The sequence below is a fragment of the Flavobacterium branchiophilum NBRC 15030 = ATCC 35035 genome (genome assembly GCF_002217205.1).
GTDB classification, from domain to species: Bacteria; Bacteroidota; Bacteroidia; order Flavobacteriales; family Flavobacteriaceae; genus Flavobacterium; species Flavobacterium branchiophilum.
The window spans coordinates 11,594-54,857 of record NZ_MUGT01000019.1 but is presented as its reverse complement, the minus strand read 5'-3'; the positions used below and the strand labels follow the sequence as shown (position 1 = coordinate 54,857).

General features: G+C 33.3%; 36 protein-coding genes and 1 tRNA gene. 11 read left to right on the top strand and 26 right to left on the bottom strand.

The annotated features are described in order from the left end of the window. Positions 1–314 precede the first annotated feature (314 nt). The 5 genes from B0A58_RS02990 to B0A58_RS02970 all read right to left on the bottom strand — a co-directional run bounded on the left by B0A58_RS02990 (position 315) and on the right by B0A58_RS02970 (position 3,319). A complete protein-coding gene (locus B0A58_RS02990; protein ID WP_089079823.1) occupies positions 315–1,064 on the bottom strand; it encodes an HvfC/BufC N-terminal domain-containing protein in 750 nt (249 codons plus the stop codon). 11 nt (positions 1,065–1,075) lie between these two features. After that, positions 1,076–1,882 (bottom strand): HvfB family MNIO-type RiPP peptide maturase, encoded by an 807-nt coding sequence (locus tag B0A58_RS02985; protein ID WP_089079822.1) that lies wholly within the window; start codon positions 1,880–1,882, stop codon positions 1,076–1,078. Positions 1,883–1,947: 65 nt separating this feature from the next. Continuing rightward, positions 1,948–2,283 (bottom strand): HvfA family oxazolone/thioamide-modified RiPP metallophore, encoded by a 336-nt coding sequence (locus B0A58_RS02980; RefSeq protein WP_089079821.1) that lies wholly within the window; start codon positions 2,281–2,283, stop codon positions 1,948–1,950. 221 nt (positions 2,284–2,504) lie between these two features. Beyond that, a complete protein-coding gene (locus B0A58_RS02975; protein WP_089079820.1) occupies positions 2,505–2,702 on the bottom strand; it encodes a hypothetical protein in 198 nt (65 codons plus the stop codon). A gap of 41 nt (positions 2,703–2,743) precedes the next feature. After that, entirely contained in the window at positions 2,744–3,319 is a 576-nt protein-coding gene (locus B0A58_RS02970) for a MarC family protein (protein ID WP_089079819.1), read from the bottom strand. Positions 3,320–3,572: 253 nt separating this feature from the next. Here B0A58_RS02970 and B0A58_RS02965 point away from each other — a divergent pair, with 253 nt between their 5' ends. Next, entirely contained in the window at positions 3,573–3,917 is a 345-nt protein-coding gene (locus B0A58_RS02965) for a hypothetical protein (RefSeq protein WP_133063061.1), read from the top strand. 438 nt (positions 3,918–4,355) lie between these two features. Next, positions 4,356–6,578, top strand: coding sequence for a TonB-dependent receptor (locus B0A58_RS02960; protein ID WP_089079824.1), 2,223 nt, complete (start codon positions 4,356–4,358; stop codon positions 6,576–6,578). Positions 6,579–6,628: 50 nt separating this feature from the next. Here the strand turns inward: B0A58_RS02960 and B0A58_RS02955 are convergent, their stop codons facing one another. Both B0A58_RS02955 and B0A58_RS02950 read right to left on the bottom strand, forming a co-directional pair. Beyond that, a complete protein-coding gene (locus B0A58_RS02955) occupies positions 6,629–6,874 on the bottom strand; it encodes a helix-turn-helix domain-containing protein (RefSeq protein WP_089079817.1) in 246 nt (81 codons plus the stop codon). Continuing rightward, positions 6,823–7,614, bottom strand: a complete 792-nt coding sequence (locus B0A58_RS02950; protein WP_089079816.1) for a hypothetical protein — start codon at positions 7,612–7,614, stop codon at positions 6,823–6,825. Before B0A58_RS02950 ends, B0A58_RS02955 begins: the two co-directional genes overlap by 52 nt. Before the next feature lie 461 nt (positions 7,615–8,075). On the opposite strand from B0A58_RS02950, the gene recO reads away from it, so the two are divergent. Next, the gene (gene recO / locus B0A58_RS02945) at positions 8,076–8,789 is read left to right on the top strand and encodes a DNA repair protein RecO (RefSeq protein ID WP_089079815.1); all 714 of its coding nucleotides are present in this window, start codon (positions 8,076–8,078) and stop codon (positions 8,787–8,789) included. A gap of 7 nt (positions 8,790–8,796) precedes the next feature. Here recO and porZ read toward each other — a convergent pair whose 3' ends face one another. Further along, positions 8,797–11,094: a type IX secretion system anionic LPS delivery protein PorZ gene (gene porZ / locus B0A58_RS02940; RefSeq protein WP_089079814.1), complete on the bottom strand. Its 2,298-nt coding sequence runs from the start codon at positions 11,092–11,094 to the stop codon at positions 8,797–8,799. A gap of 128 nt (positions 11,095–11,222) precedes the next feature. Further along, positions 11,223–12,566: an NADP-specific glutamate dehydrogenase gene (gene gdhA, locus B0A58_RS02935; RefSeq protein WP_014085198.1), complete on the bottom strand. Its 1,344-nt coding sequence runs from the start codon at positions 12,564–12,566 to the stop codon at positions 11,223–11,225. Between the two features lie 391 nt (positions 12,567–12,957). On the opposite strand from gdhA, the gene B0A58_RS02920 reads away from it, so the two are divergent. From B0A58_RS02920 to B0A58_RS02910, 3 genes are all read left to right on the top strand, one after another. After that, positions 12,958–13,731 (top strand): THC0290_0291 family protein, encoded by a 774-nt coding sequence (locus B0A58_RS02920; protein ID WP_089079812.1) that lies wholly within the window; start codon positions 12,958–12,960, stop codon positions 13,729–13,731. A 91-nt stretch (positions 13,732–13,822) separates the two neighbouring features. Continuing rightward, positions 13,823–14,788 (top strand): bifunctional riboflavin kinase/FAD synthetase, encoded by a 966-nt coding sequence (locus B0A58_RS02915; RefSeq protein ID WP_089079811.1) that lies wholly within the window; start codon positions 13,823–13,825, stop codon positions 14,786–14,788. Positions 14,789–14,859: 71 nt separating this feature from the next. Continuing rightward, positions 14,860–15,498: a queuosine precursor transporter gene (locus B0A58_RS02910; RefSeq protein ID WP_089079810.1), complete on the top strand. Its 639-nt coding sequence runs from the start codon at positions 14,860–14,862 to the stop codon at positions 15,496–15,498. Here the strand turns inward: B0A58_RS02910 and B0A58_RS02905 are convergent. The 15 genes from B0A58_RS02905 to B0A58_RS02835 all read right to left on the bottom strand — a co-directional run bounded on the left by B0A58_RS02905 (position 15,491) and on the right by B0A58_RS02835 (position 33,939). Continuing rightward, positions 15,491–15,838, bottom strand: coding sequence for an iron chaperone (locus tag B0A58_RS02905; protein WP_089079809.1), 348 nt, complete (start codon positions 15,836–15,838; stop codon positions 15,491–15,493). The genes B0A58_RS02910 and B0A58_RS02905 overlap by 8 nt on opposite strands. Positions 15,839–15,843: 5 nt before the next feature. Next, positions 15,844–16,440 carry a lipoprotein signal peptidase gene (locus B0A58_RS02900; RefSeq protein WP_089079808.1) on the bottom strand — a complete coding sequence of 199 codons (597 nt, stop codon included), beginning with the start codon at positions 16,438–16,440 and terminating at the stop codon, positions 15,844–15,846. Between the two features lie 89 nt (positions 16,441–16,529). Further along, positions 16,530–16,910 carry a TraR/DksA family transcriptional regulator gene (locus B0A58_RS02895; RefSeq protein ID WP_014085204.1) on the bottom strand — a complete coding sequence of 127 codons (381 nt, stop codon included), beginning with the start codon at positions 16,908–16,910 and terminating at the stop codon, positions 16,530–16,532. 6 nt (positions 16,911–16,916) lie between these two features. Further along, on the bottom strand, positions 16,917–20,396 hold the full coding sequence (gene ileS / locus B0A58_RS02890) for an isoleucine--tRNA ligase (protein ID WP_089079807.1): 3,480 nt from the start codon (positions 20,394–20,396) through the stop codon (positions 16,917–16,919). A 211-nt stretch (positions 20,397–20,607) separates the two neighbouring features. After that, positions 20,608–20,889 carry a F0F1 ATP synthase subunit epsilon gene (locus B0A58_RS02885; protein WP_089079806.1) on the bottom strand — a complete coding sequence of 94 codons (282 nt, stop codon included), beginning with the start codon at positions 20,887–20,889 and terminating at the stop codon, positions 20,608–20,610. 75 nt (positions 20,890–20,964) lie between these two features. Then, positions 20,965–22,476: a F0F1 ATP synthase subunit beta gene (atpD, locus tag B0A58_RS02880; RefSeq protein WP_014085207.1), complete on the bottom strand. Its 1,512-nt coding sequence runs from the start codon at positions 22,474–22,476 to the stop codon at positions 20,965–20,967. 224 nt (positions 22,477–22,700) lie between these two features. Continuing rightward, on the bottom strand, positions 22,701–24,260 hold the full coding sequence (locus tag B0A58_RS02875) for an SGNH/GDSL hydrolase family protein (protein ID WP_089079805.1): 1,560 nt from the start codon (positions 24,258–24,260) through the stop codon (positions 22,701–22,703). A gap of 28 nt (positions 24,261–24,288) precedes the next feature. Then, complete coding sequence (locus B0A58_RS02870; RefSeq protein ID WP_089079804.1) at positions 24,289–27,123, bottom strand: TonB-dependent receptor; 2,835 nt, start codon at positions 27,121–27,123, stop codon at positions 24,289–24,291. Positions 27,124–27,228: 105 nt separating this feature from the next. Continuing rightward, a complete protein-coding gene (gene glmS, locus B0A58_RS02865) occupies positions 27,229–29,076 on the bottom strand; it encodes a glutamine--fructose-6-phosphate transaminase (isomerizing) (RefSeq protein ID WP_014085210.1) in 1,848 nt (615 codons plus the stop codon). A gap of 12 nt (positions 29,077–29,088) precedes the next feature. Next, positions 29,089–30,732 (bottom strand): DUF4270 domain-containing protein, encoded by a 1,644-nt coding sequence (locus B0A58_RS02860; RefSeq protein WP_089079803.1) that lies wholly within the window; start codon positions 30,730–30,732, stop codon positions 29,089–29,091. Positions 30,733–30,793: 61 nt separating this feature from the next. Further along, positions 30,794–31,600, bottom strand: a complete 807-nt coding sequence (locus B0A58_RS02855; RefSeq protein ID WP_014085212.1) for a glycogen/starch synthase — start codon at positions 31,598–31,600, stop codon at positions 30,794–30,796. Positions 31,601–31,737: 137 nt separating this feature from the next. Next, positions 31,738–32,097, bottom strand: a complete 360-nt coding sequence (locus B0A58_RS02850; RefSeq protein WP_014085213.1) for a YraN family protein — start codon at positions 32,095–32,097, stop codon at positions 31,738–31,740. A 13-nt stretch (positions 32,098–32,110) separates the two neighbouring features. After that, the gene (locus B0A58_RS02845) at positions 32,111–32,575 is read right to left on the bottom strand and encodes a DUF2752 domain-containing protein (protein WP_044032325.1); all 465 of its coding nucleotides are present in this window, start codon (positions 32,573–32,575) and stop codon (positions 32,111–32,113) included. Beyond that, positions 32,550–32,933, bottom strand: coding sequence for a DUF4234 domain-containing protein (locus tag B0A58_RS02840; protein WP_089079802.1), 384 nt, complete (start codon positions 32,931–32,933; stop codon positions 32,550–32,552). Before B0A58_RS02840 ends, B0A58_RS02845 begins: the two co-directional genes overlap by 26 nt. 49 nt (positions 32,934–32,982) lie before the next feature. Next, entirely contained in the window at positions 32,983–33,939 is a 957-nt protein-coding gene (locus tag B0A58_RS02835; protein WP_373863130.1) for a 2-hydroxyacid dehydrogenase, read from the bottom strand. A 480-nt stretch (positions 33,940–34,419) separates the two neighbouring features. Between B0A58_RS02835 and B0A58_RS02830 the strand changes: the two genes are divergently transcribed. The 5 genes from B0A58_RS02830 to B0A58_RS02810 all read left to right on the top strand — a co-directional run bounded on the left by B0A58_RS02830 (position 34,420) and on the right by B0A58_RS02810 (position 39,430). After that, complete coding sequence (locus B0A58_RS02830; RefSeq protein WP_089079800.1) at positions 34,420–36,339, top strand: M1 family aminopeptidase; 1,920 nt, start codon at positions 34,420–34,422, stop codon at positions 36,337–36,339. A gap of 78 nt (positions 36,340–36,417) precedes the next feature. Next, positions 36,418–37,743, top strand: coding sequence for an RIP metalloprotease RseP (gene rseP, locus B0A58_RS02825; RefSeq protein WP_089079799.1), 1,326 nt, complete (start codon positions 36,418–36,420; stop codon positions 37,741–37,743). Between the two features lie 78 nt (positions 37,744–37,821). After that, positions 37,822–37,895, top strand: a tRNA-Asn gene (locus tag B0A58_RS02820). A 233-nt stretch (positions 37,896–38,128) separates the two neighbouring features. Beyond that, the gene (locus B0A58_RS02815) at positions 38,129–38,683 is read left to right on the top strand and encodes a hypothetical protein (RefSeq protein ID WP_097554490.1); all 555 of its coding nucleotides are present in this window, start codon (positions 38,129–38,131) and stop codon (positions 38,681–38,683) included. Between the two features lie 183 nt (positions 38,684–38,866). Further along, entirely contained in the window at positions 38,867–39,430 is a 564-nt protein-coding gene (locus B0A58_RS02810; RefSeq protein ID WP_089079797.1) for a hypothetical protein, read from the top strand. 185 nt (positions 39,431–39,615) lie between these two features. On the opposite strand, the gene B0A58_RS02805 is transcribed toward B0A58_RS02810, so the two are convergent. Together B0A58_RS02805 and B0A58_RS02800 are read right to left on the bottom strand one after the other, a co-directional pair. Further along, entirely contained in the window at positions 39,616–40,671 is a 1,056-nt protein-coding gene (locus B0A58_RS02805; RefSeq protein ID WP_089079796.1) for a hypothetical protein, read from the bottom strand. Between the two features lies 1 nt (position 40,672). Then, positions 40,673–42,916 carry a hypothetical protein gene (locus tag B0A58_RS02800; RefSeq protein ID WP_089079795.1) on the bottom strand — a complete coding sequence of 748 codons (2,244 nt, stop codon included), beginning with the start codon at positions 42,914–42,916 and terminating at the stop codon, positions 40,673–40,675. Between the last annotated feature and the right edge of the window lie 348 nt (positions 42,917–43,264).

Below are 43,264 nucleotides of genomic sequence, written 5' to 3'. Positions count from 1 at the left end.
GTAAATAACTCGATAAATTATTTTTATACTACAAACATTTTTATTAAAAAAACAAAAAAATATAAAATATTTCTATATACTATATGTAATTCTATGTTTTTCAATCAAATACAACGTCAATTCTTCAATTTTTTCTTGTTGGTGTTTGATGATGTCTCCTACTGCTATACCGTCTTTTTCTAATTCTTCAAAATCATTAGCTAGAAAGGCAATTTAAAAATCTTTGCGTAATTTACCATAATAGTAAAGTCCGCAACATTTGATGTCAAATTTCGTAGAACAACTTCAACAAAAAAACAGGTTTTTTACCCCGCTTAGGTTTTTTTATACCCCAAAATCATACTTTTTGATTGTGCAAAAGCAATAAAATCCTTTACAAATGTTGTTGCTTTTTCTATATCTTTTTCATATTCAATAAACGTTTGAATAAGGTCGTTTGTTGTAGTGTCTTTTTCATGAAGGGCAAGCAACAAGGCTACTACGGGATAACTCAAATCATGAAACGCTACTTGCTTGGTTTCAAAATTTCGATGAATAGCAACAAAATATTGGCCTTTGTCTGCCTTTGTAATTTTTTTAATTTTCTTCTGATGAATGGGAAATGATAAAGGCAAAATCCGAATTTCTGGATTGGGAACAACAATATCTTGATTGGAGTTTGACTTTGTTTTAAACGCTTCAAAAGGCAAGTCTTCCATCATAAAAACTTCAATTTCGAGCCATTCATATTGCAGCAATTCTTGAATAAAATCAAATTCTTTTTTGAATGGCAGTGGGTTTTTTTCATAATAGTCGCAAAACTCTTGTGGGAGTTTCCAAACTTGAGGCGTTTGGCATTGATGATTTTCAAAAAAATAAGACACCATTTTTTTCCAACGCTTTTTCCCAATATGTTTTCTAGTCAAAGGAAAAGCATTTTTGAGGGTGTCCTTTACCACATTAAAAACCAACCGACGGTATTGAAAAGTGTGTTCCTGAATGCTTGTTTCGGGTTCGTTTACACCTGTTCTACAGTAATTTCCCAAATCCATTTGAAGCGAAAAAGAATGGCTTTTAGTTGTCATAACGTATTGATTTATAGTGCATTATTTTTAATTTTTCGCAAATTATTCAGTTCCAATTGCAAGTCGGAGAGCGCAGGAATATTAAAATCCCTTTCAAGCAAAATGGGAGTATTTGGAGCAATTTTCGGCAATGTATAGGCTAAAAGTTCAAAAACAGGATCAATAATTGCGGCTCCGTGGGTGTCTATAATTAAGCGGTCGTTTACCTGAAAATGCCCCGCAATATGGAGGTATTTGACTTTTTCTAAAGGCATTTTCGAGATAAAATCTTTTGCATTATAGCCGTGATTAAAGGCATTGACATACACATTGTTCACATCAAGCAGGAGTTCACAACCAGCCCTTTCGACAATTTCATTTATAAATTCGGCTTCCGTCATTTCGGCTTTCAAAACGGTATAATAACTTCCGTTTTCCAAAATAAGTTGTCGCCCTAAAATATCCTGAACTTTTTGGATATTTGCTACCACTTTGTCTATGGCTTCTTGTGTAAACGGTATGGGCAACAAATCATACAAATGGGCATTGTCTATTTTAGAAAAGGTTAAATGTTCTGAATACAAAACCGCCTGTGTTTCGTCCAAAAATTGCTTCACTTGTTTGACAAAAGCCACATCAACCCCTTCTGGACTGCCCACAGACAGCGACAAACCATGACAATACAAAGGGTATTTGTCCAATACTTTGTATAATTCTCGCTTCCAATAGCCGCCAATGCCAATCCAATTTTCGGGGGCAACCTCAACAAAATCAGGTTGTAAATCAGACGAATTTAAAAATGCCGATGAAAATTCTTTTCGATACCCAATGCCTACCATTTTCTATGTGTTTTTATAAAAAAAAATCGGTACCTTTGTAGGACACCGATTTTTCTATTTTCAAATTAGTTTGCTACTTTTGCAGCTTCTTTTTTAGCTTTTTTTTCGGCTTTCTTTTCTGCTTTTTTAGCTTTCTTTTCTGCTTTTTTATCGCCACATTTGCCTTCGCCGCACTTTCCTTCACCACATTTGCCTTCTTTGCCTTTGTGTGCTTTGGTTTCAGCTTTTTTGTCTCCACATTTAGCTTCTGCTGCTTTTGTTTCTACTTTTTTATCGCCGCAAGTAGCTTCCACTGTTGTAACTTCACTTGCAGTGTCATGTACGCTAGCATAAGTTGTAGTTGTTCCCATTGTAAATGCGCTTAAAGCTAAAGCACCTACTAAAATTGATTGTTTTTTCATAATAGATTTTATTAAATTAATTTGTAACGACAAATATTTACTTTTACAGTAAATCCTATTCTCGAATACCAAATGTATAAAAAAATAAGCTCGTTTGCCTTTTTTTTATACATTTTTTAACTATTGTACTATCAAAAAAAAAGATACAAGGGTAACATTTATATTGATGTGTAGCACGTATTTATTATAAAAACCTTTATTGAATTTATTTGGAATAAAAACTAACTTTTCATTTTTTCAGCAATTGATTTTGACATTTTAAATATCAACAAAATCAAAACGGCACAAATCGAAGCCAATATGCCAATCAAAGCAGCTAGGCTATCGCCTTGTGTCAAATTTGAAAAATCCAACAAAGTCGTGTTATAAATAATTAAAGTGCCAGCCAATGCCAACAGGATATAAGTAAAGATTTTCATAGTTGTTTACGTTTTAGGACGTAAAAATAATAAAAATCTTTTTAAATAAACAAGGCTTTAACATTTGCAGCAAATAATTTAACAGCAATTGCCAAAAGTACAATCCCAAACACTTTCCGAACGATACTTAAACCCGTTTTTCCGAGTATTTTTTCTATCTTGGCAGACGATTTTAAAACGGCATAAACCAATAAAATATTAATAAAAATACCAATAATAATATTAATTGTTTCAAACTCAGCCTTTAATGACAATAAAGTTGTCAGAGTTCCTGTACCAGCCACCAACGGAAAAGCAATAGGCACTATAGAGGCCGTGTGGGCCTCATCATCTCGATACAGATGAATCCCTAAAATCATTTCCAAAGCCAAGAAAAACAGTACAATAGCTCCTGCCACCGCAAACGAATTGACCGTTAGCCCTATTATTTTTAAAAATTGATCGCCAATAAATAAAAACAATACCATAATAAAAAACGATGCAATCGACGCTTTTTCTGATTGTATATGACCCACTTTGTTTCGCAAACTTACAATTATTGGCACACTCCCAATAATGTCTATAACAGCAAAAAGCACCATTGTAATGGTAAAAATTTGTTTCAAATCGATATTCATAATCTGTTTATTTTATTAGGTTATTGGGGGAAATTTGAACCAATCAAATTCACTTGGTTTCTCATGCTTTTAACATTACATTTTTTGCAAAATTATTGTATTTTAATCAATTACAAACAGCGTTTCAAGCAATTTTTTTTTCGATTTATCATTTTGGCAACGGTTATTTTCAAAAAATTACACTTCTTATCAAAATTTAACATCATTTTTCATAACTTTGCATTTTAATACACCACACATCGACACTCAAAATTTGAAAAAATTAACTCAAATATTAGGTTTTTTCTCGGCTATCATAATACTTTCTTCCGTATTATTACAGTCGATAGACCAATTGGAGCATTTTCAATTGCTTCGTGCCGAAAAAAATTGTATCCACAAGCTACACTCAAAATCCGAATGGACCCACAAACACCATTCTTTCGACTCGTGTTTAACCTGCGATTTTGCTTTTCAACCGTTTACAATTGTAAACCACGCCCCTATTTTTCTCATTGCAAATCTGCATTTTTACAAAAATAGTGCTACTTATCAAGTGGCTTCCTTCTTTTGTTTCAATGGCATTTCCTATTCTTTAAGGGGGCCACCTGTTTTATAATCATATCATCTTTATTTTTTGGGCGTTACCCACAAGGGGTCGGGCTTTTCGTTGCAATCTTTTTTGTTTTTTAAAAGAAAAAAACAAAAAAGGATTTCCACTGCAATCCCTAACGCATCCGTGCTAAAAAGAAGGTGTCGATTCTTACAAACAATCCCATTTATTCCAAATGCTGTTTTTCTTCATAATTTAAAAAAACTTAGATTGGGAGGTATTGTTAGGTGTAATTGGGTGTTGTTTAGTCAAAATCTATTAGAAAGTATTTCAAACACTATGCTAATCCATATCAATGCTGGCGATTGTTTATATTATCAAACTAAGCTACTTGATGTTTTTTGCCATTTATACCTATTTGACTATCAAACACTTATAGCACATATACATGCATTATATGATTTTCAAAACATAACAAAAAATTTTATTTATAAAAATATCAAAATGAAAAAAATCTTAAACTTACTTTGTTTTATTTACGCTTCAGTACTTTTGGGGCAAACCACTGTTTCGGGTGTGGTTACCAACGGCCAAAACCAACCTGTTAATGGTGCTCAAATCACGATTTCAAAACCATATACAACCCTGACGACTAACAATAAAGGCTATTTTGAAACCACCATTACCCTAGAACAAAATGCCACAATCAGTTGTAGTGCCATACATTATGAAACACAATCAAAAAAACTCGACATGGCACAACAAAACACCATTGTCAATTTCAAACTAACCGAAAGTTTTTTCCAAATGGACGAAGTCGTTGTATCAACTGCTTTTCAAAAACTGCAATCACAAAACGTCATCAAAGTAACACACCAAACCACCAAATCTATGCAACAAAAAGGTGCTACTACACTTATCGAAGGTGTGGCCTCTGTGCCAGGTGTAACGCAAATTGCTACGGGTACGTCTATAGGAAAACCCGTTATCCGAGGGCTAAGCGGCAATAGGGTTTTGGTTTACTCGCAAGGCATTCGAGTAGAAAACCAACAATTTGGCGACGAACACGGACTTGGACTCAACGATGCTGGGATAGAAAGTGTAGAAATCATTAAAGGGCCTGCCTCCTTATTGTATGGGTCGGATGCACTTGGGGGTGTTTTGTATTTTAACCCCGAAAAAATGGCACTCCCAAAGGAATGGAAAATCAATTTTAACCAAAAATGGTTTTCAAATACTCATGGAAGCCATTCTACACTAGGAGTAAAAACAGCCACCGAAAAATGGTCGTTTTTGGCTCGTGCAAGCCACAACAGCCACGCCGATTATAAAATTCCAGAAGGCCAACGCATAACCAACTCTCGATACAACGAATCCGATTTGAAAGCCGCCATTGGCTACAAACACCGTCAATTGTCGAGTGTTGTTCGTTACAATTGGAACAAACTAGACATCGGATTGCCTTATTTTGATACAGAGAATCAATCACTTAGCAAAAAAACAGCTTTTCCAAAACAAGCCGTTACCAATCATTTGTGGAGCATTAATAACACTTTGACCTTTACAAAGTCGGTGCTAGAATTTAATATGGGTTATATAGCCAATCTTCGAAACGAATTTGAGGATAGTGATGTAGCCCTGTTGAACATGAAACTGCAAACGGTTAATTATGATCTCAAATACCATTTGCCCAAAATAAAAAGGAATGGAGCTACACAAATAGAAACCATTATTGGCATACAAGGCATGAGCCAAACCAATCGTAATTTTGGAGAAGAATTACTCATTCCAAATGCCAAAACAGTTGATTTTGGTATATTGGGTACCACTCACATCGAATGGAACAAACAGGTTTTGGAAGGCGGTATCCGATTTGATAACAGACAAATTGATACCGAAAACCATGGCCCTTTGTCCGAACCAGGAAGCTTTGAAGCCTTAAACAGACGATTTGATAGTTGGAACTTTTCCTTGGGCTACAAAACCCATGTCAATAAAAATTTGTTGCTGCGTGTGCACTTGGCTTCAGGTTTTAGAGCTCCAAATTTGGCCGAATTAACATCAAACGGCATCCATGAAGGGACAAACCGATACGAAATAGGAAATGCCCATTTGAAAAACGAACAAAACATTCAAACAGATTTGAACTTAGAGTACCAATCCAAGCATTTTGAGTTGTTTGTTAATGGTTTTTACAATGGTATTTCAAATTTTATTTACATTTCGCCTTTAGGAATCGATATTGAAGACGCTCCTGCGTTTGAATATACACAGGCCAATTCTCGTTTATTGGGAGGCGAAGTGGGAGTTCACTTTCACCCACATCCGTTAGATTGGTTACACTTTGAAAGTAGTTTTGAAACCGTAAATGGCAAATTACAATCTGGTGCTTACTTACCCTTAATTCCAGCTAACAGATGGAATAATACCTTGAAGGCTGTATTGAATCCTAATAAATGGTTTACAGAGGGTTATGTGTTTGCCAATTGGCAAACCACTTTTGCTCAACATAAAGTACATGCTTTTGAAACTCCTTCAAATGAATATTCCTTATTGAATTTTGGATTTGGAGGCAAAGTGCCTTTAGGAAAATCCTTTTTAAATTTGCATTTGAATATAAATAACATGTTAAATACCAGCTACATAGCACATCTTTCCAGACTAAAAACGGAGGGTATTCCAAATATTGGTCGAAATTTTTCGGTTGGAATAGATTGGCAATTTTAATAGTTAAAAGTCAAAAAAAAAAGAGCTTGAAATCATTCAAGCTCTTTTTTTTATCCCATTTTGTGCATAGCTTTTACTTTATCAATATACTCTGAAGGGGTCAAATTGGTATGTTTTTTAAATATACTGTTAAACGTAGCCTGATAGGAAAAACCCGCACGAGTGTGTATCTCTTTAATGGAACTCGTTTTGTAGTTTTGATTTTCAAATTCCTGAACCACTTGTGTAATACGGTAAAAATTGATCAATGCTTTAAAATTTTCATATTCGCTACAATTATTAATTGCCCTAGACACATACGTTTCATTAGAACCAAATCTCTAGCTAATAAATGTAAGTTATAATTGGGGTTTTGAAATGGTTTTTTGGTTTCCATAAGCTCTATAATTTCTTTGTAGAGCAATCCATACTTGTCATCTGTTTTGTAGTTATAACTCTTTTTTTCTGTATTAAAATGGAAACTATTGTCGATGTCGGTAATATCTATATAGTCATCGGCCACATTAAAAACTCCAATTTCGTGGCGGTTTCGATGTACCAGTATCAGAGTCAAAATCATGACACAAGTTAAAAATAAATTGCTTGTCATTTTGTTTTGATCGGTAATATTGATGAGCTCTGCCGTTTGGATATTCATTTTGATAAATGCAGAAATGGAAGGGGTAGCAATTAATATTAAGGCAATAACAAATAGATAGACCAACATGGTTTTGGTGTTGGTATATAGATACAAGGAATAGCCCAAAAGCACAAAAAACAATATTTCCATTGGGAACTTGTCCCAAGACAAAATAAAATTTATTAGACAAATAATATTATAGAACGTAAAAGAAAGAATTAATCTTTTCCTGATTTCTACTTTTTTTAGGGCATAGTAAATAACAATATTTAAAATTAACAAAGAAAAAGTTAATTTTGTAATCAATAACTGTTCCGTTAGTATATCAAATAGGGCTTTGAATACAATAATACTGGATACAATTCCAAAAAAATTAAATAAAAACTTATCGTTTTTATCGTCTAAATTTGTTTTCATAATAGTGTAGGTAAATGTAGGATTTGGTAAACTTGACGTAAAATTAATATTTTAATTCAATTAAAAGGCGTTTTTTTTTGAAAAATATTTTTTTTAATTTATTTAATTATTTTTTTGTAAATATTTTAAATTATTATGTGTTTTAATATAAATTTAAATTACTTTATTGTTACTTTAATAAAATAATAATAACATAAATGTATTTTAATTTATACTTTTATTTAATAATAATTCTATTTTAACCCATTTTTTATGGTTATCATTTTATTTCAATTTACCAAATATTTAATTTGTTCTACTTCAATTTAGTACTTTCTTAAAACATTAGATGCTCAAATTTTTTGAAAAAGATTTGAAAAAAAACATAAAAAATGCAACCAAAAAGGTTTCATTTAATTTGACATAAAAAGGGCTTCTACAACATTTATTTATACATTTGTAGTTCATAAAAACAACTTATTTTGCAAATCAAAACCAAAGCCCTTGTACTAAATAGTATTAGATATAAAGAAAATAGCCTGATTGTGAAATGCTATACTTTGTCCGATGGTTTGAAATCATTTATAGTTCGAGATGCTTATTTTTCTAAAAAAAATGCCCAAAAAAAAGCATATTTTCAGCCGTTAACCCTTTTGGAAATAGCGTATAATTTTAAAAACACAGCACAATTACATTATTTCAAAGAAATCAAATTGGCTTATTTTTTTCAATCGATCAACAGCCATATTTATAAAAGTGCTATGGTCATGTTTTTATCTGAAATATTGAATTTTAGTATTCATGAAGAAGAAAAAAACGAAGATTTATTTGTTTTTATAGAAACTACATTGGTTTGGTTTGACCAACACGATGATTTTTCAAATTTTCATTTGATTTTTTTATTAGAATTGTCAAAATTTTTTGGTTTTTATCCAGATATTTCCGAGATGGATTACCCTTATTTTGAACTGACTGCTGGTACGTTTTCGCCTTTTCAGGCGATTAGCTCGCTTTCGCTACACGAAACGCTGTTGTTCAAAAAATTGGTATTACTGAAATTTGACCATGACACTAAAGTTTTTCATCATTTAGAACGACAACAGTTGCTTAAAATTTTGGTCCATTATTATGCTATTCATTTAGAAGGGTTTAGAAAACCTAAATCGCTCGAAGTTTTAAAACAAATTTTCGAATAACGCTTTTTTACCTGATAATCATTACTTTTTTCACCTTTGTTTCTAAGCCGTCTTGTGCTGCTACAAATATCAAATACACCCCCGATGCTACTTTGTATTTGCCAAATGCCGTTGTATCCCACTCAATAGTGCCACCTTCAGAGGTGGTTTCGTGTACAAGATTACCTTCTATGTCTGTTATTTTAACATTGGCTTTACTCAACAAACCACTAATTTTGACTGTCCCCTCAAATTCTGGCCTCACTGGGTTTGGATATACATACACGTTTTCTAAGTTGTCGCTTGCCTTTGTCGAAGTTCCTTTGAAAGACACCAAACCATTATCTGTTGCAAAAAATACTTCGCCTGTGGTGCCATCAATTTCAATGTCGAGTATGGTGTTGCTTGGCAATGGTGAATTGTCTTTTGTAAAATGGTAAATGGTTTCTTGACCGTCTGGCGAAACCAAAAATACTCCAGATTCTGCCGTTCCTACCCATTTTCTATTAGCGCCATCAACCACTATATCTTTTATAAACTGTTCATAAAATAATTCCTGAGCTAAATTGTCTTCTAAAATGATTATCGATGCGGCTTTGGGTTGTACTTCGGTTGTAAAATCGTCTATGCTATACAACACCCTCAATCCATTAATAGTGCCTATCCACAATTGGTTTTTGTTGTCTAGTGCCACACACCTCACGTCTGAATTGGGCAAATTTCCTATATTGACATCATTGGTGAGTTTTTTAAATTTTGGGTTGGCATTTTCGTTATATGCAATAACACCATCTTTGTAAGTAGCAATCCATTTTGTGCCATTTTTATCTATCACAATGTTGTTATAATCACTCTGTAAAAAGTCTGACGAAATGGGTTCTATCGACACACTTTGCCAGGTATTACTAGCATTTTTTATTCTTAGTGCATTTTTTATTCTCGATACAGACACCCAAAAATTACCTGATTTGTCAAAGGCACCTCCGCCAACACGGAGATCGCTTGGAGCGTAAGAATTTTCTAAACCACTGTTCTGACTATTGTATAAAATGACGGGTAAATCATTGTCAAATTTTAAAATTCCAGAATAATAACAGCTAAAATAAACTTGTTTTTTATTAGTCGGATTGACCGCAATATTTGAAATGGCTTTGGCATTAAACAAAGACGAATTAGGAATATCTTTCCATCCAGAATCGGAAAAATTACTTACAGGATAACCCGCGTCTAGTCCGTCAGCATTATAAGTATAGGGATTATAATCTGAACTATAACCACCATATACAGCCCAAAGCTTGTCTGACTGTGCATTGAGTTTAAAAATAGCATTTCGATAAGGGCCATTTGGTGTGATATTGGCTACTGCACCAGTAGTGCCCAAGACGGTAAATAATCCACTCTTGGTTGTTCCAATGTATATTGTATTGTCTTGAATGGTTGCTACCGTAAAAACAGGGTTGTTATTTGCAATATAACTGCTTGGTATATTGTATAATAGCTGAAAAGCAGCATCAAATACCAAAACTTTGTTTGATAATGTAACTATAAGGTGGTTGCTTGCCGACCTAAAATCGATGACTTGTCCACCAACTCCGTTATATAAATTTGTCCAATTTGTACCATTCCATTTGTATAAATTACCGTCGGTATTGGAGCCAACCAACTGATTATTTACAACTTCTACACCATTCCAATAACCGCCATCAAATACTTGCCACTGGCTAAAATCATTAAGGTTTGGATTGGTCAAAATGCCTTTTTTGATGCCATTCGATTGGGTTACGGCATAGAGTGCTCCGTTGTATATGGTGGTTTGCAAAACTTCTTGATAATCTGTTAAGGTAGAACCTAAAAAATAGGTGTCGCCAAATTCCAAGTTATTTAAAAAAAATTGGACAATGCCAAATTTACATGACACATAGACTACTCCATTTTTTTCGTACAAATGGTTGATTTTTTTTAATGACGAAGGAAGCTGTTTTTGGATGATTCCAATGGCTTTATATACCGATCCGTCGTTTTCATTGACAACGGTTATTAAGCCATTTTCATATCCAATGATGGTTTTTTTTAAAGACTCTGAATAACATATTGCCGCTATTTTTTCGCCAGAAAGCCCCTCAATAGTCGTTGTTTTTTTTATTGCAGCTGTTGCAATATTTTGACTAAAAACAGCATTATTTGTAGATGCAATGACATTGGTTGCTGATTGTGTAATATCTATAATATTATTGTATGAAAAATATCCTTTCCACGAATTGTTGTTTTGTGCAAAAGTGTATTGTATTGATAAAATCAAAAAGCTGTATAGCAATATTTTTTTCATATTGTTTCAAAAAAAAAAGGAATTACAAATATACAATAAACGCAATAAATAACGATTTAATATAAACACAAAAAAAAAATGCTCTCTGATAAATGAATATAGAGAGCATTTTCAAACAAAAAAATCAATTAAACAACACCTTGAGCTAACATTGCATCAGCTACCTTTACAAAGCCGGCAATATTGGCACCTTTTACATAATCAACATATCCGTTGCCATCGTTGCCATATTGCAAACAAGACGCATGAATGTTGAGCATTATATTTTTTAATCGTTCATCAACTTCTTGAGCTGTCCAGCTCAATCGCAACGAATTTTGAGACATTTCTAAACCCGAAGTTGCCACACCACCAGCATTTGAAGCTTTGCCAGGGGCAAATAATATTTTAGCGTTTTGAAAAACCGTAACTGCTTCAGGAGTTGAAGGCATATTGGCTCCTTCCGAAACACAAATACAACCGTTTGCAACAAGCAATTGTGCTTCAGCTTCGTTCAACTCGTTTTGAGTAGCACACGGCAAAGCAACATCACAGGGTACTTCCCAAGGGCGTTGGCCAGCTACATATTTGGCATTGGGATACTTGTTCAAATAATCAGATATTCTGGCTCTTTGAACGTTTTTTATTTCCATGATATGGGCTAATTTTTCGGCATCAATACCTGCCTCGTCATATATATAACCAGCAGAGTCTGACAAGGTAACAACTTTTCCTCCTAATTGAGTGGCTTTTTCGGCAGCATATTGTGCTACATTTCCTGAACCTGAAATCACAACTGTTTTACCTTCAAAGGTTTGCCCTTTGGTTTGCAACATGCTTTGAGCAAAATAAACATTTCCGTACCCTGTGGCTTCAGGTCGAATTAACGACCCTCCAAAAGAAATACCTTTTCCTGTTAACACTCCTGTAAATTCGTTTCTCAACCTTTTATATTGTCCAAACATATAGCCTACTTCTCTACCACCAACACCAATATCGCCTGCAGGCACATCGGTATCGGCACCAATATGTTTAGATAATTCCGTCATAAAGGCCTGACAAAAACGCATAACTTCATTGTCTGATTTTCCTTTTGGATCAAAATCAGCACCTCCTTTACCTCCACCCATTGGCAAAGTAGTTAAACTATTTTTGAAGGTTTGCTCAAAGGCTAAAAATTTTAAGATACTTAAATTTACTGATGGATGAAACCGAATACCTCCTTTATAGGGGCCAATGGCCGAATTCATTTGTATTCTATAACCTCTGTTTACTTGAGTATTTCCAGCATCGTCTGTCCAAACTACTCTAAACATAATGATGCGTTCAGACTCCACCATGCGTTCCAAAAGCATTTTGTTTTGGTATTTTTGATTTTGTTCAATAAACGGAATTACAGTTTCTGCAACTTCCTTTACTGCCTGCATAAATTCAGGTTCGTTTTGATTTTTTTGAGCTACTGCTTCAATAAAAGCGTTGATAGTTTGCGACATATTTCTATATTTTATTAATAAATATTTGAATGAAAACGTTTTCGTAATAAAATACAAATATATGAAATTTTTAAAAAATACCACGTTTTTTATTTTTTTTATTTTTAAAATGCACTTTTTTTTAGAATATGATAATACAAATATCACTTGCAGCTTTACATCATTGAATATCTTGTTTAATATCAATCAATTATATTTATTATTGCTGTTAAAAATGCCAAAAAAAACAAAATTATCTTGTTAATGATCTTTTAATATCGATTAACGACATTTTTGTAATTGTTTTAACGCAACTTTCAAGCTTTTTATCGTTTGAACAATAAAAAATTATCGTCTTTAATTTGTTTGTACCTAAATTTATTTTATATTTGTATAAATAAAACAAAAAAATATGTTTCATCACAAAAAATATTTCTTCATACTCTTTTTTATTGCTTTCAATTTCCATTCGAAAGCTCAAAGTACAGTTAGTAAAAATGGCTTATATCACGATATAGGTGTCATGACTGGAGGCATTGTTTTTCAGTCGGATTATTTACAAAAAAATCCATTTGGTTTTCAAACAGGAGCAAATGGTTATTCGTTTGGAGTGTTGTATTATTTAGATTCAAACACCAATTACAATAAAATTAGCCAATACCTCAAATGGCGAGGAGAACTAACCTATATTGCTGCAGACTTACAACATACGGGTAAATATGTAGATATTTCATTACAAAGCACAACTGCCAAACAATTGCGAGCCATGAGAGGTACTGTTAGCGGCATCAACTTAGGAACGCAAGTAGAATATTATCCTTTTAAGAACGATGATTACAATTATGCCACTTTTGCTCCTTATGTTAGTTTGGGAGCCATGATTAGTGTACAAAAAACAAAAGCATGGTCTATTTTGGGCAATATCAATGACATTAACGTAACGCCTACAAAATACATCAATGCCTTTAGAAATGAAAGTGTTATCTTATTTTCAGCTACCACGAGTATTGGAACTAGAATTAAACTAAACAATAAAAATTCATTGTTTACTGAAGCTAAATTTCAATATTATTTTTCAGATTGGGCAGATGGTTTAAATCCAAATAGTGCCATTTATAAAGAAAACAAAAGCAACGACATGCTTACCTATATTAATATTGGTTATATTTATTCGTTTGATAATTAAAATAAATTACATTTGTACCCTTTTTTAAAGCTAATGTTTTTTTACAATAGCTTTATAAGGTACAGATTCAAATAATAAAAACACCTAGAAATTGGAAGTATATCAATCGTTTTCAAGTTTTAAGTCCAAAAAACAAACTGTAGTAACTATTGGAATGTTTGATGGAGTACACCTTGGACATCAAAAAATTTTATCCAAAGTAACTGCCAATGCTCAAGAAATGGATTGCGAAAGTGTAGTATTAACTTTTTTTCCGCATCCAAAAATGGTTGTACACCAAAATACCAACGTACAACTACTTAATACCATATCTGAAAGAATCCATTTGATAGAAAAAACCCAGATTGATCATTTAATTATCCAAAAATTTGATTTGGAATTTTCTAATCTTTCTGCCTTAGATTTTGTTCAAAATATATTAGTAAAACACCTTAATGTTAAGAAAATAATTATTGGTTACGACCACCGTTTTGGCAAAAATAGAGCAGCCAACGTGGATGATTTAATTGCTTTTGGTCGTGTATTAAATTTTGAAGTAGAACAAATATCTGTTCAGGAAATACAAGATGTAGCCATAAGTTCTACAAAAATTAGGCAAGCCATTATGGATGGCAATATCAGTTTAGCAAACCATTATTTAGGATACCCCTACCAGTTACAAGGAACTGTAATAAAAGGTAATCAAAAAGGGAGAACTATTGGTTTTCCTACGGCCAATGTTCAAGTTGCTGAAAACTATAAGATGATTCCAAAAAACGGTGTCTATATTGCCCATGCTCGGATAAACCACAAAATGTACAATGGTGTAATGAATATTGGAACTAGACCAACCATAAATGGCGTTGATTTAGCTATCGAAATACATTTGTTTGATTTTGATTCAGACGTTTACCACCAAGAAATTGAAGTGTATTTATTACAAAATTTACGAGACGAAATAAAATTTGATCATTTTGAATTGTTAAAAAACCAAATTGCAATAGATAAACAATTGGCAATAGATTATTTTGACAAAAAAGCTTCTAAAAATAGTATGGAACACCACCTCGAAAATTAACATTTGTTCAAGTATAAAAATGAGGGCAATGTAAATTAAAATCAATATTTTTGAAAAAATAATTGAGAAAGATGTTTCAAACCAAAAAAGAGTTATTGTTTATTGTTTTAGCAGGGATTTTTATAACAAATGCTGTAGTTGCAGAATTAATTGGAGGAAAATTAATTCAAATAGGCCCATTTGTAATGAGTATTGGCATCTTGCCATGGCCCATTGTTTTTTTGACTACCGATTTAATTAATGAATATTTTGGCGAAAAGGGTGTGCGAAAATTATCGCTCATCACGGCTGGACTTATCATTTATGCTTTTATAATACTATTTTTAGCCCTATCTGTGCCTGCTGCAAAAGGCATAAGTCCTGTTACAGACGAACAATTTCAGAGTGTATTTGGTCAAAGTATGTGGATCATTGTTGGGAGTATTGTAGCATTTTTGGTGTCGCAATTTATCGATGTTAGTGTTTTTTGGTATTTTAAAAACAAAACGGGACATACAAAAATATGGCTTAGAACGACTGGTTCTACCGTAATTTCTCAATTTTTTGATTCTTTTATTGTTTTAGGAATAGCATTTTGGTTGCCAGGCAAAATGACTTTTGAAACATTTATCAGCTCGGCACTTACGGGTTATGTTTTCAAATTAATGCTTGCTGTTTTACTTACTCCTGTAATTTATGCTGCACATTATTGGATAAAAAAAATTATTTGATATTCATTTGATTTAGCCTAAAAAGAACCATTTTTTTTACTAATTCCAATGGAATTTCTTCAGAAAACGGAAATTGTATAGCTCCTTTTGAAGTTTTGAACGCTGTTAATTCCTCCTGAAAATGAAGAATTACCGCTGGTGAAGGATAAAAACCCAAATGATTTTTGAAAGCCGCATAATGCACAATATTTTTTTCGTATTTGAATGTAGGAATGCCATAAGCCATTGTTTCAGAGGCCATTGGCAATAAATCCTGCAAAAATATTCTGAAATTTTGAAGGACATTTTGTTTTTCAACTGGTAAATTTGAAAGATAGTCTTGCACCTCGAGCATATTCATAATAATTAGTCGTTTGAAAAAGCTTTTTTATTAAAAACAATCAAAATACCTACACCTGTAGAAATGGCTACATCGGCAATATTAAAAATAGCATTAAAAAAAGTGAACTCTTTTCCTCCCCAAATAGGCAACCACGAAGGCAAATTGCCATGCCATATTGGAAAATAAAACATATCTACAACTTTGCCATGAAACCATGTGCCATAAGGGTTTGGGCTACATAATGTTGCTACTTTTCCTAAACTGTCATCAAAACAAACACCATAGCAAACAGAGTCGATAATATTGCCAAAAGCCCCTGCCAAAATACAAGAAATGGCAACTATTAGGTAGTTTGAAGCCTTTTTTTGAACCGCATCCCAAAGCCAATATCCAATACCGGTAACGGCAAATAATCTGAAAATAGTTAAGATTAATTTACCATACATACCAGGGATTTGAGTACCCCATGCCATTCCTTCATTTTCGATAAAAGAAATTTTAAACCACTGAAAAACAGTTACTTCTTCGCCTAATATGAAATTTGTTTTAACATATATTTTAGATAATTGATCGACTAACAAAATTAGTATAACTATGCAATAAGCTTTCTTGAGATTCATTTTTTTTTATTTGAGTTGCAAAAGTAGTATTTTTAAAAATAAAAAACGCTCACAACGGAGCGTTAATTATGATATAATTTTGTTAAAATTTATCTTTGCAAGTTTTTGGCTTCCATACTCATAGTGGCATGTGGCACAATCATTAACCTTTCTTTTGAAATGAGTTTTCCTGTAACTTTGCACACCCCATACGTTTTATTTTCTACACGAAAAAGGGCGTTTTTCAAATCACGAATAAACTTTTCTTGTCTAATTGCCAATTGCGAGTTGGCCTCTTTGCTCATTGTTTCGCTACCTTCTTCAAAAGCTTTAAACGTTGGACTTGTGTCGTCTGTACCATTATTCAAATCGTTCATATAAGCACTTTTGATTAAATCCAAATCGGCCTGTGCTTTGTTTATCTTTTTGATAATTAATTCTTTAAACTCAGCTAAATCAGCGTCTGAGTATCTTACAATTTCTTCAACCATTTTGAATTATTTAGATATTAATATTTTTGTTTTGATGTCATCAAACTCAATTTCTATGCCATTTTCTAATTTTTCTTCAAAATTTAGCATTTTTGTCAAAGTTTCCGATTTAATATAGTCTGCATTTTTTAAAACTGCGGCTTCCAATACACCATTTTTTTCTAACTGCACTTTTATTTTATCGGTTACTTCAAATCCAGAATCTTTACGTATGTTCTGAATTCTGTTTACTAATTCCCTAGCAATTCCTTCTTGTTTTAACTCTTCTGTAATAGTAATATCCAAAGCAACTGTTATCCCATCGGCATTAGCAACCAGCCAACCAGCAACGTCTTGAGATGAAATTTCTACATCTTCCAAGGATAAAGTTACCTTTTTTTCGGCAATTACAAGCTCAATTGTTCCATTTTTATCTAAAAAATTGATTTGATCGGCAGTAAAATTTTGTATCTCCTTAGCAATCAGCCCCATATCTTTGCCAAATCGAGGGCCTAAAGCTTTGAAATTAGGTTTAATTTGCTTGACTAATATGTCAGCATCATCATTTAACAATACTATTTCTTTTACATTTACCTCTGCTTTAACCAAATCAGAAATTGCCAAAACTTCTGTTCTAAAATGTTCATCTAAAATCGGGATCATAATTCGTTGCAAAGGCTGACGTACTTTTATCATTTCTTTCTTACGAAGTGATAATACTAATGACGAAATGGTTTGGGCTTTTTGCATTTTGCTTTCCAGCGATTGATCAACAACATTTTTGATAAATTCTGGAAATTTTGCCAAATGTACACTTTCAAATTTTTCGGTATGGGTAGCTCGTGTCAAATCACGGTACAATTGATCCATATAAAAAGGAGCAATAGGTGCCGATAACTTGCTGATACTCAATAAACAAGTATATAAAGTTTGATATGCTGCAATTTTGTCTTGTGCATATTCGCCTTTCCAAAAACGTCTTCTGCACAAACGAACGTACCAATTACTCAAATTTTCTTGAACAAAATCAGAAATAGCTCTAGCTGCTTTTGTTGGCTCATAATCAGCATAAGCTTCGTCCACCACTTGAGTTAAAGTATGCAGTTCCGACAAAATCCAACGGTCTATCTCTGGTCGTTCTTCAAGTGGAATTTCAGCTTCGCTGTATGTAAAGGCGTCAATATTGGCATACAATGCAAAAAATGAATACGTATTATAAAGCGTTCCAAAGAATTTTCTACGTACCTCTGCAATACCCTCCAAGTCAAATTTCAAATTATCCCACGGATTTGCATTGGAAATCATGTACCATCGGGTAGCATCAGGGCCATAATCTGCCAAAGTAGTGAACGGATCTACTGCATTGCCAAGACGTTTTGACATTTTTTGTCCGTTTTTGTCTAAAACCAATCCGTTTGAAACTACATTTTTATAGGTTATTCTGTCAAATACTAAAGTGCCTATTGCATGAAGAGTATAAAACCAACCCCTAGTTTGGTCCACTCCTTCGGCTATAAAGTCAGCAATCGGAGGAATTCCCCCTTCGGGGGTTAGGGGGCTTTTCTCAAACGGATAATGCCATTGTGCATAAGGCATTGCTCCCGAATCGAACCATACGTCTATCAAATCCGTTTCACGTTGCATTGGTTTTCCAGAGGCAGAAACCAAGGTAATTTCGTCCACCACATTTTTGTGCAAATCTACCAAATCATAATTAGATTCCGACATATTACCTATTTCAAATCCAGCAAACGGATTTGTTTTTTGAAAACCAGCTGCGATGGATTGCTCTATTTCGTTGTATAATTCTTCCACAGAACCTATGAGGATTTCTTCTTGCTTGTCTTCGGTTCTCCAAATTGGCAACGGAATTCCCCAATATCTTGATCGGGATAAGTTCCAATCGTTGGCATTTTTCAACCAATTCCCAAAACGGCCCTCGCCAGTTGCTTTGGGTTTCCAGTTGATGGTTTCGTTCAAATCGAACATTCTATCTTTGATTTCGGTTACTTTGATGAACCAAGAATCTAATGGATAATATAAAATGGGTTTATCAGTTCGCCAGCAATGTGGGTAACTGTGTACATATTTTTCGACCTTAAAGGCTTTGTTTTGTTCTTTTAATTGGATCGCAATTTCCACATCGGCCGAACGTTCTGGTGCTTCACCATCGTTGTAATAGTCGTTTTTGACGTATTTGCCTGATAAATTACCAAGCCCCGAAACAAATTTTCCTTGCAAATCCACTAAAGGCACAGGATTTCCGTTTTCGTCCAAAACCAACATTGGTGGCACTTCGGGCGTAGCTTCTTTGGCTACTTTGGCATCATCTGCCCCAAAAGTTGGCGCTGTATGTACAATTCCTGTTCCATCTTCGGTAGTTACAAAATCTCCTGCAATTACTCTAAAAGCATTTTCAGGATTTTGATACGGCAAAGCCAATGGCATCAATTGCTCGTAACGAATTCCAACTAAATCTGAACCTTTACATTCGGCTAAAATCAAAAAGGGAAGCCCCCTAGCCCCCGAAGGGGGAATGTTTGAAGTAAAAACAGCTGCCTTCTCTTCAAATGCTTCGATGGTTTCTACTTTTTCAAATGTTTTTCCAGCAAATTGTTTGCCTACTAAATTTTTAGCCAAAACCACATGTATTGGTTCAAACGTATATTGATTGAAGGTTTTTACTAATACATAATCAATTTTTGGGCCAACTGTTAATGCTGTATTTGATGGCAACGTCCAAGGCGTAGTTGTCCAAGCGAGGAAAAAAGCCTCCCCCATCCCCTCCGAAAGAGGGGAGCTAAGACCGAATGCTTTTAAAATGGAATTGCTATCAATTCCCCCTGCGGGGGTTAGGGGGCTTTTGAACTGTGCCACCACCGTTGTATCGGTTACATCTCTATAACTTCCTGGCTGATTGACCTCATGCGAAGACAATCCTGTTCCTGCTTTTGGCGAATAAGGTTGGATGGTATAGCCCTTGTACATCAAATCCTTGTTGTAAATTTGTTTGAGCAACCACCATACCGATTCCATATATTTAGATTTATAGGTGATATAGGGGTCTTCCATATCGACCCAATAGCCCATTTTTTCGGTCAAATCGTTCCAAATATCTGTGTATCTCATTACGGTACGTTTGCACGCTTCGTTGTATTGTGCTACAGTGATGGTTTTACCAATATCTTCTTTGGTGATGCCGAGTTCTTTTTCGGTACCCAATTCTACTGGCAATCCGTGGGTATCCCAGCCCGCTTTGCGTTTTACTTGGTAGCCTTTTTGGGTTTTATATCTACAAAATATATCTTTAATTGCTCGTGCCATCACGTGGTGAATGCCTGGTAAACCATTTGCCGAAGGCGGCCCTTCAAAAAACACGTAAGGAGGATTTCCCTCACGAGTACTTACTGTTTTTTCAAATATTGTTTCTTTTTTCCAAAAATCCAGCACTTCTTCTGCCGATTTTGGCAAGTCAAGTCCTTTGTATTCAGTAAATTTTGCACTCATTTTATTGTTGTCTTAAATCAATGTGCGAAAGTAGTGAATTTTCAATTTTTATTATAATCAAATAGTAAAATATTTTACATATAAAACTAATTGTTTTTAGAACACCCGTTTTTTCTCCTTCAATAAATAAAAAGAAGTAGTTTATCGAAATTTTAAGAACAAAAAAAAGCCAAACAAAACGGTTTGGCTTTTTACTTGAAACTTTATTGATTTAGTCTGCTAAAACAATAATTTTGTTGTCTCTCATTTCGATTGTTCCAGAAGAAATGGTCAAGGTATAATTTTGATCATTCACTTTTTGAAACAAATGTGCTGTTTCTTTATAGAAGTTGAAACTAGGAGCTGCTATGGCAACAATACCTTGCTTAAGAATAGAAACTATTGGTGCGTGATTGTTTAAAATTTGGAAACTACCGTTGGCACCTGGAACAGATACTGAGGTTACTTCGCCTTTAAACAAAGAGGCTTCTGGTGATACTATTTCTAAAATCATACTTTTTATAGTTGATAATTAATAATTGACAATGGATAATTAATTGCCAACTATCAATTGTTAATTGTATATGGACTATGCTTCTGCTAACATTTTTTCACCTGCTTCAATAGCATCTTGAATAGACCCTTTAAGGTTGAATGCTGCTTCTGGCAAATGGTCTAATTCTCCGTCGATGATCATATTGAAACCTTTGATGGTATCTTTAATATCAACCAAAACACCTGGTATTCCAGTAAATTGCTCAGCTACATGGAAAGGTTGAGACAAGAAACGTTGTACACGACGTGCTCTAGAAACGGCCAATTTATCTTCTTCAGAAAGTTCTTCCATCCCAAGGATTGCAATAATATCTTGTAATTGTTTGTATTTTTGAAGAATTTCTTTTACTCTTTGAGCACAGTCATAATGGTCTTTTCCTAAAATTTCAGGCGTTAAGATTCTTGATGTAGAATCTAACGGATCTACTGCTGGATAAATACCCAACTCGGCAATTTTACGAGACAATACTGTTGTAGCATCCAAGTGAGCAAATGTTGTTGCTGGTGCAGGGTCTGTCAAGTCATCCGCAGGAACGTAAACGGCTTGTACAGATGTAATGGAACCTTTTTTGGTAGAGGTAATACGCTCTTGCATGGCACCCATTTCGGTAGCCAAAGTAGGTTGGTACCCTACTGCCGAAGGCATACGACCTAAAAGAGCCGATACTTCAGAACCTGCTTGAGTAAAACGGAAAATGTTATCTACGAAGAACAATACATCTTTACCTTGATCTGAACCTGCTCCGTCACGGAAATATTCAGCAATTGATAATCCAGAAAGTGCCACACGAGCACGAGCTCCTGGTGGCTCATTCATTTGACCAAAAACGAAAGTAGCTTTTGATTCTCTCATTCCTGGTTTATCTACTTTAGCTAAATCCCAACCTCCATTTTCCATAGAGTGCATAAACTCTTCGCCATATTTGATAATTCCAGATTCTAACATTTCACGAAGTAAGTCGTTTCCTTCACGTGTTCTTTCACCAACACCTGCAAATACAGAAAGTCCTCCATGACCTTTTGCAATATTGTTAATCAACTCTTGAATTAATACTGTTTTACCTACTCCAGCACCACCAAACAAACCAATTTTACCTCCTTTTGCATAAGGTTCGATCAAATCGATTACTTTGATACCTGTAAATAAAACTTCAGAAGAGGTAGATAAATCTTCAAATTTTGGAGCTGGACGGTGAATAGACATTCCGTTTTCGCCCGTTTTTGGCAAATCGCCCAAACCATCAATAGCGTCTCCAATTACATTAAAAAGTCTTCCATAAACATCTGGTCCAATTGGCATTTTGATTGGGTCTCCAGTTCCTACTACTTCGTATCCTCTACTCAATCCGTCTGTAGAGTCCATCGAGATTGTTCTTACTGTATTTTCACCAATATGTGATTGTACTTCTAATATTAATTTAGTACCATCTTTTTTGGTTATTTCCAATGAATCATAAATTTTTGGAAGTTCAACATCTTTACCGTTGAAAACTACGTCCACTACTGGACCAATGATTTGCGCAACTTTTCCTATTACTTTTGACATTACTTATGTGTTTTATAAATAGCTATTCAGGTTTGATTTTAATACCTCTTTTTGAGAGTGCAAATATAATTTTTTAAAATAGAAAAATCAACACTTTTTATATAAAAAATTAACAAATAATCGAAGTTTGGATAATATTGCTTAAAATTCTCTAACAAAACCGTCTAAAAACACAAATCCATCATGAAAAACATGATGGATTGATGAATTATTCTTAAAAAATGTTAAAGTGATGCGGGAAATAAAATTCTATATTTTCCTAAATCTACCCCTTTAAAATTAGAACCATATTTAGTATTGATGGCTTCCAAAAACTTGTTGGCTATCAAGGCATAGCCTCTTTGGCTAGGATGAATACCGTCTAAAGAAAACGCTCCACCAGTTACATAAGTAGAAAGCATTGTAAATCCGTTGGCTGTATATCCTGTGGTAGTGGCTACTTGATTCAATACGGCATTGGCATCTACAAAAGCTAATCCTTTTGCAGTAGCAATACTACGAATAGCGTTGTTGTATGCGTCGGTTGCTGTTTTTACTTCGGCTACTTCTGATGCTGTTAAAGTGGTATTGTCTGCCATTGGATAAGAAACACCAATTGTATTGAAAGGGGAAGGTGCTCCTGTTTGGGTAGTTCCAATAACTGTACGAGCCGTTAATAGGATGTAATCTTTTGTTGCTGTTGCATTGCTAGCATGTCTGGCCTGACCATACAATCCGCCTAGAAAACCTGCGGTAGCTGCGGGATATCCTGCTGCTGTTAAGGCACTTGTGATTTGAGTTGCAATGTTTAACAAGCTTTCGTCTTTGATTAATAAAGGGTTGCTATCGTCTGTTGCAGCATTGCCATCATCGGCCTTTAATGTTGCAAAACGTGTTGGCAAACCCGCTGCTGTTAAGGCATTATTGATGCCTCCAAATAATTGGTTTAATTGGGTAGCACTTGCCGCTGGTAATCCTGGTATGGCATTTGTAGGAACAGTAGTAAAATAAGGTACCGAAGTTACATAAGGAATGTTTGATACTACTCCTTTTGCACCATTGGCAGTAAGGGCAGTTACTAAATTATTATAGACACCCGCAAAAAATGTTGGATCGGTAATATCGCTTCCACCATACGTTGCAGGATTCATGTTGCCTGTTTGGTTTACACCTGTTCCGCCAGAAGTAGCATATCCTAATACATCATTGTTACCTATCCAAAGAGAGAAAAATGTTGGGCTTTGAGCTACTGCATCGTCTATTACTTTTGAAGTAGCCGACGATGCAAATCTTACGTAATAAGGATTGGCCTGACCAGTGGCTATACCTGCCAAACTGCCATAACCTGGTGCTAATAAATGATAACTTTTGGCACCTGGAACTCCTAAATTATTAAAAGGCCCTGTTAAATGGTTGGTCAATTCGGTTGTTGGTGTGCCAGAGACTGGTACAGGTCCTGTTCCGTTAAAATACAATCTTGGTGTTTGAATCATGGTGCCACCAGCAAGCATACCTCCAATATTGTCTGACATGTAAGGGGTTTTGAAGTCGCCACCTCCAACTAATGCAAATTGTTGAGCCAAAATATTAGGATAAGCACCTTCTTGTCCTGCTTTAAATAAGGCACCGTCGCTATAACCCGCACACAAGGAATTGCCTAATGCTACATATTTTGAAAAATTTGCAGAACCAGCCGTTAAAGGGCTTCCATCGATAGAATTGGCATCTGTAACAACATCGTCTGAATTATTACAAGCTACAAAGGTTAATGAAACCAAAAATAGCCATTTGAAATTTTTTATCATGATATTAATATTTTAAAATTATTAAAAATTATGGGTTGATTGTCCAAGACACAAAATATTGTTGTCCAATAAGACCCGCTCCAAAAACTTGGTTGTATTCTTTCCCACCTAAATTTGATGCTCCAACTTTTAAAGTTGATTTTAGTTTGGTAAAGTTATAATTAATTTGAGCATCTATTACAGTAGCAGCGTCAATCATTCCGTCAAAGAAAGTAGATTCCCATTTGTATTTGGTATTGTATCGTCCGCTCACATTAAATCCAAAATTTTTAAATAATTTATCGTTGCTGATAGATACTTTTGCTTTGTGTTTTGGTGTATTGAAACCAGCTTCAAAACTAGGATCTAATGATTGATCAAAATTGAATTGAGCATAATTATAATTGGCACTCAATTCAAAATCTTTAATAATTTTTTTAGACAAACCTACACCAAATCCAATAGATTCTATTTCGATATCCGTATTGGTATAAAGTTGGTAAACTCTAGTGTTTCCATTAGTTAAAGCATGCAAAGATTGTGTGCTTAAATCAGTAGCTGGGTTTCCTGCTGGATTTGGACTATTTACAGCTGTACCATAAAAAGGAGCAACAACAATTAAGTTACCTAAAAAGTTGTTGTAGATATTGTAATAACCATTCAAATCGATATTAATTCCAGCCAATTGTCCTCTGTATCCTAATTCAAATGCTTTAACAGTTTCTGGTTTTACACCTGCCGCATTTGATTTTTTTAGCAAAGCAGCTGCAGCCGCAATATTTGTAGGTGCCAAAGCTGAAAAGGCTTGAACAGATGAAGCTGTGTAAGAATTATTGTAAGCATTTAAACCCGTCATGACAACAGATGCACCTCCAGCAAATGCTTGTCCAACCGTTGTTGATACAGGTAAAGTTTCTCTGAAACGAGTTAAGTTGTCAGGAGCAGAACCTACTAATACAGAGCTCCCTACGTTGAAACCAATGTATTGATCTTGAGTAGATGGGTTTCTAAAACCTGTTTGAAACGATCCTCTAAAGGTATGGTCTTTCTTTTCGCCAGCTGTATATACAGTAGAAATTCTTGGAGAAAAGCTTCCATCAAAATTTTTAGATTTGTCATAACGAACAGAACCTGTTAATTTTAAGCGATCTTCCATTAATTTCTTTTGTAATTGAGTATAAACTCCATATTCTGAATAATAGATTGGCCCATTGGCATCGGTATAAATTCTACCAAAAGAGTTCAATTGATATTCTCTATAAGACCCACCAACTTGTATTTCAACTGGCTTAAATAAATCTTTGAAATTGTAATTGGCATCTCCATGATATATTCTTGAGTTATCAACAAGTTTTGATCCAGTTAATACATCTGGGTCTGCAATTACTTGATTAAAAGCATTGGTAAAAGCAGTTGTTCCAGGAATCAATCTTCCGGTATCGGCTACGTTTCTTGCGGCAGCGTGGGCTTGATCTGGTGTTGCACCGCCTAGAGTGGCTTGAACATAAGCACCCGCATATTGACCAAACCAAGTACGGTCGTCTTTCCATTTTCTGTTTACGTTGATAGCAGTAAACAACATATCATAAGAGCGTCCACCATCTTCTGTTGTAGTATATCCTCTTACAAAAAAGTTTTTGCCTTTTACTTCTATTTTATGTTGTTGCATAAAAAAGCCATTCAAATAATAACGATTTGCTCCTTGATAAACGGTGTTTCCAAATCCAAATTTACTTTGCCAAATGATTTCAACATCATTTGCCCATGGTTTGAAATGCAAAGAGAAATCAATTTTAGCGTTTCGTACTTTGTTATCTGTAATTTCGGTTTCTTTATACCCTGTTCTACTCACGTTATAACTTGGCAATAAATTTACAGCCGATGCAGGCAACAATCCCAAAGCAGCCAATGATTGTCCTACTCCTTTTAAATTTGTAGAAACCTCATCTCCATACACATTAATTCCGTTATAGTTATAATAACTTCTGTCTTTTCCAGAAATATTTCCATCATCATAATTTGTTGCAAACCAATCTGTTCCACTTAAAAAAGTAAAATTGGCTTTTGCAGCAAAATGTTTGGTAAACGCATGTGCTACTCTAACGCCATAATCATAATATTCGTTTGCACCTGCGGCTTTTTGATACGTTTGACCAAATTTTGCATAAGCTCTAACACCCTGACTGGTAAAAGGGCTTTTGCTGTTCATAAACAAAATTCCATTGAACGCATTGGCACCATACAATGCAGATGAAGCTCCTGGTAATAATTCTACACTTTGCACGTCTATTTCAGATACTCCAATCATATTACCAATAACAAAATTGAGCAATGGCGATGAATTGTCCATACCATCAACTAATTGCATAAAACGGGTGTTGGCAACAGAGGCAAATCCACGGGTATTGATAGACTTGAATGACATACTACTGGTATTCATTTGTACTTCTTTCAAGTTTTCTAATCCGTCATAAAACGATGGAGAAGCTGTTTTTTTAATGTCACGAATGCTCATTCTTTCGATAGTAACAGGCGACTCTTTTACTTTTTCGGGAGTTCTAGAAGCCGATACTACAATTTCTTCTAGTTTTGTTTCTTCGCTGGTTAATTTTACAGTAACTTTTTGATTGCTACTAGAAACAGCAATTGACTGTTGGTTATACCCAACACTGGTAACAACCAAAGTTAATGGTGGTTTTTTACTGGTTTTTAAAGAAAAATTTCCATCAGCATCGCTAATGGTGCCTGCGGCTTCGCCTGAAACTTTTACATTAGCTCCAGCCACAGGATTGTTGTTACCGTCTGTAACAACTCCAGAAATTGAAGTTTGAGCAAATGAAAAGCTACAAACAAACAATGACAAAATAAATAAATAGACTTTCATTTTTTTGATTTTGATAGTTAAGGAAGCCAAATTACAAAAAAAAAGTTAAATTCATAAAAAAAGCGAGAAAAAATTTCTCGCTCTTCAAAAATATTTTTTTTAATGCTATTCTACCGTAACAGATTTGGCCAAATTTCTTGGTTGATCTACATTGCAACCACGCATTACTGCAATATGATAAGACAACAATTGTAAAGGTATTGTGGTGAGTAACGGCGATAAAGCATCAGAAGTTTCTGGAATTTCTATTACATAATCTGCCAATTCTCTTACTTGCACATCGCCTTTGGTTACAATTGCAATAATTTTGCCTCGTCTGGATTTGATTTCTTGTATATTGCTTACCACTTTTTCGTAATGTCCTAATTTTGGTGCTATAACAATTACGGGCATTTGTTCATCAATTAAAGCAATTGGGCCGTGTTTCATTTCGGCAGCAGGATAGCCTTCTGCGTGTATGTATGAAATTTCTTTTAATTTTAAAGCGCCTTCTAATGCTACAGGAAAATTATAACCACGCCCTAGATACAAACAATTGGTTGAGTCTTTGAAAACCGCAGCAATTTCCTTAGCTTTTTCATTAGTGTTTAATGTTTCTGTAACCTTTTCTGGAATCAATTCTAACTCTTGTAAATATCTATGAAAATCTGAATTAGACATTGTTCCTTTTGCTTTTGCTAGTCGCAATGCTATAAGGGTTAAAACGGTGATCTGAGTTGTAAAAGCTTTGGTAGAAGCCACCCCAATTTCTGGTCCAGCGTGGGTATATGCCCCCGCATTGGTTTCTCTGGATATAGACGAGCCCACTACATTACATACACCAAACACAAAAGCCCCTCTTTCTTTTGCTAATTTAATAGCTGCTAATGTATCGGCTGTTTCGCCAGATTGTGAAATTGGTATCACAACATCACCTTTGTTGATTATTGGATTTCTATATCTGAATTCTGATGCGTATTCTACTTCAACAGGTATTCTTGCAAACTCTTCAATAATGTATTCTGCAACCAAACCCGCATGCCAAGAGGTACCACAAGCGATAATTAAAATACGTTCTGCATTTAAAAATTTTTCCAAATTATTTTCAATGCCCGACATTCTAATCAAACCTTTGTCTGCATGCAATCGGCCTCTATAAGTATCTCTAATTACGGCTGGTTGTTCATAAATTTCTTTCAACATAAAGTGGTCGTAACCTCCTTTTTCAATTTGTTCTAAATTCAATTGCAACTCTTGAATATTAGGATTTACGAGAGAATCGTCTTTTATTTTTCTAATTTTCAATGGTTTCTTTAAACGAACAATAGCCATTTCTTCGTCTTCTAAATAAATGGCATTTGACGTATATTCTATAAAAGGTGTGGCATCTGATGCAATAAAATATTCGTTTTCGCCTACACCAATAGCCAATGGACTACCTAAACGGGCTACAACCATTTCGTCTGGTTTTTTGATATCAAAAACACATATAGCATAAGCACCAACCACTTGATTAAGAGCAATTTGCACTGCTTTTCCAAGTTTTAAATTGTCTTTTTTCTGAATTTCTTCAATTAAATTTACCAATACTTCGGTGTCTGTATCAGAATGAAAATGGTAACCTCTTTTGATCAATTCTTTTTTTAGAGGCTCATAATTTTCGATAATACCATTATGAATGATGGCCAACTGCCCCGAATTGGAAACGTGTGGGTGAGAGTTTACATCGTTGGGTACACCATGAGTGGCCCAGCGGGTGTGGCCCATTCCAATATTGCCATTTAAGGTAATAGCGGCCATTGATTTTTCTTCTAAATCGGCTACCTTCCCTTTTGTTTTACATACTTTTAAGTCGGTGCCGTCATACAACATCACGCCAGCACTGTCATAACCTCTGTATTCTAATCGCTTAAGTCCTTTGATTACAATAGGATAAGCTTCTCTATGTCCGATATAACCTACGATTCCACACATAAATTTTAAGTTTTATTCTGGTTTTGTATAATAAATTTGGAGTTTTACTTTTTTGTCTTCGGCTACATTGGTACCTGTACCCCAAAGTACGGTTCCAAGAGGGTTCATTACTGAATTTTTTGGAAAATAGTACAAGCCTCTTTCAGCTGGAGTAGCCACTAACCAACTTGAATAAGCTGGAACATTCTTTACTTTGTTCATACTCGAATTGGCAATGGCCTGACAAACAGATAGACCTAGTTTTCCAATTGTTTTACTGTTTCGAAGTTGTGCTATAGTGGAATCGTTTTTTACAATACTTTTAATGTAATTTGTAACTCTGATTTTATAGCTTAATCCTTTTCCATTAGCATCTTTTTTAATAATTCCGCCATATACAGATTTCGCATAATTGGTTATACTACTTGTAGAGATATCCGAACTATAATCTGCAATAGGTCTTTTGCTATTGACATCATAAAGGTATATTCTGTTTGGTTCTTTATCGGCATTGGCCATATCGGTATGAATATTGAATACCAAGTTGGCCTCGTTAATGAGCCAATGTTTGTTTTTTACATTATTTTGAATTTCGGTCAAAGTGGCATCTGAAATATCTAAATAAGCAACAGCGCCTGAATGTCCTTTTAAAACCAATTTGTCTGAATCGCCATCCAAATAACTACCTAATGATCCTGTATTTGTTTCATCAAATAAGTTTACCGTATTGCCTGTCAAATTAATGACTATTGATTTATTGACTTTTGTAGCATCAGTTGTAGAGGTTGCTTCGTGGTAATATGTTGTAATGTTTCCTTTTGCAAAATTCATCAAAGCCATAACTTGGTTGGTGCCTAGTTGTTGTGATTTGAAATACAGCCCTTTAAAAGCTTGCATAAAATTGACATTGTTGGCTAAATTTGTTGTAGAACTTGCTTGAAACAATAGCGAATTAAAAAAAGCTTTGTTCAAATGTAGTCTCATGCCAGGAGCTATATAAGTTGTGGTTGCGGCAGTAGTCCCAACAGCTGCTGTAGTTAATTTGTATTCTTTTTCGCTAAATTGAAATTGAGTATTTTCGTTGGTGTTGGTATCATCATTCAATTTAATACCTTTGTTACTATCAAATATTGGATCTTGATCGGTATAAAAATCTTGTTTTTCTTGCAAATTGGTACTAATGCTTTTTTCGGCCAAGAAATATTTATTTTCATACACTCCTAAATCAATTTTATGTGATTTGTCGCCATAAATAGAATCTAAAGTATAGGTGTGTGAACCGTCTGTATTGGTAACTACGGTACTGTTTACAAAATAAGGGATATACAATACTACGCTATCAATGGCTCTGGAATTGACCATTTCGGTAGTCAAATCGATAGTTGGTGCTACACTTGCAAGTTGTGCTTGTGAGACGAAATTAGCAGTTGTTGTACCAAAAACAGTGTTTTTATAAACACCTAAAGCATTGGTTTCTAAATTATTAGAAGCCATAATACCTGTTTTTCGGGTAGCGGCTTGAATGCTATAAGAAGTTGGTTCAAAGGCATAGTGTCCATCGCCAACTAAATCTGTGCCTGTAGAAGTATAATCTTTATCGCAAGATATTAAAAAGCTTGTAATTGTTAAAAATAATAATGTTTTTAAAAACTTGGTATTCATCATTGTTATATTCATTTTTTTTTCAAAAAACTAATTTATATTTAGTATTTTTGTTGTTTATCTCATGGAAAGGCTGCTATTTGACCTCTGTTTTATAAAAATTTGTATATACATCTGTCATTTTATCTTTCGGGGCGAAAGGTAAGAAAGGTATTTTTGAAGTTTCTATAAATTTTGTTAAACTTGTCGATAAATTATCTGTTCCAATTACTACGGCATCAGAATGTAAAATTGCGGTTTTAAGAATATTTTCGTACGTTGGCAATTCTAATTCGGCTATGCTTTTTTGAGGGATGCCATCAAACATCATTTTTTGTATCAAATTGACATCCAACGTTCCATCAAAAGATTGTGCATATACAGAGGTAACTATTTTAGTATTTCCAAATAATGCTTCGTCTTTATAATAATGTTTCATATATATTGGTAGCAAACTAGCTAACCAGCCATGAACATGAATAATATCGGGTACCCAATTGAGTTTTTTTACGGTTTCGACAACACCTTTTGCAAAAAAAATGGCTCGCTCGTCGTTGTCTGGAAACAAAACTCCTTCTTCGTCTGTAAAAGTAGCTTTTCTTTTAAAATATTCATCGTTATCTATAAAATAGACCTGAATACGCTCTTTTGGTATAGATGCCACTTTGATAATCAAGGGCATATCGGTGTCATTTACCACCAAATTCATCCCCGACAGTCGAATTACTTCGTGCAATTGATGTCGTCTTTCATTAATATTTCCATATCTTGGCATGAAAATTCTGATTTGTCCGCCTTGGTCGTTTACCATTTTTGGAACATCATACGAAGTTATAGAAACTTCATTTTCAGCCAAATACGGAGACACCTCAGATGATACATATAATATCCTCTTATCTTCCATAATTGAATTTGCTTTTATTTTATTGACCATAAAATTCACGGCAAAGTTACAAAAAAAATCTTGTTTTTTGGCATCCTACTTTATTTAGTAATAAATTTGTTTGAATAGGCCAATAAATATGGTGCTTGAAAGGTTATTTAAAAATGATAAAAAGCATCTTCTAAATGTTCTATTTCATAATCTTCGCCGTTTTTGTGTATGGCAACAATGTCAAATCGAACTGTAACATCTAAGTTTTGTGCTATTACATATTCGTTTACTGCCCGAACAAGCAATTGGATTTTTTTGGGTTTTACAAATTCTTGTGGCAATCCAAAGTCTAAACTCGATCGGGTTTTGACTTCTACAACGGCCAAGACATCTTTTTTTTGGGCAATAATATCTATTTCGGCTTTTTGATACGTGTAGTTTGTGGCCTTGATTTGATAGCCTTGTTTTTCTAAATACGAAACGGCCATTGCTTCGCCAGCTTTGCCTAAGTCGTTGTGTGCTGCCATGCTTGTAAGTTGTTTATTTCCAAATACTTTGCTCTAAAATAGATTCCATATTATGTTGCTGAACAAAAATAATCAATCGAATGATGTGGTAAATACCTAATGTATATGCCATAATTACGGCTATTTTTTTGTTATAAAAATAAGTGTCAAAATAGGATTTGCCTGTTATTAATTCGGTTGTTAAAGTAACAATTGCTATGATGCAAAACAAGATGGCAAAAGGGCCAAACAAATGGTATTCAAGACTTTGCCAAACATTACCTTGATAAAAACAAACTAACGATTTGGTAATGCCGCAACCTGGACACGGGAACCCCGTAAGCATTTTCAGGGGGCAATAAGATTGTTTGTTGGCCAAGTCGCTACCTTGATTGAGCCACATAATGATATACGGAACCATCAATGTAATGATACATCCAATGATTCCGTAAATTTTTATTTTTTTCTTATATTTAATTGTACAATCTGTTGATATCACCTTGAACAATCATTGCGGCAGCATAAGGAAAGAAAAAGCCTAAAACCAATAATAGTACGCTTTGATCTTTGCTTAGCTCGCCTGTTTTTTCATATACTTTTGGTAAACCTTCTTTGCCAACTACATAATAAAAATAAATGTGGACAGGTGGACAGCAACCCGACAAGATAGCGACAGGTTGCGAAATCACTTCTCTTTGAGCTACTGCATTGATTACTTCGGACACTTTGATGTTCCAATAAATGAGGTACAAACCACAAGTTAGGATACTAAACACTAGCACCAAGACAGGATCTACTTTAAATACGGGAATGTTGTTTTGAGGCACATTCCATTTTTCGGGTAATTCGTTTTCCATAGTTTTTTAGATTATTGTTAATTTTTTTGTAAAAATAAATAAAAATTTATTAAATACAATATATAGTCTTAATTTTTTCGACAATTGTTTGGGCTAATTTTTTGTGGCTTTCAAAAGTCCATCCTGCAATGTGTGGGGTTAGCAAAACGTTTGGCGCTTTCAACAAATAGTCGAATGCGTCTGGAATTTGGGATTTATCGTTGAGAAAAAGGGTTTCAAAAGACAATTTTTCGTATTCTAAAACGTCTAACCCCGCTCCTAAAATTTTTTGTTTTTGCAAAGCCTCTACTAAATCATGTGTAACCACATTTTTGCCTCGCGAGGTATTGATAAGCCAAAAAGGTTTTTGAAATTGGTTGATAAAAGTGGTGTTTACCATGCCATTTGTTTGAGGTGTCCACGGGACATGCAAACTCAATACATCTGTTTTTTGTTGAAGCTCTTGCAAGGTTACTTGTTTGGCATATTGGTCGCCTATGTTGTTTTGAATGTCATAACAAAGGGTTTCTACGTCAAAACCTTGTAGTTTTTTGGCAAAAGATTTGCCCATATTGCCATAACCTATAATGCCTACGGTTTTGCCATCTAGTTCGTGTCCTCGATTGGTTTCTCGGTGCCAGTGTCCTGATTTTATTTCAAAATCGGCCCGATTCAAATGATTGAACAAAGACAAAATCATGCCCAGCGTATGCTCGCCAACGGCGTTTCGATTGCCTTCTGGTGCGGCTATTAGTGCTATATTTTTATTTTTGGCATATTCTATATCGATGCTTTCTAGCCCCGCTCCTACCCTTGCAATAAATTGTAATTGAGTGGCCTTGTCTATAAATGAGGCATCAATTTTGAAGCGGCTACGAATTACAATTCCTTGATAATCAGCTATTTTAGATTCTATTTCAATTTTAGAGGAGCTGTAATCTTGATGATTGGTAAATCCAAGTGCTGCTAAACTGTCCCACAGGATAGGGTGATTGCTGTCTAAATGTAATATATTGATGTTTTTCAAAATAATTCAAATTATAATAGTCCAATACAAATGTAATCAAAAATCAAAAAACACTTGACGCTTTATTTAAAAATTATTAACACTGCTTTTGATTTTAAAGGAGTTAATACCAAATATGCAAATAAAATAGCCCAATCGAAGGCCGTTTTGCGTTAGGGATAGCAGTGGAAACTCTTTTAGAAGCCCCCCAGCCCCCAAAAGGGGTGTTGTCTTGCACGAATATAGTTTCTGAATGTGGTAATCAAAAAAAAATATTTTACAATATTATATTTCTTTTGGAGTTCAATGAACGTGGTTTGAAACGGATAGTCCGCCCCTTGGAGAACGCCCAAAAGTTGTTTTTTTGAAATAGTTGTTTTTTATTAAAATATAGCCTATATTTGTATCAAATTGACAAAATTATGACTTAAATATTCGTTAGAAATAAATATTTAATCAAAATTAAGTCAGTATTCAATTTACGTAATTTATTCTACCTATATGAAATATTATTATTTTTTAGTGCTTTTATTAAGTATTCAAGGGGCTTACTGCCAAAACACCGAGGAGTCCTTTGAACAATTGGTTGAGGCCGAAATGAAATCGGCCGCCAAAAAACAACACATTACGGTTAATACCAATACCGCCAACTATGATATTACGTATCATAAATTAGAATTTACAGTAAATCCTTCTGTTTTGTTTATTTCAGGAAAAGTTACCACTACTTATACAGCACTAACCAGTATGAGCAGCATTACATTTGAGTTGTCTAACGTACTGACTGTGAGCAGCGTTGTTCAAAATGGTACTTCGCTTGGATTTACTCAAAACACCAATAACGAGTTGGTTATAAACTTGGCAACCAGCCAAGCTGCAGGCACTAGTAGAAACATAGAAATCAACTATTCTGGAACGCCAACGACAACAGGTTTTGGTTCTTTTATCAAAAGTACACACGCTGGTACTCCTGTTTTGTGGACATTGTCAGAGCCCTTTGGTGCCATGGAATGGTGGCCTTGCAAACAAGATTTGAACGATAAAATTAACAGTATTGATGTGTATATTACGGCTCCGTCGCAGTATGTGGCTGTTTCAAACGGAGTAGAACCCGAAGCTCCTGTGGTGGTGGGTACCCAAAAAACAACGCATTTTAAACATCAATATCCAATTCCTGCTTATTTGATTGCCATAGCGGTAACTAATTATTCGGTGGTCAATCAAACATCTGGTACGGGAGCCAATGCTTTTCCGATTGTTAATTACATTTATCCAGAAGATGTAGCCTCGGTTACACCTCAGCTTGATCAAACCCCATTGATACTGGATTTATTCAAAAATTTATTTGAAATATACCCGTTTCATAACGAAAAATATGGTCATGCTCAATTTGGTTGGGGCGGTGGCATGGAGCATACAACCGTTTCGTTTATGGTAAATTTTGACAGGCAGTTGATAGCCCATGAAATGGCCCACCAATGGTTTGGCGACAAAATAACTTGTGGCACCTGGAAAGATATATGGCTCAACGAAGGGTTTGCTACTTACTTGGCGGCATTAGTGTATGAAAATTTCGATGGGCAAGCTGAATTTATTGCCTACAAAAACCAAATTATTGGCAATATTACAGCGGCAAATAATGGTGCTGTATATTTGACCGATGCCGAAGCTACAAATGTAAACAGAATATTTAGCAGTAGATTGTCTTATAACAAAGGAGCTATGGTTTTGGAAATGTTGCGTTGGAAATTGGGCGATGTTGTTTTTTTTCAGGCCATGAAAAATTATTTGGCAGACAGCAATTTGGCTTACAATTATGCCGTTACTGCTGATTTTAAGGCTCATTTAGAAGCTGTTTATGGCAGTAGTTTGACCGAATTTTTTAATGATTGGATTGTAGGACAAGGTTTTCCAAAATACAACATTGTAGGTCAGGTCGTGAGCAACTCGCAAATGCAATTTACCGTAAATCAAACCAGCTCGCATACAAGTGTGCCTTTTTTTGAAATGCCATTGCCAATAAGGGTTTATGGTGCCAATGGTGAAACCCAAGATTTGGTGCTAGACCACACAACAAACGGCCAAATATTTACAAAAAATGTTAATTTTCCTGTAATAGCTTTTGATTTTGATCCAGACCGCCATCTTATTTCCAAAAACAATGTAACTACACTTGCCAATTCAAGTTTTGATATTTCAAACCACATTTCGATATATCCAAACCCAGCAAATGAGGTGCTCAACCTTAAAATGCCCGATAGTTTTAGGTTAGAAAAAATAAAAATATACAACGCTCTAGGGCAAAATATCATGGAAAGTACAAGTCCAAAAATAAACCTGAGCGGGGTGAGTTCTGGGGTGTATCATATAGAAATTATAGGTTTTGGAGGTGTTTTTCATAAAAATTTCATAAAAAAATAATCCTTTCAATGATATTGTGTAGATAATAAATTGAAAACCTTATTTTTGCACATTAAAATTAAAAAAAACAATCTCATAATGATACAATTAGGACAAATCCTTTTTATACTTTCGGTTTTAGTGATACTTCACGAATTTGGGCACTATATAGCGGCCAAAATGTTTAAAGTAAGAGTAGAAAAATTTTACTTGTTTATGGATCCGTACTTTTCGCTATTTAAGAAAAAAATTGGCGAAACAGAATGGGGCATTGGGTGGTTGCCGATGGGTGGCTATGTAAAATTATCTGGCATGATAGACGAAAGCATGGACATGGAGCAAATGAAGCAAGAGCCACAGCCATGGGAATTTAGATCGAAACCAGCCTGGCAACGCTTAATTATCATGCTTGGAGGTATCATAGTAAATATATTGTTGGCTTGGCTAATTTATACTGTTTTGTATGTTAGCGTGGGGCAAAAATATATTTCTACCGAGGCATATCAAAAAAATGGACTAACATTTAGCGAAGTGGGCTTGAAAGCAGGATTTAAAAACGGAGATCAAATAAAATCTGTTGATGGTGTGTATCAACCAAGGTTTAACAGAATGCAAATTGACTTGCTTTTAGGAGATAAAATAATTGTTGAAAGACAAGGTGTAGAAAAAACAATTGTACTAACGGATGAAAACAAGCGAGATATACTGTCTAAAGAAGGAGCTGATTTTATGAGTTTTAGAACCACATCTGCCGTAATAGATACCGTTTTTTCCAATTCTGAAGCACAAAAAGCAGGACTTCAAAAAAATGATAAAATTTTGGCATTAAATGGTAAAACATTTCAATATTTTGACGAATTGCAACATGAAATTTTAAAAATTAAAAATGATAGTTTGGTTTTAAAAATTGAACGCAACAAACAAATTATAGACATAAGAGCTAAAACAAATGCCAAAGGCAATTTAGGATTTAAAAATCATGTTAGCGAACTAGATAGCTTTAAAATAACGAAGCATTTAACAATTGCAGAAGCATTTCCAATGGCCGTAAAAGAGTCTTGGGAACAAATCAAGTATAATGTAAAACAATTTAAATTGATATTTAGACCCAAAACAGAAGCCTACAAACACGTAAAAAGCCCCATAGGCATTGCTAGAATGTTGCCAGACGAATGGGACTGGGAGTTTGTATGGGGATTTACAGCCATGTTTTCTGTTGGGTTGGCATTTATGAATATACTTCCAATACCTGGATTAGATGGAGGCCATGCCCTATTTACAATAGCCGAAATGATTACGGGCAAAACTTTGAACGAAAAAACTATGGGCGTTGTACAAACCATTGGAATGGTTATCTTATTGAGTTTGATGGCATTAACATTTGGTAAGGATATATACCAATGGATTATGGAAAAATTTATATAATTTTTTTAAAAAAACATTTGGAAATGTGGTTTTATGTTGTATCTTTGCACCGCAATAAATGTGAAACACATCGCAAATTCCTCCTTAGCTCAGTTGGTTAGAGCATCTGACTGTTAATCAGAGGGTCCTTGGTTCGAGCCCAAGAGGGGGAGCAAAAAATCCTAATCAGAAATGGTTAGGATTTTTTTTGTTTTAGATTTTAAATACCTACGCTAAAATCTAAAGCAGTATTATTTATTGTTTCTCCTGATTACAGAGAAATAAATTTTAGTAATTTTGTAACTACAAAGCCATCTTCAATTACCTATACTTTTCCAGAAATTAATTTAGAGTTTAAAGTTTTTGTGGAATGGGCTAATTAATAACAATAAAAATAGTAGAAATCATGAAAAATGTAATTGTTGCTTTTATACTAATGTTTTCATTTTTGAGTTTCGCTCAAGACAAATCAACCAAAAAGTTTCTGTTTGGAATTTCATATTCTTTAACAAGTGATGACAATATATACAACAAACCATTAAGTTTTTATATAAATTATCAATTAAAACAATGGGATAAATTAGACATCAGTGCAGGATTAAAATCATATTATTTTAGTTCTAAAAACAGCACTAATTTTTCTAACAAACTAGGCTTTAATCCGAATATTAGTGCTTCTTATTATTTCCTTCAAAACAAAATGAATACTTATTTTGGTTTAGGATATTATTTTGACAATGCAACCTTTAAGCCAACTCCAACAGGTTTATTTACATCAGCAAATCAAAGTATTAAAACTAATGGAATCACAATTGCACCTGGATTAAAATATTTTGTACATCCAAATATCTTTATCGATACGAACTTAACTTTTATTTTGTCTAAAACAAAATACGAATCAGGGATGTCTGAATCGAATAACAATACTTTTTTGAATATTGGTGCAGGAGTTGCTTTTTAAAATTTTATTCCCTAAAAAATAGTTTTGTTTAGTATTTTTTTATTTTCAACTTTGTGGACTCGAAATCGAAGTAATTTCAATTGATTTCATTTATTTTTATATATTGTTGATAAAATATTTTGCTTATATTTGTGATGTGTTACGCTTAAAATAGCTTAAAAACATATTATTAACATTTAATCTATGAAAATGTATTTTCCCCTTTTTGGATTATTTTTATTAAGTTGTTCTAGTTATAATCATTCAAATTATGGATTTGAAATTGAAAATTGTTCTAATTTGAATGACACATTGGTCAGGAAGGATGGTTTTTATACTGAAATTTTAGAAAAAGGACATACATCGGTTAGAGAACTATTCTTTATTGGTGAAAATGTTGTGAAAACGAATGGTTCTTCTTATGACAATGAATATGATAGATATACCTTTTATAAAAATTATAAAGAAGTGTATAAAAATGAAATACTAAAATCGAAGTATTGTATTGTTGGGAAACGAATATTTGCTTATGCAAACCAATCAATAATAAAGGATTGTATAATTCACGCTTGTAGTGATTTAATTTATCTAAATTTTGAAGGAGAAATTAAAAATAAAGATTCAATAGTAAATTGGCATCTTGTTCCTCCATTTCCAAAATTTAATAAAAAGGAAATGGAACTAAACAAAGACTTATTTGAACCTAAAACACTTATTTTTGTAAAATCCGACGCAGTAAAAAAGTTAAATAATCCTCAAAACCAATAATACAATTTTTAGATAGATACGGAAAGTTGCATTTGCTAGTTGAATTTAGCATTTCTGGATTTAAGGACTTATAAAAAGCTAATTTAAAAACTACAAAGCAGCCCCGCAATTTTGTATCAAATTGTAATTCAAACGATTTTATTTTTTGTTAAATTCAATTGCTGGGCAATGTCTTGTTTGTATTTTTATTTAATATTTATCCCCAATTCTTTTAGAATGTCTTTTTTGAGTTTACTAAAAGGTCTTTTGTGAAGTTTATCATCTTCAAAATAAACTTCAAATAAAATTCTATAAGCCTCCTCAAAACCAATATTATACGTTGATTGTAATATATTTATATAGGTGTCACTAAAAGCTAATTTTTTATGAATAATTTCTTTTATCAAATCTGAATGGCATTTTTCATAAATATCTTTTATTCCAAAAAACTCAATAGATTTTTCAATTTGTTTATTTATTTCATCTTTAGAAGAATTATAATCAAAATCTAAAGTTATCTTATTATCAGCACCATATAAGGTTGCAACATCATTAGGGAAGCCTTTAAAATTAAAATGATTATTTTCTACTTTTGTATAAGGATGAAATATTTCGGCTGGATCTCTATCATTTTTAAAATGGGTATTACAAATATTACAACTTGGGATTAAATTATAAAACGATAATGCAGTTAATGGATAATTTTTTTTAGGATAAAAATGGTCAAATTCAGGAAATACAAATTTTTTTTCAGAATTACCATTTTTATTTTTATAATAAGTTTGATGAGAAGTTGTATAGTTTCTATTGCAATATGGGCAACATTGAATTCCTAATTGTTCTGAAAGCCAATATCCGTTAATTCTATCTTTACTTTGTTTTCTAAAACTATCGTAATTAAAAATGAAATTTAAAACATGTTTTTCAATATATTTATCTGTATTAGTTTCATGCCTATCACTTTTTTTTTTGATTTTTACTTTAATTTCTTTATATTCTTTATATTCCTCATTTATAGTTTTTAATTCTTGAATATTACAGCTAAGAATAGTATTTATTTTTTCCTTGGTTAATTGTTTTTCTAAATTTTCAAGTTTTTCTTTTAGATTTCCATTTTCATTCAAAGCTTTCGCTTCTTTGAATAATTTTTCTTTCTTTTCAAATACCCAATCCACCATTCCTTTTCTTTTTTCAGATTTTATACCATCACAATAAGTTTCACAAATTTCTTTTGTTTCAGTTCCAAAATTTATACTTAACATATTATTCCCCTTTTAGTTTTTTTAATTTTTGTTCCAATGCTGAAATTTCTTCTTTTCTAAAAGTATTATCTTCAGAAACAAATTGAATAAACATTTCCTTTAATTTTTGTTTTACCAAAGGTTCGTCAATAAGATTTATTATTTTTTTATGATATTCAATTTCTAGTTCATTTGTTTCAAATATTGGAAATGGAATACTTTTATCTATTACAAAAATTATTTTTGGTTCATTTGCTTCATTTGCCTTTTTTTTCAACCATTCTAAAGTAATCCCAATCTTCCCTTTTGCAAAATCTCCTATCAAACCATCACCAATAAAAAAACTATCCGCTAATAATTCTGTGATGTTGGCACCGAAAGTATTCATCTTAGTATAATTATTCATTGGCATTCCATTTTCCAAAAACAACACATTCTGCTTTGGAATATCAGATAAAATAAATGGGGAATGGGTAATGAAAAGGATGTTGATGTTTTCGATAAAATCTAAATTTAATTTTTTTATACCTTCTAAAAGTTCGTTAATATATCTGCGTTGCATTTCTGGGTGGGCATATAATTCTATTTCGTCCAATATCAAATTGATGTTTGAATATTTTAATGGGAAATTATTTTTATTAGAAGAATTCAGGTTAATCAAATGATACAATATTGAATTAATACTGAAAATTTGTTGTTTTTCACCTGAACTTAGCATGGAAAAGGTACTCTTGTTTGAAAATTCATAATCTATATCGAAAAACGAAGGGGGTAAAAAACAAATCATTTCATCTTTTACTTTTTTTTCTTCATTTAAATATTCGTCGATTGTATCACTTCTATTTTTAATTGTTTTTGAAATTTCTTCAAAACTAAAACTTTGTATGCTATCATTTAATTCATTTCCTTTAAAACGTTTGAATATTTCATCTTGAAATTTATTGTCTTGAAGATTATTAAAAAATAAGAAATGTAAAGCTTGTTTTAATTTTACCGTGATATGACTATTATCTTCATAATAAATTTTATTTAAAAAAGTTTTAACACTTTGCCAATCAATTTTCCCCTCATTATATTTTAAATCACTTTTATAAATTTGATATTTTCTTGCAATATCCTCGATTTTATAAAAAATATATTCCAAACTTGAATAATTAATTGCATCATTATAATTACAAGTAAATTTATCATTTATTGTAAAAACACTTTTTATCAGTTCATTTGCCACTTCATTAAATGGTTTATTTTCTTTTAAGCCTGAATACCTACTACTAAAATTAAGCGTATCTTTATTTTTTGTATTTTGTTCTTTATTAACTTTTCCATTAATTGAAAACTTTACTTTTTCAACAATACAATTTCTGTTTAAGATTAATAATTGTACGTTTAAAATCAAGTTAGCAAAAAAACGTTGTTTAGATAATTCTGATTCCCTGTTAATGTCAAAATTACCTTTTGTTCTCATTGGATTTAATACTATGGGAGTTTGATAGCCATCATTTTTATGAAATAGTAATCTCAGCCAATCGCCCATTTCTTCTGTATTTAATCCATATAGTGAATAGTTTATTATAATGTTGTAAAAAATATTTTCTTCTGATTTTTTATCAAGCTTTATTCTTTTCCAAGATTTTTCAAATGAAATACAAGTGATGTTTTTTCCTTTTATTTCTAATTTATATTTAAATTTATCAAGTTCATAAAACACTTCCAAATTTACATCCAATTCTTCGTTTTTATCAAATGATTTTCTAATTTGTTGAAGCGTGTACTTTGTATCATCAAAAACTTCAGTTCTTTTTTTGAAATCAATTTCATTTATATTATTATCAAATATTAATCCTTCTTTGACATAATCTTTAAATAATTCATTAATTTTTGTACAATTTTCAGTCAACAATTTCATTTGTTTGTCCACAAAATTTCTGTCGATTTTTTCTTCATTATTTATTAATTCTTTAGCAATAAACAAATTATAAAATCCTGCATACATCAACTCCACCAAAGCACTCTTTCCACTACCATTTTTCCCTACTATGGCAGAGATATTGATATTTGTTCCAAATAAATCATTTGGCACAGCGTTTTCAGGTTTATATTCGATTTTTGTTATTTCTCCTGTTTGAGCATCTGTTGCTTCAATATCTTTATCAAAATAAAATTTATAATCATTATAAAACTTATAAATTCTGTTTTCTTCTAAATTTTTTAGAAATTTTCGATTGCAACCGTCAAGTGGTCGTATGGCAAGTAGTTTGAAACTCATGTTTTTTTGTTTTTACAAATATATAAAATGTTTTTTTGTTTTTACAAATATATAAAATGTTTTTTATGATTTTATAACTGCTAGAGCTCTTCCGTTTTTATTTTATTTTTCCAAAAAAGTATAGTTTAATGAGAATATCAAAAAGGAGTCATTAAATTTGGAAGATACAAGTTATAATTGCAACTATTTCGTGATTAGTTAATTTGTGTAAAATAGCCGTACGTATTGATAACCCAATCGCAAAACAAATAATTTATAAAAAGAAGAAAAACTGAATTAAACACTCAAGAATGGGTTCTTATACCAAATATACATATATAATAGTCCAATCTACTTGTTCTTTTTTGC

Coding starts and splice junctions, on each gene's coding strand:
- B0A58_RS02990 (WP_089079823.1), bottom strand. CDS start 1,064: ATGACAACTAAAAGCCATTCTTTTTCGCTTCAAATGGATTTGGGAAAT.
- B0A58_RS02985 (WP_089079822.1), bottom strand. CDS start 1,882: ATGGTAGGCATTGGGTATCGAAAAGAATTTTCATCGGCATTTTTAAAT.
- B0A58_RS02980 (WP_089079821.1), bottom strand. CDS start 2,283: ATGAAAAAACAATCAATTTTAGTAGGTGCTTTAGCTTTAAGCGCATTT.
- B0A58_RS02975 (WP_089079820.1), bottom strand. CDS start 2,702: ATGAAAATCTTTACTTATATCCTGTTGGCATTGGCTGGCACTTTAATT.
- B0A58_RS02970 (WP_089079819.1), bottom strand. CDS start 3,319: ATGAATATCGATTTGAAACAAATTTTTACCATTACAATGGTGCTTTTT.
- B0A58_RS02960 (WP_089079824.1), top strand. CDS start 4,356: ATGAAAAAAATCTTAAACTTACTTTGTTTTATTTACGCTTCAGTACTT.
- B0A58_RS02950 (WP_089079816.1), bottom strand. CDS start 7,614: ATGAAAACAAATTTAGACGATAAAAACGATAAGTTTTTATTTAATTTT.
- porZ (WP_089079814.1), bottom strand. CDS start 11,094: ATGAAAAAAATATTGCTATACAGCTTTTTGATTTTATCAATACAATAC.
- gdhA (WP_014085198.1), bottom strand. CDS start 12,566: ATGTCGCAAACTATCAACGCTTTTATTGAAGCAGTAGCTCAAAAAAAT.
- B0A58_RS02920 (WP_089079812.1), top strand. CDS start 12,958: ATGTTTCATCACAAAAAATATTTCTTCATACTCTTTTTTATTGCTTTC.
- B0A58_RS02910 (WP_089079810.1), top strand. CDS start 14,860: ATGTTTCAAACCAAAAAAGAGTTATTGTTTATTGTTTTAGCAGGGATT.
- B0A58_RS02905 (WP_089079809.1), bottom strand. CDS start 15,838: ATGAATATGCTCGAGGTGCAAGACTATCTTTCAAATTTACCAGTTGAA.
- B0A58_RS02900 (WP_089079808.1), bottom strand. CDS start 16,440: ATGAATCTCAAGAAAGCTTATTGCATAGTTATACTAATTTTGTTAGTC.
- B0A58_RS02895 (WP_014085204.1), bottom strand. CDS start 16,910: ATGGTTGAAGAAATTGTAAGATACTCAGACGCTGATTTAGCTGAGTTT.
- ileS (WP_089079807.1), bottom strand. CDS start 20,396: ATGAGTGCAAAATTTACTGAATACAAAGGACTTGACTTGCCAAAATCG.
- B0A58_RS02885 (WP_089079806.1), bottom strand. CDS start 20,889: ATGATTTTAGAAATAGTATCACCAGAAGCCTCTTTGTTTAAAGGCGAA.
- atpD (WP_014085207.1), bottom strand. CDS start 22,476: ATGTCAAAAGTAATAGGAAAAGTTGCGCAAATCATTGGTCCAGTAGTG.
- B0A58_RS02875 (WP_089079805.1), bottom strand. CDS start 24,260: ATGATAAAAAATTTCAAATGGCTATTTTTGGTTTCATTAACCTTTGTA.
- B0A58_RS02870 (WP_089079804.1), bottom strand. CDS start 27,123: ATGAAAGTCTATTTATTTATTTTGTCATTGTTTGTTTGTAGCTTTTCA.
- glmS (WP_014085210.1), bottom strand. CDS start 29,076: ATGTGTGGAATCGTAGGTTATATCGGACATAGAGAAGCTTATCCTATT.
- B0A58_RS02860 (WP_089079803.1), bottom strand. CDS start 30,732: ATGAATATAACAATGATGAATACCAAGTTTTTAAAAACATTATTATTT.
- B0A58_RS02855 (WP_014085212.1), bottom strand. CDS start 31,600: ATGGAAGATAAGAGGATATTATATGTATCATCTGAGGTGTCTCCGTAT.
- B0A58_RS02850 (WP_014085213.1), bottom strand. CDS start 32,097: ATGGCAGCACACAACGACTTAGGCAAAGCTGGCGAAGCAATGGCCGTT.
- B0A58_RS02840 (WP_089079802.1), bottom strand. CDS start 32,933: ATGGAAAACGAATTACCCGAAAAATGGAATGTGCCTCAAAACAACATT.
- B0A58_RS02830 (WP_089079800.1), top strand. CDS start 34,420: ATGAAATATTATTATTTTTTAGTGCTTTTATTAAGTATTCAAGGGGCT.
- rseP (WP_089079799.1), top strand. CDS start 36,418: ATGATACAATTAGGACAAATCCTTTTTATACTTTCGGTTTTAGTGATA.
- B0A58_RS02815 (WP_097554490.1), top strand. CDS start 38,129: ATGAAAAATGTAATTGTTGCTTTTATACTAATGTTTTCATTTTTGAGT.
- B0A58_RS02810 (WP_089079797.1), top strand. CDS start 38,867: ATGAAAATGTATTTTCCCCTTTTTGGATTATTTTTATTAAGTTGTTCT.
- B0A58_RS02805 (WP_089079796.1), bottom strand. CDS start 40,671: ATGTTAAGTATAAATTTTGGAACTGAAACAAAAGAAATTTGTGAAACT.
- B0A58_RS02800 (WP_089079795.1), bottom strand. CDS start 42,916: ATGAGTTTCAAACTACTTGCCATACGACCACTTGACGGTTGCAATCGA.